Source organism: Streptomyces sp. NPDC003036 (assembly GCF_040611175.1).
Classification (GTDB): Bacteria; Actinomycetota; Actinomycetes; order Streptomycetales; family Streptomycetaceae; genus Streptomyces.
Map to the genome: position 1 here is coordinate 1 of NZ_JBEXNO010000011.1, position 55,725 is coordinate 55,725.

Sequence of the window (55,725 nt, forward strand, 5' to 3'; positions counted from 1 at the left end):
CGCCCGGTTACATTCCGAACCCGGAAGCTAAGCCTTTCAGCGCCGATGGTACTGCAGGGGGGACCCTGTGGGAGAGTAGGACGCCGCCGAACAATCTTTCAAGGACCCTTGGTCCCAGCGTGCATGCTGGGACCAAGGGTCCTTTTTTCAATTGTGCGGGATTTTCCCGAAGCGCATCGGACGGCCGACTGCGCGAGAATGACTGCGGTACCCGAATGACAGGAGTCATGCCCATGTCCACCAACTCCTCCGACGATCGTCCGGAGCGCGAGCCGCGTCGCAGGGACGGTGGCGAGCGGGGCGGCTTCCGGCGTGATGACCGCGGCGGGCCGCGTCGGGACGACAACCGTGGCGGTGGCTTCCGCCGCGACGACCGAGGCGGGCGCCCCGCCGGCGGCGGCTTCCGCCGTGACGACCGGCGGGACGACCGCCGTGATGATCGTCGGGACGACCGGCCGGCCTTCCGGCGCGATGACCGGCGCGACGACCGGCCCGCTGACAGGCGGGATGACAACCGTGGCGGCGGTTTCCGTCGTGATGACCGTCGGGATGACCGGCCCGCCTTCCGGCGTGACGACCGCCGGGATGATCGGCCTGGTTTCCGTCGCGACGACAGGCGGGATGACAACCGCGGTGGTGGCTTCCGTCGCGATGACCGTCGGGACGACCGGCCCGCCTTCCGGCGCGATGACCGGCCCGCTGACAGGCGGGATGACAACCGCGGTGGTGGCTTCCGTCGCGATGACCGGCCCGCTGACAGGCGGGATGACAACCGTGGCGGCGGTTTCCGGCGCGACGACCGCCGTGACGACCGTGACCGTGGTGGGTTCCGCCGGGATGACAACCGCGGTGGTGGCTTCCGTCGCGATGACCGTCGGGACGACCGGCCCGCCTTCCAGCGCGATGACCGGCGTGATGACCGGCGCGACGACCGTCGGGATGACAACCGTGGCGGTGGCTTCCGTCGCGATGACCGTCGGGACGACCGGCCCACGTTTCCGCGGGACGACCGGGCTCCGCGGCGCGATGACCGCGACCGCGGTGACCGCGGTGGGTTCCGTCGGGACGACCGCGGTGACCGCGGTGACCGCGGCACCTTCCCCCGCGACGACCGAATGCAGCGTCGGGACGACCGGCGCGATGACCGGCGCGATGACCGGCCCGGCTTCCGTCGGGACGACCGGGCGCGTGGGCCCCGCCGCGATGACCGGCGCGATGACCGGCGTGACGACCGGCGCGGTGGCGGCTACCGGGGGCGGGACGACCGTGGTGGGTTCCGGCGGGAGGACCGTGAGCGGGAGCCCATCAAGCGGCTGCCGATCCCGGCGGACGTCACCGGTGACGAGATCGACAAGGACGTGCGGCAGGAGCTCATGAGCCTGCCGAAGACGCTCGCCGAGGATGTCGCCAGGAACCTCGTGATGGTCGCCAAGCTCATCGACGAGGACCCGGAGCAGGCGTACGCGTACTCGCGCATCGCGCTGCGGCTGGCCTCGCGCGTGGCCGCGGTGCGGGAGGCGGCCGGCTTCGCGGCGTACGCCACGCAGAAGTACGCCGAGGCTCTGGCGGAGTTCCGCGCGGCCCGGCGGATGACCGGCAGTGTGGAGCTGTGGCCCGTCATGGCGGACTGCGAGCGCGGGCTGGGCCGGCCCGAGCGGGCGATGGCGATGGCCGGTGAGCCCGAGGTGCAGAAGCTGGACAAGGCCGGCCAGGTCGAGATGCGGCTCGTGGCCGCGGGGGCGCGCAGGGACATGGGGCAGCTCGACGCCGCCATCGTGACCCTGCAGAGCCCGGAACTGGCGTCGAACTCCATCCAGCCGTGGACCGCGCGCCTTCGGTACGCGTACGCCGACGCGCTGCTGGAGGCGGGGCGCGAGGACGAGGCGCGGGAGTGGTTCGCCAAGGCGCTGGAGGCCGACAAGGACGGCTCGACCGACGCATCCGACCGGCTCGCCGAGATGGACGGTGTCGAGTTCGTCGACGCCGCCATGGAGGACGAGGACACGGACGCGGACGACGACGCAGAGGAGCTGGACGCCGAGGACGGCGACCAGCGCTGATGACGAAAGGGCGGCACCCCATCCCGGGGGTGCCGCCCTTTTCGCGTTTCAGCCCAGGGCGAGGCTGCGGAGCACCAAACCCGTCGCGGGTTTCGGGCCGAACGACGTCGACTTGCGGGGCATGGTGACGCCCTGGCGGGCGAGGTCGCGCACGACCTCTTCCCGTACCGGATGCATCAGGACCGCCGTGCCGCCTCGGCGGGAGGCCAGGCCGACGGCGGCTTCGGTGTCGTGGATGTACGCGATGTGCCCGGAGGTGTCCGGGATCCGCCAGAGGTGGTCGATCAGGGTGGCGTGCAGGACCGTCGCGTCGAGCGTGCGCCAGGCTTCGGGGCGGTCCGCCGGGATCGTACGGGCCAGCAGGGCGGGGTCCGGGCGGTCGATGAGGTGGAAGCGGCCGTCGGCACCGGTGAGGAGGAACGCGTTGCCTTCGGCGGCGGCGGAGGCGAGGGTCTCCATGGCCGCCGGGAGCGGAGTGCCCTCGTCCAGGGTGCGTATGCGGAAGCGGTCGTCGAGGGCGGCGAGCGCGTCGGCGATGGGCAGGCGGTTCAGCAGGCGGTGGATGGCGCGGACCTGGAGGGGGTAGCGGGCGGTGTCGACGAGGAGGACCAGGCCGTAGTTCCAGGGGCCGGGGGACGGGTGCTCCTCGCGCAGGCGCAGGTAGGTCGCCCAGCGGTGGTGACCGTCCGCGATCAGGGCCTGGTGGTGGGCGAGGTCGGCGGCGATCCGGTCCATGTCGGCCGGGTCGGTGATGGCCCACAGGCGGTGGCTGAAGCCGTCCTCCGTGGTGGTGGCGAGGACGGGGGCGCGCAGGGTGGTGCGCTCGATGACGGCGGTCGCGCCGGTGGCGCTGCCGTTGCCGCGGTAGGTGAGGAGCAGAGGCTCCAGGTTGGCCGCGGTCGTACGCATCAGGGCCGCGCGGTCCTCGATGACGTGCGGCATGACGTCCTCGTGCGGCAGGACGACGCCCTCGGCGGGGGCGGAGAGCTCCAGGGCGCCGATGAGGCCGCGCTGGAGCAGGTCGCCCTTGCGCTGCTCGTACACGTACAGGGCGGGCTCGGCCTCCGGGGTGAGGACGCCGTCGGCGAGCCACGCGTCCAGGGTCTCGGCGGCCTGGCGGTGGCGGGCGCCGTTGGTGGCGGCCTGCGGAAGGATCAGCCGGACGATGTTGTGGGGGTCGGCCGACTCCAGGTGGTTCAGGCCGTCGGGCCGTACGACGACGTCGTACGGGGGGGAGGTCACCGCGGCGAGGCTGCCCACCCGTTGGGCGTCGTAGCGCAGCCCACGGAAGGGGAGCAGGTGCAGACCGTCGTTGGCCGCGGGACCTGTGCTGTTCATCCCAGCATCGTATGTGGGACACGTCATGAGCGATGATCGAGGGAGTGGATTCGCAGGGAGGATGACCGGACATGGCGCAGCAGCAGGGTGGCGACGGCAGGACCCGCACGACTCGGACGCGGCCGAGCGGGAGCGGGACCGCGCTGAGCGAGGCCTACGACACCGCGCTGCTGGACCTGGACGGGGTGGTGTACGCGGGCGGCGAGGCGATTGCGTACGCCGTCGACGCGCTGGAGGCGGCGCGGGCCGGCGGCATGCACCTGGCGTACGTCACCAACAACGCGCTGCGGACACCGGCGGCGGTGGCGGCGCACCTGACGGAGCTGGGTGTGCCGGCGGAGGCCACGGACGTGGTCACTTCCGCGCAGGCCGTGGCGCGGCTGGTCGCCGAGCAGGTGCCGCAGGGGTCGCGGGTGCTGGTGATCGGCGGCGAGGGGCTGCGGGTCGCGCTGCGCGAGCGCGGACTGGTGCCGGTGGAGTCGGCGGACGACGAGCCGGCGGCGGTGGTGCAGGGGTACGGGGGGCCGGAGCTGCCGTGGGGGCGGTTCGCGGAGGCGTCGTACGCCGTTGCGCGCGGGGTGCCGTGGTTCGCGTCCAACACCGACCTGACGATCCCCGGTCCGCGGGGCATCGCTCCCGGGAACGGCGCGGCGGTGGAGGTCGTCCGCATCGCGACGGGGGCGGAGCCGCAGGTGGCGGGCAAGCCGCTGACGCCGATGCACCGCGAGACGATCCTGCGGACGGGAGCGGAGCGGCCGCTGGTGGTCGGGGACCGGCTGGACACGGACATCGAGGGGGCGTTCAACGGGGGCGTGGACTCTCTGCTCGTCCTGACCGGGGTGACCGATCCGGCGCGGCTGCTCGCGGCGGTGCCGGAGCACCGGCCGACGTACGTGGACGCGGATCTGCGGGGGCTGCTGACCGGGCAGCCGGAGGTGACGGGGACGGCGGCGGACGGGTTCGAGTGCGGGGGCTGGACCGCGTCGGTGAGCGGTGGCGGCGGTGCGCTGGTGCTGGACGGTGAGGGCGAGGCCCTGGACGGGCTGCGCGCGCTGTGCGCGGCGGCGTGGACGCAGGCGGGGGCGGAGGCGTGCGCGCTGGACGCGGGGAAGGCGCTGGTCCGGCTGGGGTGGTGACAGGGCGTCAGGAGCGCGGCTCGGCACGGAAGGTGGCGTGGCCGGTCGGGTGAGCTGCCGTCGGTGCCGGCTCTTCGGGGCGCGGTCCGCCGGCCCGTCCGTGGCTCCGGAGCGTGCCTTGGCGCGGCGGATGGTGGGGTTTCCCAGGTCAGGCGGCTGGTGACCAAAGGAGGATAGGCTAACCTAACCGGGTGTTGGTCGAGAGTCCTTCCGAAGTGAGCGCGGAGCCGATACCCGCCGCCCCGCCGCGCAGGCGCCATTCGGTGCGTGCGCTGGGGCTGCTGGGGGCCGTCGGTGTCCTGCTGCTGGTGTGTGTCGCGAGCATCGTGATCGGGGCCAAACCGGTCCCCGTCGGGGATGTGTGGCACGGCGTGTTCCACAACTCCGGTACCGGCAACGACGTCGTCATCGCCGAGCTGCGCATGCCGCGCACCCTGCTGGGGCTGCTCGTCGGTGTCGCGCTCGGGCTGTCCGGCGCCGTCATGCAGGCGCTCACCCGCAACCCGCTCGCCGAGCCGGGGCTCATGGGCGTCAACGCGGGCGCCGCCGCCGCCGTCGTCACCGCCATCAGCTTCTTCGGGGTCACCTCCCTGGCCGGGTACGTGTGGTTCGCGTTCGCCGGGGCGGCGCTCGTCTCCGTCGTCGTGTACGTCCTCGGCGGCAGCCGCAGCGCCACACCTGTGCGCCTCGCGCTCGCCGGAACGGCCACCACGTTCGCGCTGTACGGCTACGTCAACGCCGTACAGCTGCTGGATTCGGCGGCCCTGGACCGGCTGCGGTTCTGGACCGTGGGGTCGCTGGCCACCGCCGACATGGCGACCATCGGCAGGATCGCGCCGTTCATCGCGGTCGGGGTCGTCCTCGCGCTGCTGATCGCGCGGCCCCTCAACGCCATGGAGATGGGCGACGACACCGCCCGCGCACTGGGCGCGAACCTCAACCGCACGCGCGTGCTCGCGATGGTCGCGGTGACGCTGCTGTGCGGCGCCGCGACCGCCGCCTGCGGGCCCATCGTCTTCGTCGGACTCGCGGTGCCGTATCTCGTACGGGCGCTCACCGGCCCGGACATGCGGTGGATCCTGCCGTACGCGGCGGTCCTCTCGCCGGTGCTGCTGCTCGGCGCCGACGTCATCGGGCGGGTCGTGGCCCGGCCCGCCGAGCTCCAGGTGGGCATCGTCACCGCGATCGTCGGCGGGCCCGTCTTCATCCACCTCGTACGCCGCAAGAGGATGGCCCAGCTGTGAAAGCGACACGCGCGATACGCATGCCCGGTGGGCTCTCCGTACGGGTCGAGCCGCGTGGCCTGGGCGTCGCCCTCGGCCTGCTCCTGGTGACGCTCGCGGCCGGGGTCGTCCTCATCGGCAGCGGTGACTTCCCCATCGCGCCCGCCGACGTCGTCGCCACGCTGCTCGGCGACGGCACGGCGGTGCAGGAGTTCGTCGTCCAGGAGCTTCGGCTGCCGCGCGTCCTCGTGGCGATCCTCGTCGGGGCCGGGCTCGGCCTGGGCGGCGCGGTCTTCCAGTCCCTCACCCGCAACCCGCTCGGCAGCCCCGACATGATCGGCTTCGGGCAGGGCGCGACCGTCGGCGCGCTCACCGTGATCGTGCTCTTCGACGGCGACGCCACCGCCGTCTCGGCCGGAGCCGTCGTCGGCGGCCTGCTGACCGGCGCGGCCGTGTACCTGCTCGCCTGGAAGCGGGGCGTCCACGGCTTCCGGCTCGTCCTCGTCGGCATCGGCGTGGCCGCCATGCTCACCGCCGTCATCCACTACCTGATCACCAAGGCGAACCTGGTGGACGCCACCCGCGCCACCGTCTGGATGACCGGCTCGCTGGAGGGGCGCGACTGGACCCAGTTCTGGCCGCTGCTCGTGGTGTCCTGCGCCCTGGTGCCCGTGGTCCTCGCCTACGGGCGGCCGCTGCGGATGCTGGAGATGGGCGACGACGCGGCGTACGCCCTGGGCGTGAAGGTGGAGCGCACGCGCGTGGCGCTCACGGCCTCCGCCGTCCTGCTCGTCTCCGTCGCCACCGCCGCCGCCGGGCCCATCACCTTCGTCGCGCTCAGCGCCCCGCAGGTCGCCCGTCGGCTCACCCGCTCGCCCGGGCCGAACCTGGCCAGCTCCATGCTCACCGGTGCCGCGCTGCTGCTGGTCGCGGACTGGACCGCCACCAACGCCTTCGGGGAGCGGCAGCTTCCGGTGGGCGTGGTGACCGGCGTCGTCGGCGGCGTGTACCTGCTGTGGCTGCTGGTCATGGAGCGCAAGGCAGGCCGGATATGAGCCCCAAGAACGCCAACAACCCCAACAACCCCAGCGACCCCACGAACCACGAGAACACCGAGTTCGCCGAGAGCGCCGAGATCGCCAGGAGTACGTCCATGCAGCGCCAGCACCAGCGGCTCAGCGCCGAATCGGTCACGCTCGCCTACGAGCAGCGGATCATCGCCCGCGACCTGTCGGTCGAGATCCCGGACAACTCCTTCACGGTGATCGTCGGCCCCAACGCCTGCGGCAAGTCGACCCTGCTGCGCGCCCTGTCCCGGATGCTGAAGCCCGCCGAGGGCCGCGTGCTCCTCGACGGCCAGGCCATCCACTCCATGCCCGCCAAGAAGGTCGCGCGCACGCTGGGCCTCCTGCCGCAGTCTTCCATCGCGCCCGACGGCATCACCGTCGCCGACCTCGTCGCCCGCGGCCGCTACCCGCACCAGGGGCTGCTGCGGCAGTGGTCCCCGGAGGACGAGCGGATCGTCCAGGAGTCGATGGACGCGACCGGCGTCGGCGAGCTCGGCGAACGGTACGTCGACGAGCTGTCCGGCGGCCAGCGCCAGCGCGTGTGGATCGCCATGGCGCTCGCCCAGCAGACGCCGCTGCTGCTGCTCGACGAGCCGACGACGTTCCTCGACATCCAGCACCAGATCGACGTACTGGACCTGTGCGCCGAGCTGCACGAGACGCAGGGCCGGACCCTCGTCGCCGTCCTGCACGACCTGAACCACGCGGCGCGGTACGCCACGCACCTCATCGCCGTACGGGGCGGGGAGATCATCGCCGAGGGCCCGCCGGCCGAGATCGTCACCGCCGAGCTGGTCGAGCGGGTCTTCGGGCTGCGCTGCCAGGTCATCGAGGACCCGGAGACGGGGACGCCGCTGGTGGTGCCGGCCGCCCGCAAGGCGCGCCTGGCGCCCGCGCTACAGAAGTGAGCGCAGGCGCAGCAGGTCGCGGAAGCCGGCCTCCAGCCTGACCCGGCCGGAGGCCCACGCCTTGGCGAAGTTCAGCTCGCCGTCCACCAGCGCCACCAGGTCGTCGCCGGTCATCGCCAGCCGGATCTCGGCCCGCTCCGGGGGTGGTCCTTCGACCTGGTCGCGCACCTCGATCCGGCCGCCCGCGAGGCGGCCGGTGAAGGTGACGTCGAGGTCCGTGATGTGGCAGCTGAGCGTGCGGTCGAGCGCGGTGGCGTCGCGCACCTCGCCGTTCGCGCGCGTGAGGTTGTCGGAAAGTCTGTCGAGTGCGCTGCGGCACTCCTCGATCGTGGCCATCGCCACCGACCGTACCCCAGCGCTTCGCGGTAGCGTCTGGGCATGAGCGACGTGATGCCTGGGGACGGATCGCCGGCGGAGCCCGCGCCCCCGGAGGCGTACGGCACGGAGGCGTACGAGCCGGCGGCGCCCGCGCCCCTCGGCGTGGAGCGCGTGCCCACCGGCCACCCGGGGGTCGACGCCGGTCTGGAGCGGCTGGGCGACGCCGACCACCTCCCTGCGGACGGGCACCTGGAGGTGTACGAGGATGTACACCGGGGGCTGCGGGACGCGCTGACCGCGCTCGACGCGCGCCCGCCGATGCCTTCGCCGTACGAACACAGGAGCTGAACCGAACGTGGCAGGAGTCGCACGCCGCCGTCTCGACGCCGAGCTGGTACGCCGCAAGCTCGCCCGCTCGCGCGAGCACGCGAGCCAGCTGATCGCGGCGGGGCGGGTGACCGTCGGCGGCGCCACCGCCACCAAGGCGGCCACCCAGGTGGAGACCGCGGCCGCGATCGTGGTGGCCCAGGACGACACCGACCCCGACTACGTCTCGCGCGGCGGGCACAAGCTGGCCGGGGCGCTGGCGGTCTTCGTGCCGCGCGGGCTGAAGGTCGAGGGGCGGCGGGCGCTGGACGCGGGCGCGTCCACCGGCGGCTTCACCGATGTGCTGCTGCGCGCCGGGGCCGCTCACGTCGTCGCCGTCGACGTCGGATACGGGCAGCTCGCCTGGTCGCTGCAGAGCGATGAACGCGTCACCGTCAAGGACCGTACGAACGTACGTGAACTGACGCTGGACGCGATCGACGGAGAGCCGGTGGACCTGGTGGTGGGAGACCTCTCCTTCATCCCGCTGGGGCTCGTGCTGCCCGCCCTGGTGCGGGTGTGCGCGCCCGACGCCGACCTGGTGTTGATGGTGAAGCCGCAGTTCGAGGTGGGCAAGGAGCGGCTGGGCAGCGGGGGAGTGGTCCGCAGCCCGGAGCTGCGCGCGGAGGCGGTACGGGGCGTGGCCCTCCACGCCGCCGGGCTGGGGCTCGGCGTGCTGGGCGTGACCGCGAGCCCGCTGCCGGGGCCGTCGGGCAACGTCGAGTACTTTCTGTGGCTGCGGGCGGGGGCGCCCGCGCTGGATCCGGCGGATGTGGAGCGGGCTGTGGCGGAGGGACCTCGTTGACAACGACGACAGCGGCACCACGGGCGACCACCGGACGGACCGTCTTCCTGCTCGCGCACACCGGCCGGCCGGCCGCGGTGCGCAGCGCGGAGCTGGTCGTCCTCGGGCTGCTGCGCAGCGGCATCGGCGTACGCGTCCTGGCGGCGGAGGCGGCGGACCTGCCGCTGCCTCCGACCGTGGAGACGGTCCCCGAGGCGACGCCCGACGTGCTCGACGGCTGCGAACTGCTGATCGTGCTCGGCGGTGACGGGACGCTGCTGCGCGGCGCCGAGTTCGCGCGCGCCTCCGGGGTGCCGATGCTCGGCGTCAACCTGGGGCGGGTGGGCTTCCTCGCCGAGGCCGAACGCGACGACCTGGACAAGGTCGTGGACCGGGTGGTGACGCGGGCCTACGAGGTCGAGGAGCGCATGACCCTCGACGTCGCCGTGTACGAGAACGGCGATGTGCTGCACAGCGACTGGGCGCTCAACGAAGCCGCCGTCCAGAAGGTGTCGGCCGAGCGCATGCTGGAGGTCGTCCTCGCGATCGACGGGCGGCCGGTGACCGGCTTCGGCTGCGACGGCGTGATCTGCGCGACGCCGACCGGCTCGACGGCGTACGCCTTCTCGGCGGGCGGGCCGGTCATCTGGCCCGAGGTGGAGGCGCTGCTGATGGTGCCGATCGGGGCGCACGCGCTCTTCGCCAAGCCGCTGGTGACCACGCCCGACTCGGTGCTGGCGGTGGAGGTCGAGCCGCACACGCCGCACGGCGTGCTGTGGTGCGACGGGCGCCGGACCGTCGAACTGCCCGCGGGCGCGCGGGTGGAGGTCCGCCGGGGCGCCGTGCCCGTACGGCTGGCGCGGCTGCACCACGCGTCGTTCACCGACCGGCTGGTGGCGAAGTTCGCCCTGCCGGTGTCGGGGTGGCGCGGGGCACCGCACTAGAACGGGCGGGTCTCCGCGCTGTCCGGGCCCGGTGGCGGTTCCTCGGGGCGGTGCCGCGCTGCCCCTCGGGCCGGGCGCCGGTCGTCCTCGATCGTGCGATGGCGCAGACTTTCGGGGCGGGCGCGGCCGTACGAGAGAAGTGAGGATCCGATGGCGAAGGTCGCCGTGGTGGGCGTGGGCATCATGGGCGGGGGCATGGTGGAGAACCTGCTCCGGCACGGGCACGAGGTGGTGGTGTGGAACCGCAGCCCCCGGCGCGTGGAGGAGCTCGCCGCGGCCGGCGCGGTGATCGCCGCCACCCCGGCCGAGGCCGCCGCCCGGGCCGACGTCGTCTTCGAGGTGACCGCCGACGACGCCTCCTCCCGGCAGGTGTGGCAGGGGCCGGACGGCATCCTGGCGGGAGCACGGGAGGACGCGGTGCTCATCGCCTCGGCGACGCTCTCCGTCGGCTGGGTGGAGGAGCTGGCCGCCGCGTGCGAGCGGCAGGGCGCGGTCTTCTTCGACGCGCCGCTGACCGGCGGGGCCGCCGGTGCCAGGACCGGGAACCTGGTGCTGCTCGCCGGAGGCGACGCCTCCCGGCTGCCGGAGCTGCACCGTGTGTTCGACGCCATAGCCAAGGAGGTCAAGCACTTCGGGCCGGCCGGGGCGGGCACCCGCTTCAAGCTCGTCCTCAACGCCCTCCAGGCTGTGCACCTCGCCGGTCTGGGAGAGGCCCTGCGCCTGGCGGAGGCGGTGGGCCTCGACCCGCTCCAGGTCGGCCCCGCGCTGGTGGAGCGCCCCGGCGGTGTGGTCACCCAGCTCGCCTGGGACAGCTACCTGAACCCGCCGGAGCCCGCCAACTTCCAGGTGGAGTGGGCCCACAAGGACCTCACCTACGCCGCCCGCATGGCCGCGGAGGCCGGAGAGGACCGGCACCCGCTCCTCGACGGCGTGCTGGCGCAGTTCGACGGCGCGCTCGCCGAAGGCCGCGGACAGCGCGACTGGAGCGCCATCAACCCCGTCCACGCCGACAGCGCCGCCCCCCGCCACTCCGTGGAGTGACATCCGGGGAACACGTGGGTTGACCGGGGCCCGGACGACGCGGGCGCGACCTGCGGGATCGGCGACGCGGGGCGGGGGCCGTCGCACTCCGGGCTCCGGACCTCGTAAGGTCTTCTCCGTGCTGGAGGAGATGCGGATACGGTCGCTCGGAGTCATCGACGACGCGGTGGTGGAGCTGTCACCCGGTTTCACCGCGGTGACCGGCGAGACCGGTGCGGGCAAGACCAAGGTGGTGACGAGCCTCGGGCTGCTGCTCGGCGGGCGCGCCGACGCGGCGCTCGTGCGGATCGGCTCGCCGTCGGCCGTCGTCGAGGGCCGGATCAGCGTGGCGCCCGGTGACGCCGCGGCCGTCCGGGCCGAGGAGGCGGGCGCCGAGCTCGACGACGGCGCGCTCATCGTCAGCCGCACCATCTCGGCGGAGGGCCGCTCCCGGGCGCACCTGGGCGGGCGGTCCGTGCCCGTCGGCGTACTCGCCGAGCTCGCCGACGACCTCGTCGCCGTACACGGCCAGACCGACCAGCAGGGCCTGCTCAAGCCGGCCCGGCAGCGGGGCGCGCTCGACCGGTACGCGGGCGAGGCGGTCGCCGGGCCGCTCGCCAAGTACAGCGAGGCGTACCGGCGGCTGCGGGCCGTCTCCGCCGAGCTGGAGGAGCTGACCACGCGGGCACGGGAGCGGGCGCAGGAGGCCGACCTGCTGCGCTTCGGGCTCGCCGAGATCGAGGCGGTCGAGCCCCGCGCGGGCGAGGACGCCGAGCTGGCCGCCGAGGCCGAGCGGCTCGGCCACGCCGAAGCCCTCGCCTCCGCCGCCGCGCTCGCCCATGGCGCGCTCGCCGGCAATCCGGAGGACCCGGAGGCGGTCGACGCGACGACCCTCGTCGCGGGGGCGGGCCGGGCCCTGGAGGCCGTACGGTCGCACGACCCCGCGCTCGCGGCGCTCGCCGACCGGATCGGCGAAATCTCGATCCTCCTCGCGGACGTGGCGGGCGAGCTCGCCGGATACGCCGACAACCTGGACGCCGACCCGCGGCGGCTCGCCGCCGTCGAGGAGCGGCGGGCCGCGCTCACCTCGCTCACCCGTAAGTACGGCGAGAACATCGACGCCGTCCTGGCGTGGGCGGAGGAGGGCGCCGCCCGGCTCACCGAACTGGACGGCGACGACGACCGGATCGGCGAGCTGACGGCCGAGCGGGACGCCCTGCGCGACGAGCTCTCCGGTCTGGCGCAGGCGCTCACGGACGCGCGCACCGAGGCGGCGGCGCGGTTCGCCGACGCGGTCACGGCGGAGCTGGCGTCGCTCGCCATGCCGCACGCGCGGGTGTCGTTCGCCATCCGGCAGACCGAGGACCCGGAGGGCGTCGAGGTGGGCGGCCGGACGGTGGCGTACGGGCCGCACGGCGCCGACGAGGTCGAGCTGCTGCTCGCCCCCCACCCGGGGGCGCCGCCCCGGCCGATCGCCAAGGGCGCCTCGGGCGGTGAGCTCTCGCGCGTGATGCTCGCGGTCGAGGTGGTCTTCGCCGGTACGGACCCGGTGCCGACGTACCTCTTCGACGAGGTCGACGCGGGGGTCGGCGGTAAGGCGGCGGTGGAGATCGGGCGCCGGCTGGCCAAGCTCGCCAAGTCGGCGCAGGTCGTGGTCGTCACGCATCTGCCGCAGGTGGCGGCCTTCGCCGACCGCCAGCTGCTGGTCGAGAAGACCAACGACGGCTCCGTGACCCGCTCAGGTGTCACCGTGCTGGAGGGCGAGGACCGGGTGCGGGAGCTGTCGCGCATGCTGGCCGGCCAGGAGGACTCCGAGACGGCGCGGGCGCACGCGGAGGAGCTGCTCGCGGCGGCGCGGGCGGACGGCTGAGCGGAGGCTGCGGGAGCCCGCCGGCTGCTCTGCCGTGTGGGTGCGGCGGGCCCGCCGGGCCCGTCCGCCGGCGCCGACGGGTGCTTCGTAGTGCTGCTGCGTGCCATGGGAGTGCCCCTCTCAACCGATCGGTCGGTACGTCACACAGAGTGACAGACGCCACTGACAATCGACTCCGACCGCGGCCTAGGCTGGCCGTCATGATCGAGAACTGGAGCAGGAGCGCCGCCGCGTTCGGTCTCGCCGCCGGGGCCACCCGTGCCGTGTACGCGGGGCTGCGGCGGCGCCGGGGCGGCGACCGGCGCTGGGAGCGGACCAACTACGCCGGGCGGACCGTCGACCTGTACGCCGGGCCCGCCGTGGCCGTCGGGGCCGCCCTCGGCGCGCTGCCCGCCACCACGCGCGCCGCCGCCGCGCTGTCCGGACTCGTGGCCGGGGCCTGTGGCGCGTACGACGACCGGAACGGTGACCACCGGCGGGGCTTCCGCGCCCATCTCGGCGCGCTGCGCGACGGGGAGGTCACCAGCGGGGCCGTCAAGCTCTTCGGGATCGGGGCCGCCGCCCTCGCGGCGGGCGCGCTGCTCAAGGAGCGGCCCGTCGACAAGGTCCTCGCGGGCGTGGTGATCGCCGGCACCGCTCACCTGGTCAACCTCATCGACGTACGCCCCGGGCGGGCCGCCCTCGCCGTGCTCATGCTCAGTACCCCGGGGCTGCTGCGAGGGCCCGAACCCCTCGCCCTCGCGCCCATGGGGGCCGCCGCGGCCGTCGTCGCCGACGACCTCGGGGAGCACACCATGCTCGGCGACGCGGGCGCCCACGCGCTGGGCGCGGCGCTCGGTACCGCCGTCGCCGCCGCCAACGGCCGGTTCGGGCTGGTGGTCCACGCGGCAGGGGTCGTCGCGGCGGCGGTGTACGGGGACCAGGTCAGCCGACGTATCGCAAGTTCACCCATGTGAGTGATACGGGGTGCGAGGTTACGCCACCGGACACGGGAACGGGGCCTCGCTGGTGCCGGAACGCGCGTACGGACTGGCATTCTTGGGCGCGTGACACAGCTGCGTACGGTCCAAGTGCTCGGCGGCGGCAGCGCGGGCAGCAGCGCTCATGTCAGATCACTGGCCGCCGGGCTGGTGGCGAGGGGCGTGCGGGTGACCGTGTGCGCCCCCGCCGAACTCGACCAGGACTACGACTACCTCGGCACCGGCGCCCACTTCGTGCCCGTGCCGCGGCGCAGCGACCCCCTCGCCATCGCGGTGCTCCGCGCCGCGTGCGCCGGCGCGGACGTGGTGCACGCGCACGGCGTGCACGCCGGGGTGCGGGCGGCGCTGGCGCTCGGTTCGCAGGCCCAGCAGCGCCGGCGCGTGCCGCTCGTCGTCACCTGGCACACGCGGACGCCCGCGGACGGCCCCGCCCGGGCGCGGCTGCTCCGGCTGATGGAGCGCAAGGCCGTGCGGGCGGCGGCCGTTGTACTCGGCACCTCCTCCGAACTGGTGGACCGCGCGCGGCGGCGCGGCGCCCGCGACGCACGCCTCGGCCCCGTCTCGATCCCCGCGCCCCGGCGCGGCTCCGAGGCCGCGGACGGCAAGGCCCGCGCGGACCTCGGCGCGATGGACCGGCCGCTGCTGATGGCGGTCGGCGCGCTCGAAGCCCACCGGGGCTACGGCACGCTGCTGGACGCGTCCCGACTGTGGCTGCGCCACGACCCCGTACCGCTGGTGGCCGTCGCCGGCGAGGGGCGGCAGCGGGGCGCCCTGCAGCGGCGCATCGACGCCGAGGGCCTGCCGGTACGGCTGCTCGGGCGCCGCGACGACGTCACGTCCCTGCTCGCCGCGGCGGACGTGGCGCTGCTCCCCAGCCGCTGGGAGGCCCGCGCCCCGCTGGCCCAGGAGGCCCTGCGCCTCGGCGTGCCGCTGGTCGCGACGGCGGTGGGCGGAGTGCCCGAACTGGTCGGCGACGCGGCGGTCCTGGTGCCGTACGGGGACGCGGGGGCGCTGGCCGAGGCGGTGGCGGGGCTCCTCGCCGACCCGGGGCGGCGGGCGGAGCTGGCGGCGGCGGGGAGGGCGCAGGCGGGGACGTGGCCGACGGAGGACGAGACGGTGGTGCAGGTGCTGAGTGTGTACGACGAGCTGTGCGGGGGTCGGTGAGGGGGCTTTCTCCCCACCCCGCCCCTTCCCGAACCGGGGGCTCCGCCCCCGGGCCCCCGGGGGTACCTGTGGGTGCTGCGCCCCCACTCCCCACCCCCGCGGCAGCTTCGCGCCGCGCTCCATGCCCGGTGGTGCGTGTGAGTGCTGCGCCCCACGCCCGCCGTTGCGGCGGCCTGCGCCGCGCCGCCAGGTCCCGGAGGTACCTGTGGGAGCTGCGCCCCCACTCCCCACCCCCGCGGCAGCTTCGCGCCGCGCCCAGCAGGCCCGGGGCCCAAACCCGCCCCCGCGGCGGCTTAGCGCCGCGCCCCCAGCCCCCGGGGGTACGTGGGGGCACCCGCGCCTCGCCGTGCGGCGGCTCGCGCCACCCCCCGGGCCCGGGGAGTGCGGGTGGGTGCTGCGTCCCAACGCCCCGTCCCCGCGGCAGCTTCGTGCCGCGCGCCCACGGGTCTCACCCCCCGCGGCACCCGCGCCCCGCGCCCCCAGGGGTACCTGTGGGGGCTGGCCCCCACGCCCTGCCCCCGCGGCACCCGCGCCGCGCCCCCCCGCCCAGGGCAGCGGAGGCGCCCCGCCGGGCCGCGGCGTCCTACCCCGGCCTCAGCCCGTGTGCCGACGTGCCCGCAGGGCCAGGGACAGGGCCAGGACCGTTTGGGGGTCGTCGAGGTCCGTGCCCAGGAGGTCGCCTATGCGGGCCAGGCGGTTGTAGAGGGTCTGGCGGTTGAGGTGGAGTTCGCGGGCGGTTTCCGCCTTGCGGCCCGCGTGGGCCAGGTAGGTCTCCAGGGTGGGGAGCAGGGGCGGGCGGGAGGTGCGGTCGTGGTCGCGCAGGGGGCCGATCGCGCGGTCCACGAAGGCGGCCAGGGCGGCGCCCTCGCCGTGGTGGCTCAGGCGCCACAGGAGCAGGTCGATGTCGAGGCGCCGCGCGTCGTACCAGGGGCGGTCCGGCAGGCCCTGCGCCGCCGTCGCGGCTTCGGCGGCGTGGCGCAGGCCCGCCGAGGCCGCGGCCCAGTTGCCCGCGACGCCCACCACGACGACCGGCGCCCCGGCCCCCGTGTGCTCGAGGCCCGCGCGGGAGACGCCCGCCCGCAGGGCCGCCGCCACGCGGTCGGCGACCGCCGTGCGCTCGGACTCCGTGCGCAGGCCCAGCAGCAGCGGCACCCGGCCCTCGACCGGGCGGACGCCCAGCAGCACGGGCACGCCCACCGCGCCCAGCTCCTCCAGTACGGCCCGGGTCAGCAGGGACCAGTTCCCGGCGGGCGGCGATGCCGAGGCCAGGCGCATCACGACCGGCAGCAGGGGCCCGTCACCCGGCTTGAAACCGAGCACCCGTGCCTGCGCCGGCGCCTCCTCGGCGGGGATGCGGCCCTCCGCGAGGTCCGTCAGGAAGTCGCCCCGGCCCCGCGCCGCCAGCTCCTCCTCCTGCCGGGCCTGCATCAGAACGACCGCCAGGATGCCCGCCGCCCGTTCGGCCGCCATGCGGTGCACCGGCGACAGCACGCCCGACACGGACAGGAGCACCAGCCGGGCCCGGACCGCCGCCGCGCCCGGGCCGCCGCCCGGCACGTCCACCAGCACCGCGCCCGCCGGCGGCTCCGCCTCCCGGGCCGCCCGCTGGCCGCGCAGCCCGTCCCACACCTGGAGGGGATCGGCGCACGACGGACCGGTCTCGGTGCCGGCGGCGTACAGCAACTGCCCGTCCGCCGTCTCCAGGAACACCGGATTCGCGGCGAAGTCCGCCAGGATCGACAGCACCTGCGGCACCCCGCCCCCGCCCAGCAGCGCCTCCGTGCACCGCCGGTGCACCTCCTCGGCCTGCCGCAGCATCGCGTAATGGCCGTTGACGATCTCGGTGTGGACCTCCTCCGTGACCGAGACGAAGGGCACCTCCCGGTGCAACTGCACCAGCGGCAGGCCCGCCGCCCGCGCCGTTTCCACGATCGTCGCCGGCAGCCGCGAGAACCGCGGCCCCAACTCCACCACCAGCGCCGCGATCCCCCGCTCCGCCAGCCGCCGTACGAACGCCCGCTGCTCCGCCGGGCGCGTACCCAGGCCCAGGCCCGTCGTGAGGAGCAGCTCGCCGCCCTTCAGCAGCGACGCGATGTTCGGCACCTCGCCGGCGTGCACCCAGCGCACCGTCCGGTGCAGCCGGTCCGCGCCCGCCACCACCTCGGGCAGGCCCCCGCGCAGACCGGGCAGCTCAAGCGCCCGCCGCACGGTGATCCCGCCATGCTCACCCTGGCCACCCCGGCCGACCTGGCCTTCCATCGAGCTCATGCAGCCGGACGCTACCGGGCCCGCCCCCGCGCCGACATCACGCGCCGGTGACGACGTGCCGCACCGCTCGACAAGTCGTCGCCCCCACACGGCATTTGTATGACCGCATGTCGCTTGTGGCGTACGTCACGTCGGAGGAGGGTCTCCCGGCATGGCAGAGAACCACACCCCCGAAGCGCACCAGGTGCAACGGCTCAAGGCGAACTCCGTCGGACTGGTCGGCGTCGTCTTCATGGCGGTCGCCACCGCCGCACCGATCACCGCGATGACCGGAAACCTCCCCATCGCGGTCGGCTTCGGCAACGGCACCGGCGCCCCGGCCGGTTACCTCTTCGCGACGCTCGTCCTGACCGTCTTCTCCGTCGGATACGTCGCCATGGCGAAGCGCATCACCGCGGCCGGCGCCTTCTACGGCTACATCTCGCACGGCCTCGGCCGGATCGCCGGCATGGCCTCCGGCATGCTCGCGGTCCTCGCGTACATCGTCTTCGAGGCGTCCATCGTCGGCGTCTTCGCGTACTTCACCAAGACGACCGTCGCCGACCAACTGGGCGTGGATCTCCCGTGGATCCTGTACGCGGCCGGGATGCTCGCGGTCACCGCCGTCCTCGCGTACTTCGACATCAACCTCACCGCCAAGGCCCTCGGCGTGATGCTCGTCGCCGAGATCGCCGTCCTGTTCGCCGTGGCCACGGCGGTGCTGATCGCGGGCGGCGGGCCCGACGGCATACCCACCGAGCCCATCAACCCCGCCAACGCCTTCACCGGCACCTCCGCCGGACTCGGCCTCTTCTTCGCCTTCTGGTCCTGGGTCGGGTTCGAATCCACGGCGATGTACGGCGAGGAGTCCCGCGACCCCAAGCGGGTCATCCCGCGCGCCACGCTCGTCTCCGTCATCGGCGTCGGCCTCTTCTACATCTACGTGTCCTGGATGACCATCGCGGGCAACGGCCTCAAGGGAGCCGTCGAGGTCTCCGCCTCAGCGACGCCGCTCGACCTGTTCTTCAACCCGACCCAGTCCTACATCGGGGCCTGGGCCGTGGACGCCTTCCAATGGCTGCTGCTCACCGGCTCCTTCGCCTGCGGCATGGCCTTCCACCAGTGCGCCTCGCGCTACCTGTACGCCATCGGCCGCGAGGGCTTCCTCCACCCCGCCCTCGGCCGTACGCACGCCAAGCACGGCTCGCCGTACATCGCCTCGTACGTCCAGAGCGCCATCGCCGTCGCGCTCGTCGGCGCCTTCTGGCTCACCGGCCAGGACCCGTACATCCACCTGTACACCCTGCTCGCCATCCTCGGCACGATGGCGATCCTCATCGTCCAGACGCTCTGCTCCTTCGCCGTCATCGGGTACTTCCGCAAGAACCACCCCGAGGACCGGCACTGGTTCAAGACCTTCACCGCCCCCCTCCTCGGCGGCATCGGCATGACGGCGGTCGTCGTCCTGCTCGTGCTCAACATGGAGACCGCCGCGGGCCTCGCCGCCGACTCCCTCTTCTTCACCCTGATCCCGTGGATCGTCGGGCTCGTCTTCTTCGGCGGCCTCGCCCTCGGCTTCTACCTGCGGGCCAGGCAGCCCCAGCGCTACGAGATCATCGGCCGGATCGTCCTCGAGGACGCGGCCGAGCGTGAAGACGACGTTCCCCAGACCGCCACCGTCTGATCCCCGCCACCGTCTGATTCCCGCGCCGTCTGATCCCCGCCACCGTCTGATTCCCGCGCCGTCTGATCCCCGCCACCGTCTGATCCCCTCCACCCTTCGATCCGCCCCTTTCGAGGAGTTCCCCCCATGTCCCGTACGCCTCTGATGCGCGCCCTGCGCGACATCGCCGCCCACCGCGCCGCCGCCGAGCGGCTCGACATGCCCGTCGCCGAAGTCCGCGGCTCCACCCGCCGCCAACTCCTCCAGCGGGCCGCCGCGCTGGGCCTCGCGGCGAGCGCCGGTGCCGCCGTGGCGGCCCGGCCGACGCCCGCCCGCGCCGCCGAGACCGGCGCACAGCCCCGCATCGCCGTCGTCGGCGCCGGCATCGCCGGCCTCACCGCCGCCCTCACCCTCCGCGACGCGGGCCTCGCCTGCACGCTCTACGAGGCCAACCCCACCCGCGTCGGCGGCCGCATGTGGACGCAGCGCGACCACTGGGCGTACGGCCAGATCTCCGAGATCGGCGGCGAGCTGATCGACACCAGCCACAAGAAGATCCAGGAGCTCTGCCGCCGCTTCGGCCTGCCCCTGGAGGACTTCCTCGGCGGCGGACCCACCGGCGCCGAGGAGGTGCTGTGGTTCAACGGCACCTACTACCCCCGCCACCAGGCCGACGAGGACTTCAAGGCGGTCTACCAGCAGCTCCACCGGGACCTCCAGGAAGCCGGCGAGGTGAAGTGGAACCAGACCACCCCGGTCGGCACCGCCCTGGACAACATGTCGATATACGACTGGATCGAGAGCCGCGTCCCCGGCGGGCACTCCTCGCCGCTGGGCCGCTTCATCGACGTGGCCTACAACGTCGAGTACGGCGCCGAGACCACCGAGCAGTCGTCCCTCGCGCTCGTCCTGCTGATGGGCTACCAGACCAACCCCGGCAACTTCAACGTCTGGGGCCTGTCCAACGAGCGCTACCACATCAAGGGAGGCAACGACCAACTCCCGCGCGCCATCGCCGCCTCACTGCCCGCCGGCACCCTGCGCATGGGCTGGTCGCTGACCGCCGTACGCGCCAACTCCGACGGCACGCAGACCCTCACCTTCAGCGAGGGCGGCACCACCCGCACGGTCACCGCCGACCACACGATCCTGTGCGTGCCGCTGCCCGTCCTGCAGCGGCTCGACCTCACCCAGGCGGGCTTCGACGCGCGCATGCGGGACCTCCTGCGCGACGCGCGCATGGGGCACTGCACCAAGCTCAACATGCAGTTCGGCACCCGCCCCTGGCGCGGCACCGGGCCCTGGCCGGGCGTCTCGGCGGGTGACTGCTTCACCGACACCGACGTCCAGCAGACCTGGGACACCACCAAGATCCAGCCGGGCACGGGCGGCATCCTCATCCAGTACGCCGGCGGCACCCTCGCCAAGACCCTCACCCCGGCCGGGCCGTTCTCCACCGAGTCCGACCCGTACGTCCGCGACCTCGTCGCCCGCCGCCTGCGCGGCATCGACGCCTTCTTCCCCGGCACCTCCAAGGCGTGGACGGGCCGCGCCCAGCTCTCCGCCTGGCACCGCAACCCGTACACGCTCGGCGCGTACTCGATGTGGCCCGTCGGCTACCTGCACCGGTACGCCGGCTACGAGGGCACCCCGCAGGGCCCCGGCGGCCGCATCCACATCGGCGGCGAGCACTGCAGTTACGACTTCCAGGGCTTCATGGAAGGCGGCGCGACCGAGGGTGAGCGCGCCGCCCGGGAGGTGATCGGAAAGCTCGCCTAGCCGCCGTACGCGCCCGAGGCCGTCAGCCGCAGTGCCGTGTCGATCAGCGGCACGTGGCTGAAGGCCTGCGGGAAGTTGCCGACCTGGCGCTGCAGGCGCGGATCCCACTCCTCCGCCAGCAGCCCCAGGTCGTTCCGCAGCCCCAGCAGCTTCTCGAAGAGCCTGCGCGCCTCGTCGACCCGCCCGATCATCGCCAGGTCGTCGGCCATCCAGAACGAGCACGCCAGGAACGCGCCCTCGTCGCCGGGCAGGCCGTCCACGCCCTCCTCCGCGCCCTCGGTCGGGTAGCGCAGGATGAAGCCGTCCTCCGTGGACAGCTCCCGCTGGATCGCCTCGATCGTCCCGATGACGCGCTTGTCGTCCGGCGGCAGGAAGCCCATCTGCGGGATCAGCAGCAGCGAGGCGTCCAGCTCCTTGGAGCCGTACGACTGCGTGAAGGTGTTGCGCTCCGGGTCGTAGCCCTTCTCGCACACGTCCCGGTGGATCTCGTCGCGCAGCGCGCGCCACCGCTCCAGCGGCCCGTCCGCGTCGCCCGACTCGATGAGCTTGATCGTCCGGTCCACCGCGACCCACGCCATGACCTTGGAGTGCGTGAAGTGGCGGCGCGGCCCGCGCACCTCCCAGATGCCCTCGTCGGGCTGGTCCCAGTGGTCCTCCAGGTACCGGATCAGCTTCAGCTGGAGGAGCGAGGCGTAGTCGTTGCGCGCCAGGCCCGTCATGTGCGCCAGGTGCAGCGCCTCGGTGACCTCGCCGTACACGTCCAGCTGGAGCTGCGCCGCCGCGCCGTTGCCGACCCGGACCGGGGCGGAGTTCTCGTACCCCGGCAGCCAGTCCAGCTCCGCCTCGCCGAGCTCGCGCTCGCCGGCGATGCCGTACATGATCTGCAGGTTCTCCGGGTCGCCGGCGACCGCGCGCAGCAGCCACTCGCGCCAGGCGCGGGCCTCCTCGCGGTAGCCGGTGCGCAGCAGCGAGGAGAGGGTGATCGCGGCGTCCCGCAGCCAGGTGTAGCGGTAGTCCCAGTTCCGCACGCCGCCGATGTCCTCGGGCAGCGAGGTGGTCGGCGCGGCGACGATGCCGCCCGTCGGCGCGTACGTCAGCGCCTTCAGCGTGATCAGCGAGCGGATCACGGCCTCGCGGTAGGGGCCCCGGTAGGTGCAGTGGTCGACCCACTCGCGCCAGAACTCGGAGGTCGCCTGGAGCGCGCCCATCGGGTCCGCCAGCGGCGGCTGCGGGTGGTGCGAGGGCTGCCAGCTGATGGTGAAGGCGACCCGGTCGCCCTCCTTGATCGTGAAGTCCGAGTACGTGGTGAGGTTCTCGCCGTGCGTCTCCACCTCGGTGTCCAGCCAGATCGAGTCCGGACCGGCGACGGCGACCGTCCGGCCGTCGACCTGGTGCACCCAGGGCACCACGCGCCCGTAGCTGAACCGCATGCGCAGCGCGGAGCGCATCCGCACCCGGCCGCTCACCCCCTCCACGATCCGCACCAGCTGGGGCGCGCCGTCGCGCGGCGGCATGAAGTCGGTGACGCGGACCGTGCCCCGGCCCGGGGTGTCCCACTCGGATTCGAGGATGAGCGAGTCGCCGACGTACCGGCGCCGGTCGGCGGCCGGTGGCTCGGCGTCGTCGGCGTACGCCGGCCCGATCCGCCAGAAGCCGTGCTCCTCGGTACCGAGGAGGCCCGCGAAGACGGCGTGCGAATCGAAGCGCGGCAGGCACAGCCAGTCGGCCGTGCCGTCCCGGCAGACCAGGGCAGCGGTCTGCATGTCTCCGATGAGTGCGTAGTCTTCGATGCGCCCGGCCACGTGCATCTCCAGTCGAACGGCCACGTTCGCCCCGTGGGGCGCTTACTGGTTCAGGGGGTCAAGGGAGAATGTCAGAGCAGAATACGATGCTGCCAGCTCCTCCGTGTGATCGTCCTGGTGGGGCGGACACCTCCTTCTGAGCCGAACGGGTGCCCGACGGGTGCCCACTCTCGTGCCCGTCGCACGCTGTGCCAATCCAGCTGCCGCGCGTGCCCGGAAGCGGTCTCCCCCCGGCGCTGATACCCTGGTAGCCCGTGGACCGGTGGGCGCCGCACAACGAATCGGCGGCCCCCGAACCGCAGCGACGGCACCCCCGGAAGTCCCTGGAGACCTCCGGACCGGACGCCGGTACGCACCTCCAAACCGCGACCACGGGAGCCCCCTCTTGGCCATGCCGCCCAAATCCACGACGACCAAGCACATCTTCGTCACCGGGGGTGTCGCGTCCTCCCTCGGCAAGGGGCTGACCGCCTCCAGCCTGGGTGCGCTGCTCAAGGCGCGGGGCCTGCGGGTCACGATGCAGAAGCTCGACCCGTACCTGAACGTCGACCCCGGCACCATGAACCCGTTCCAGCACGGTGAGGTGTTCGTCACCAACGACGGCGCCGAGACCGACCTGGACATCGGCCACTACGAGCGCTTCCTCGACGTCGACCTCGACGGCTCGGCCAACGTCACCACCGGCCAGGTCTACTCGACGGTCATCGCCAAGGAGCGCCGCGGCGAGTACCTCGGCGATACCGTCCAGGTCATCCCGCACATCACCAACGAGATCAAGCACCGCATCCGCCGCATGGCGACGGACGACGTCGACGTCGTGATCACGGAGGTCGGCGGCACGGTTGGCGACATCGAGTCGCTGCCGTTCCTGGAGACCGTCCGCCAGGTCCGCCACGAGGTGGGCCGGGACAACGTCTTCGTCGTGCACATCTCGCTGCTGCCCTACATCGGCCCCTCCGGCGAGCTGAAGACCAAGCCGACCCAGCACTCGGTCGCCGCCCTGCGCAACATCGGCATCCAGCCCGACGCGATCGTGCTGCGCGCCGACCGTGACGTGCCGACCGCGATCAAGCGCAAGATCTCGCTGATGTGCGACGTCGACGAGGCGGCCGTCGTCGCCGCCATCGACGCCAAGTCGATCTACGACATCCCGAAGGTGCTCCACACCGAGGGCCTCGACGCGTACGTCGTGCGCAAGCTGGACCTGCCCTTCCGCGACGTCGACTGGACGACGTGGGACGACCTGCTGGACCGCGTCCACAACCCCGACCACGAGGTCACGGTCGCGCTCGTCGGCAAGTACATCGACCTGCCCGACGCGTACCTCTCCGTGACCGAGGCGATGCGCGCCGGCGGCTTCGCCAACAAGGCCCGCGTCAAGGTCAAGTGGGTCACCTCCGACGACTGCAAGACGCAGGCGGGCGCGGCCAAGCAGCTCGGCGACGTCGACGCGATCGTCATCCCCGGCGGCTTCGGCGAGCGCGGCGTCAACGGCAAGGTCGGCGCCATCCAGTACGCCCGCGAGAACAAGATCCCGCTGCTCGGCCTGTGCCTGGGCCTGCAGTGCATCGTGGTCGAGGCCGCGCGGAACCTCGCCGGCATCGCGGACGCCAACTCCACCGAGTTCGACCCCGCCACCTCGCACCCCGTCATCTCGACGATGGAGGAGCAGCTGGCGTACGTCGAGGGCGCCGGCGACCTGGGCGGAACGATGCGCCTGGGCCTGTACCCGGCGAAGCTCGCCGAGGGCTCCATCGTCCGCGAGGTCTACGGCGACCAGCCGTACGTCGACGAGCGCCACCGCCACCGCTACGAGGTGAACAACGCCTACCGCGCGGAGCTGGAGAAGAAGGCGGGCATCGTCTTCTCCGGTACGTCCCCGGACAACAAGCTCGTCGAGTACGTGGAGTACCCGCGCGAGGTGCACCCCTACCTGGTCGCCACCCAGGCGCACCCGGAGCTGCGCTCGCGCCCCACGCGTCCGCACCCGCTCTTCGCCGGTCTGGTGAAGGCCGCTGTGGAGCGCAAGACGGGCAAGTGACCCGCTAGCGATACGGTTGACCGGGGTACGCGCCTGATCAGGGCACGTGCCCCGGTTTTCTTGCGTACGAGGGAGGACGTCTTTCATGACCATCAAGGACACGCCCGAGGAGTGGCAGGTCACCGCGACCGAGGTGCCGTTCCGGGGGAACAAGACGAGTGTCCGCACCGACGACGTGGTCATGCCGGACGGGTCCGTCGTACGCCGCGACTACCAGGTCCACCCCGGCTCCGTCGCCGTTCTCGCCCTCGACGACGAGGACCGCGTCCTGGTGCTGCGCCAGTACCGCCACCCGGTGCGGCACAAGCTGTGGGAGATCCCGGCGGGCCTGCTGGACGTCCCCGGCGAGAACCCGCTGAACGCGGCGGTGCGCGAGCTGTACGAGGAGGCGCACGTCAAGGCCGAGCGGTGGAACGTCCTCACCGACGTCTACACCACGCCCGGCGGCTGCGACGAGGCCGTCCGGATCTTCCTGGCGCGCGGTCTGTCGGCGGCGGAGGGCGAGCGCTTCGAGGTCGCCGAGGAGGAGGCCGACATGGAGCTCGCGCGCGTACCGCTCGACGAGCTGGCCCGTGGCGTGCTCGCCGGCGACCTGCACAACACCTGCCTGGTGGTGGGCGTGCTCTCGCTGCTGGCGGCCCGGTCGGGCGACGGCCTGGACGCCCTCCGCCCGGCGGACGCGCCCTGGCCCGCGCGGCCGTTTTAATGGAGGGCTCGGTTCACCTCCGCCTGGGCATCGTCAGTGTGACGATCTGCTGATCCGAAAGAGGGACCTGTCCGCCCTGCTCCGCAGGGGTGGCCCACCCGGCTGAACTACGCTCGGATCACCCGCCGGAGACCCGGCGGGACAGCACGTGGCGCAGTGGACGGGAGCGTGACCCGTGGCGGAGCAGGCGGTGGACTTCGACGAGGGCGCTGAGCCGGAGAGCGGCCGGTTCTTCGGCCGCCAGCGCGAGTTGAAGGCACTGCGGGCCGACATCGAGACCGCCGGGCTCGACACCATCGCCGGGCGCACCACGCCGCGCCCGCGGGTGCTGCTCATCGCCGGGCGGCCGGGCAGCGGGCGCACCGCGCTCGCCGGGGAGCTCGTGCGCGGGCTCCTCGCGGAGGGCGCGTACGAGGACGGGGTGCTGCGGGCCCGGCTGACCGAGCCCGGCGGCGCGCCCGTCCCCACCGAGCGGACCGCCCGGGACCTCCTGGTCGACCTCGGCATCGAGGCGCCCGCCGGGGCCGACGAGGACGAGCTGTCCCAGCTGCTGCGCGGCGCCCTCGCCCGGCGGCGCATGGTCCTTCTCCTCGACGACGTCACCGACGCCGGCCAGGTCGCCCCCCTGCTGCCGGACACCTCCGACTGCCTGGTGGTGGCCGTCGCCCAGGGGCCGCTCACCGGGCTGCCCGGGGTGCGGCCCTGCACGCTGGGTGGGCTGGATTCCAAGTCGGCGATCGAGCTCCTCGACCGGTTCACCGGCTCCGTACGCATCACCGTCGACCCCCAGGCCGCCGAGACGCTGACCGAGCTGTGCGGCGGCCAGCCCGCCGCGCTCGTGCTGGCCGGCGGCTGGCTCGCCGCGCGCCCCATGTCGTCCGTCGCCGACCTCGCCGAACGGCTGCGGTCCCTGCCCGACGAGCCCGGCCGGCCCGCCGCGGCCCGCCCGCTCGCCCGCGCCTTCCGCCTCGCGTACGAGGCGCTGCCGCCGCCGGCCGCCCGGATGCTGCGGCTCCTCGCCCTCGCGCCGCTCGGCCTCGCCGACGCGCAGACCGCCTCCGCGCTGGCCGGCTGCTCGGTGTCGGCGGCCCGCTCGACGCTGGAGGGCTTCGTCGCCTTCGGGCTCGTACGGGACGGGGACCGGGGCGGCCAGTACGAGGTCCCCGGCTGTCTCGTACCGCTGCTGCGGGAGCTGCTGGAGAGCGAGGACCGGCCCGCCGAGGTGCAGCTGGCGCGGGCGCGGATGCTGGAGCGGACCGTGCGGCTGCTCCAGTCGTGCCGGGCGGTCACCGAGCCCGAGGGCTCCATCGCGCGGCGCAGGCTCGCCGGGCTGCCGCGCGCCCTGCGCTTCCCCAGCGTGGGCACCGCCAGCCAGTGGCTGCGCACCCGGCAGCCCGCGCTGCTGGCCTCCGCCCGGCTCGCGGTCGCCGACGGGGAGCTCGACACCCTGGCCCGCCGGCTGATCGCCGCGCTCGTCCGGGCGCTCACCGCGCACCGGGGCCCCGAGACGGCGGCGCCCGAGCTGTACGGGCTGCACCAGCTGGTCCTCGACGTCGCCGAGCGGCGCGGCCTGCACCGCGAGCGGGCCGCCGCCCTGCTGAACCTCGCCGACCTGGACGCCGCGACCGGCCGGACCCAGGACGCCCTGGTGCGGTATCGCGCGGCGCTGGACGCCGGACGCGACGCGAACGACCCGTACGCGACCGGCCGGGCGATGGAATCCGTAGGGGGCGCGTACCAGGAGCTGGGGGACTGGCAGCGGGCCGCCGACTGGTACGGGCGGGCCCTCTCCCAGCGCCTCGCCCGCGACGAGCGCGCCGACCAGGCGCGGCTGTACGGCAGGCTCGGCGCCGTACACACCTATGCCGGGCGGTACGGCGAGGCGCTGCGCAGCTGGCGGGCGGCCGCGGCCGGATATCGCCGCCTCGGTGATCTCCCGGGCCACGCACGGGCGTTGAGCGAAGTCGCCAGGGTCCAGGAGTACGCGGGCCGGCCGCACGAGTCGCTGCGCACCTGCGAGGAGGCGATCGAGTGGGCCCGGCGCGCCGACGACATGCGGCTTCTCGCCGCGCTCCAGCTGCGGCTCGCCGACACGCTCGACCGGCTCGGCGATCCGGCGGCGGCCCGGCTGCACCGCGTGGCAGCTGATCGACTGCTGGGAACGGAAGGATCCGCCTACGAAATCCGCAGTGCTTCAGCCAAAGATTAGGTCTTTGCAAGGCTAGACAACGGGAAGTCCTTCAATAGACTGGGTGAGCCGCGATTGACCGCGGTCTATCCCGATGCGTCCAATGCATCCGGGTATGTATTGCATTGCCCCCAGTACCCCCCGAGCCAAGGACCGTGATCGACGTGAAGGTCGGCATCCCCCGCGAGGTCAAGAACAACGAGTTCCGGGTGGCCATCACCCCCGCCGGCGTGCACGAGCTCGTCCGCAACGGCCACCAGGTCTTCATCGAGCAGAACGCCGGCGTCGGCTCCTCGATCACGGACGACGAGTACGTGGCCGCCGGCGCGCAGATCCTGCCCACCGCCGACGAGGTCTGGGCCACCGCCGACCTGCTGCTCAAGGTCAAGGAGCCCATCGCGGAGGAGTACCACCGCCTCCGCAAGGACCAGACGCTCTTCACCTACCTGCACCTCGCCGCCTCCCGCGAGTGCACGGACGCGCTGCTGGCCTCCGGCACCACCGCCATCGCGTACGAGACGGTCGAGACCGCGAACCGCGCCCTGCCGCTGCTCGCCCCGATGTCCGAGGTCGCGGGCCGTCTGGCCCCGCAGGTCGGCGCCTACCACCTGATGCGCTCGGCCGGCGGCCGCGGCGTCCTGCCGGGCGGTGTCCCCGGTACGCACGCGGGCAAGGCCGTGGTCATCGGTGGCGGTGTCTCGGGGTGGAACGCCACCCAGATCGCCGTCGGCATGGGCTTCCACGTGACCCTGCTCGACCGCGACATCAACAAGCTGCGCGAGGCCGACAAGATCTTCGGCACCCAGGTGCAGACGGTCGTCTCCAACGCCTACGAGCTGGAGAAGGCCGTCGTCGAGGCCGACCTCGTCATCGGCGCCGTCCTCATCCCGGGCGCCAAGGCCCCGAAGCTGGTCACCAACGAGCTCGTCGCCAAGATGAAGCCCGGAAGTGTCCTTGTCGACATTGCGATCGACCAGGGCGGCTGCTTCGAGGACTCCCGTCCGACCACGCACGCCGAGCCGACCTTCCAGGTCCACGACTCGGTCTTCTACTGCGTCGCCAACATGCCGGGCGCCGTCCCGAACACCTCGACGTACGCGCTGACCAACGCCACGCTGCCGTACATCGTCTCGCTCGCCAACAACGGCTGGGTCGAGGCGCTGCGCCGTGACGCCTCGCTCGCCAAGGGCCTCAACACCCATGACGGCAAGGTCGTTTACAAGGAGGTCGCCGAGGCCCACGACCTGGAGTACGTGGACCCCGCCACCTTCATCGGCTGACGAGCCCGGGCTGACGGGGACCGACCGTCAACGGTCGCCGTCAACCTCACACATCCGGCCGGACCTTGGCAGCAAGGTCCGGCCGGACGTGTGTCCGGACGCTTCCCGACCCTCGTTCAAGTCGTCTCGAACGTAACCCTTTAACCGTTTCGCACACCCGGGAAACGTGTCGATGAGTGGCTGTGCGCCCTTGACAGAGGAGTGTTTCTTTGCCGACACATCGGCCCGCGTCCGGGCGATTGTGTTGCTGCGGAGCGGTGACACGCCATAGAGTCGCCAACCGTCGGCATGGTGCCACGCTGACCTATCGATAAGTCCCCTGGCCACTTCCAAGGAGGTAAGACGACTTGTGAATGAGTCGACATTTACTCCAGGAGGTGGACAGCCAGGATCGGTCGGCGATGCCGGTTCCGTCGCTGTCCGCACCTTCGCGACCAGTCAGACCGGCCCGCAGCACCTGACGACAGCCCACACGATGAAGATGATGGACGGCCAACACGTGAACGCCATGGCCGGCAACGAGAGTGGCCGAGAGTCCACCCACTTCGCCGCCTACGACGAGGTGCCCGAGGGGCACTTCTACGACCCCGACGCCGAGTACGAGCCCGATCCGGAGTACGCGGCCACCCTCGCCCCGGACGCTGCCCGCCAGCGCCGCGAGCGGATCGGCCCCACCGGACGGCCCCTGCCCTACTTCCCGATCCCGGGCCCGCTGACCGACCACGGCCCCGCGAAGATCATCGCGATGTGCAACCAAAAGGGCGGCGTCGGCAAGACGACGTCGACCATCAACCTGGGCGCCGCGCTCGCGGAGTACGGACGGCGGGTCCTGCTCGTCGACTTCGACCCGCAGGGCGCCCTGTCGGTGGGCCTCGGCGTCAACCCCATGGAGCTCGACCTCACCGTCTACAACCTGCTCATGGAGCGGGGCATGTCGGCGGACGAGGTGCTGCTGAAGACCGCTGTGCCCAACATGGACCTGCTGCCCAGCAATATCGATTTGTCTGCGGCGGAAGTGCAGTTGGTGAGCGAGGTCGCGCGCGAGTCCACGCTCCAGCGGGCCCTGAAGCCGCTGCTGCCGGACTACGACTACATCGTGATCGACTGTCAGCCCTCGCTCGGTCTGCTGACCGTCAACGCGCTGACGGCCGCTCACAAGGTGATAGTGCCGCTGGAGTGCGAGTTCTTCGCGCTGCGCGGGGTGGCCCTGCTGACCGAGACCATCGAGAAGGTCCAGGAGCGGCTCAACCCCGACCTGGAGCTCGACGGCATCCTCGCCACGATGTACGACTCCCGCACCGTGCACAGCCGCGAGGTGCTGGCCCGGGTCGTCGAGGCCTTCGACGACCACGTCTACCACACGGTGATCGGCCGGACCGTGCGCTTCCCGGAGACCACGGTCGCCGGTGAGCCGATCACCACGTACGCCTCGAACTCGGTCGGCGCGGCCGCCTACCGCCAGCTCGCCAGGGAGGTGCTCGCCCGGTGTCACGCCGAGTGAGTCTGCCCGGTGCCGACGAGCTGTTCCGTACGACCGGGGGCATGGCGCTGCAGGCGTCGACCCCCAGGCGCCAGGCGAGCGCGGCGAACGGCGAGCCGCGCGTGCCGGCGCCGGCGGGTGAGAGCGACCCCGCGGCGGCCGCCTCCGCCGCTCCGGTCCCCCCGGAGGAGCACGCGGCCGCCGAGGCCGAGGCGTCCGAGCCCCGCAGCCGCGAGGCCGAGCCCGCCCCCGCGAAGCAGGCCGCGGCCGCCCCGGCGCCCCGGCGCCGCGGCCGGTCCGCGAGCCGGCGGCCCAGCGGGCGCGAACGCCACGACGAGAAGATCACGGTGTACGTCTCCGCCGAGGAGCTCATGGACCTGGAGCACGCGCGCCTGGTCCTGCGCGGCGAGCACGGGCTCGCCGTCGACCGCGGCCGCATCGTCCGCGAGGCGGTCGCCGTGGTCCTGGCGGACCTGGAGTCGCGCGGCGACGCGAGCATCCTCGTACGGCGGCTGCGCGGGCGCTGACGGCGCCGCCGGCGGTAGCCTGCGCGGGCCGCCTCCCGGCCCTCCGGTGCTCCCGGCGGGGCCCCCGCTCGCCACGCCCCTGGACCACGATGCCCCCGACCGACGACCCGCCCCGCCGCGCACGCCGCCCCCTGGGCCGCGGCCCGGGGGCTCCGCCGACCCCGCCACCCGAGGAGCCGGTGCCGCCGGTGCCGTCCGAACCCGAGGCCGGGGCCGAGAGGCCCGGCGAAGGCGACGGGCGGTTCACCGTACGGCTGGCGAACTTCGAGGGGCCCTTCGACCTGCTGCTGCAGCTGATCGCCAAGCACAAGCTCGACGTCACCGAGGTCGCCCTCTCCAAGGTCACCGACGAGTTCACGGCCCACATCCGCGCCATGGGCCCCGACTGGGACCTGGACCAGACCACCGAGTTCCTGGTGGTGGCCGCGACCCTGCTCGACCTCAAGGCCGCCCGCCTGCTGCCCGCCGCCGAGGTCGAGGACGAGGCCGACCTCGCGCTGCTGGAGGCGCGGGACCTGCTCTTCGCGCGGCTGCTCCAGTACCGCGCGTACAAGCAGGTCGCGGACATCTTCAGCGAGCGGCTGGAGAACGAGGGCCGGCGGTACCCGCGTACCGTCGGGCTGGAGCCGCACCACGCCGAGCTGCTGCCGGACGTGGTCATCAGCATCGGCGCCGAGGGCTTCGCCAAGCTCGCCGTGAAGGCCATGCAGCCCCGGGCCAAGCCGCAGGTCTACGTGGAGCACATCCACGCCCCGCTGGTCAGCGTCCGCGAGCAGGCTGAGGTGGTGGTAGCGCGGCTGCGGGAGCGCGGCGAGGCGACCTTCCGGGAGCTCGCCGAGGACGCACCCGACACCCTCACCGTGGTCGCCCGCTTCCTCGCGCTGCTGGAGCTGTACCGGGAGAAGGCCGTCGCCCTGGACCAGGACGACGCCCTCGGGGAGCTCACCGTGCGCTGGACGGGCGGGGAGGGCGTTGCCGTGACGGACGAGTTCGACCAGGAGGAGTCGTGATGGAGCTGAAGCCGGCCCTGGAGGCCGTCCTCATGGTCGTCGACGAGCCGGCGACCGAGGAGCACCTCGCCAAGGTGCTGGACCGTCCCCGCCGCGAGGTCGCCGACGCGCTGCGCGAGCTGGCCGACGAGTACGCCGTGCAGCGGCGCGGTTTCGAGCTGCGGCTGGTGGCGGGCGGCTGGCGGTTCTACACGCGCCCCGAGTACGCCGAGGCCGTCGAGCGCTTCGTCCTCGACGGGCAGCAGGCCCGGCTCACCCAGGCCGCCCTGGAGACCCTCGCGGTCGTCGCGTACCGCCAGCCGGTCAGCCGGTCGAGGGTCTCGGCGGTGCGCGGCGTGAACTGCGACGGCGTCATGCGCACCCTCCTCCAGCGCGGTCTGGTCGAGGAGGCGGGCACGGAACCCGAAACAGGTGCGATCCTGTACAGGACGACGAACTACTTTCTGGAGCGGATGGGCCTGCGCGGTCTGGACGAGCTCCCGGAGCTCGCTCCCTTCCTCCCCGAGGCGGACGCGATCGAGGCCGAGAGCCAGGAAGGGTTTCCGTCGTTCGACCCAGACGACGACAAGACGGAACTTTGATGCGAAGCAGCAGCGGCAGGAACAGCAGCGGAAACAACGGCGGGAGCCGTGGTGGCAACAGCAGCGGCCGCGGCAGCAGCGGCGGCCGCGGCAATTACCGGGGTGCCGGTAACAGCCGCGACGACCGCCAGGGCCCCAAGGGCGGGAGCAACCCGCGCCGCCCCCGCCCCGAGGAGCGCAGCTACGACGTGGGCGGCCCCTCCGGAGCCTCCGGCCCCTCCGAGGCCCCGAAGCGCGGACGCGGCGCGGCGGCCCGCGGCGGCGCCAAGGGCGGCCCCCGGCAGTCCCCGCAGCGCGGCGGCGGCCGTACGACCCCGGCGCGCCCGCGCGAGCTGGACGCCCGGATCGAGGAGCGCAACCGCGAGCGGTACGCGAACCGGCCCCAGATCAAGACCCCGAAGACCTTCGGGGAGCAGGAGGGCGAGCGCCTTCAGAAGGTGCTGGCCAGGGCGGGCATGGGCTCGCGCCGCGCCTGCGAGGAGCTGATCGACGCCGGTCGCGTCGAGGTCAACGGCAAGATCGTGATCGAGCAGGGCACGCGCGTCGACCCCGAGAAGGACGAGATCAAGGTCGACGGCCTGACCGTGGCGACCCAGTCGTACCTCTTCTTCGCGCTCAACAAGCCCGCGGGCGTGGTGTCGACGATGGAGGACCCGGACGGACGCCAGTGCCTCGGCGACTACGTCACCAACCGCGAGACGCGCCTCTTCCACGTCGGGCGGCTCGACACCGAGACCGAGGGCATCATCCTGCTCACCAACCACGGCGAGCTGGCGCACCGTCTCACGCACCCCAAGTACGGCGTGCAGAAGACCTACCTGGCCGCCATCACCGGCCCGCTCCCGCGCGAGGTCGGCAAGCGCCTCAAGGAGGGCATCCAGCTCGAGGACGGGTACGCCCGGGCCGACCACTTCCGGGTCGTCGAGCAGACCGGCAAGAACTACCTGGTCGAGGTCACCCTCCACGAGGGCCGCAAGCACATCGTGCGCCGCATGCTCGCCGAGGCGGGCTTCCCGGTGGACAAGCTCGTCCGGACCGCGTTCGGTCCGATCCAGCTGGGCGACCAGAAGTCGGGCTGGCTGCGGCGCCTGACGAACACCGAGGTCGGCATGCTGATGAAGGAAGTCGGCCTGTAAACGGCACATTTCCGCGTGAAAGCCCGCACCCTCCTGGGGGTGCGGGCTTTCACTCTTGTCGGACACGCCCCTCCGGCTTTATAGTCAGAGTGACTCTTAAGGAGGCGGCGTTGCGACTCCCCGTCACCCCTGCCGCGCACGGCAGGCGAACCTGGACCCACGGGGGTGGCCCGGGCTCCGACACCCGCGCGGCGGGGTTGATGCGGGCATGACCACGCACGGCGCGCCCAAGGCCGAACGTCCCGAGGGGTACGACCCCCACGCCTTCGAGCCCTTCGCCGTCACCGTCGACCTCGCCGTCTTCACCGTCCGCGACGAGCGGCTGCACGTCCTGCTCGTCCGGCGCGGCCAGGAGCCGTACCAGGACTGCTGGGCCCTTCCCGGTGGCTTCGTCCTGCCCCGCGAGTCCGCCGAACAGGCCGCGCGCCGCGAGCTGGCCGAGGAGACCGGAATCTCCGGCGCCACCGCCGCCCGCCTCCACCTGGAGCAGCTGCGCACCTACAGCGACCCGGACCGCGACCCGAGGATGCGGGTGGTCTCCGTCGCGTACACCGCCCTCGTACCGGACCTGCCGGAGCCCCGCGGCGGCGGCGACGCGGCGCACGCGCAGTGGCTGCCCTACGGCTCGTACGGGCCCCTCGCCTTCGACCACGACACGATCCTCGCCGACGCGCACGAGCGCGTGGGCGCCAAGCTCGAGTACACCTGCCTCGCCACCGCCTTCTGCCCGCCCGAGTTCACGCTCGGCGAGCTGCGCCAGGTGTACGAGACGGTGTGGGGCGTCGAGCTCGACCGCCCCAACTTCCGGCGCAAGGTCCTCGCCACGCCCGGCTTCGTCGAGGCCGTGGAGGGACCGCCGCGCCTGACCGGCGGACGGGGGAAACCGGCCGCCCTGTACCGGGCGGGCGGGGCCACGGCCCTGCACCCGCCACTGCTGCGACCGGAAGGACGGCAGGCATGACCGCTGGAATGACGACAGGAACGCCCACGGCCAGGACCGCCACCGTCAAGCGGGCGGCCACCGGCTCGCTCATCGGGCTCGCGCTCGGTGATGCCCTCGGCTTCCCGACCGAGTTCAACGACGTGCCGTCGATCCTCGCGAAGTGCGGCCCCTGGCGGGGGATGGAGCTGCCCCGGCCCGCCTTCGTCACGGACGACACCCAGATGACGCTGGCGCTGGCGCGGGGCGTCCGCACCGCGATGGACCGGGGGCCGCTGACCCCGGAGCGGCTGACGCGGCCCGTGCGCGACGAGTTCGTCGCCTGGTACCACTCGCCCGAGAACAACCGGGCACCCGGCCGTACGTGCCTGGTCGCCTGCGGCAAGCTCGACAGCGGCCGGCCCTGGCAGGAAGCCAGCCAGATCGCCTCCAAGGGCTGCGGCGCCAACATGCGGGTCGCGCCCCTCGGACTCGTACCCCGGCTGGACGCGGAGCAGCGCGCCGGTGCCGCCCAGCTCCAGGCCGCGCTCACGCACGGGCACCCGACCGCGCTCGCCGCCTCGGACCTCACCGCGCGGGCGGTGTACCTGCTGTCGCAGGGCGCGGACCCGGCCGGCCTGGTCGGGCGGCTGCTCGCGTACGCGCACGAGAACCGCTCCCGCTACCACGCCAAGTGGCTCGGCGACCTGTGGACGTACGCCCACGACACCACGCCCCAGACCTTCATCGAGCGCGGCTGGGACGAGTGCGTCGCCGCCCTCACCACCCTGGAGTCCGCCCTGCGCACCGCCGACCCGGAGGCCGACCCCTGCCTCCTTACGGGTGACGGCTGGATCGCCGAGGAGGCCCTCGCCACCGGGCTGCTGTGCTTCCTGCTCTTCCCGGAGGAGCCGCTCACGGCCCTGCGCCGGGCCGCCTGCACCAAGGGGGACTCGGACTCGATCGCCTGCCTCGCGGGCGCCTTCGCCGGGGCGCACCTGGGGGCCGGGGCCTGGCCGGGGGAGTGGGCGGACCGGATCGAGTACGGAAGTGAGCTGCTGACGCTGGGGGCGCTCTGGGACGCTTGAGCGCATGACGCACCTCGTGGACCTTCCCGACCTGGCCTCCGTCGTCGCCGAACAGCCCGATCCGCTGCTCTTCGCGACCGTCTCCGGCGCGCACCTGTACGGCTTCCCGTCCCTGGACTCGGACGTGGACCTGCGCGGGGTGCACCTGCTGCCGGTCGACGCGATGATCGGGCTGCGCGAGCCCGAGGAGACCCGGTCCCGGATGTGGGAGGCCGACGGGGTCGAGATGGACCTCGTCACGCACGACCTGCGCAAGTTCGTCCGGCTCATGCTGCGGCGCAACGGCTACGTACTGGAGCAGCTGCTGTCGCCGTTGGTGGCCCACACCACGGACGCGCACGCCGAGCTGGCCGCGCTCGCGCCGGGTGTGCTCACCACCCACCACGCGCACCACTACCGTGGGTTCGCCGCCACCCAGTGGCGGCTGTTCGAGAAGAACGGGGAGCTCAAGCCGCTGCTGTACACCTTCCGGGTGCTGCTGACCGGCATCCACCTGATGCGTACGGGCGAGGTGGTGGCCCACCTGCCGACGCTCCTCGGGTCGGTGCCCGCGCCGGAGTACGTGGCCGAGCTCATCGCCGCCAAGTCCGACGCCGAGCACGGTCTCGCCACCGGCGTGGACACCGAGCGGGTACGCGCGGACGTGGAGGCCCTGCACGCCGTGCTGGACGAGGCGCAGGCGGCGTCGGCGCTACCGGACGGGCCCGCCCCCGCCGCGTACGACGCGCTCCACGACTTCGTCGTACGGGCCCGCCTGGAGCGTCTCGAGCGCCCGGAGGGCTGAGGCCCGGCGGGTGCGGAACAGGAAGTCCTCCACGGCCCGGCGGTCCGGCTCCGCCGGGAGCGGGGACCTCGCCGCGGCGTCGTCCGCCTCCGCCGCCAGGCGCGCCATCCACGCCTCCACCTCCGGCCACGGCACCTCGCCGCGCTTGACCGCCAACAGGCGCTCGCGGGCGTCGCCGACGTCGAGGACCAGCTCGCCCGTGCGCAGCAGGTCGCGGCAGCTCGTCACGAGCCGCAGCAGGTGCATGGCGTGCTTCCAGCGCGGGGCCCCGTGGCGGCGGACGTCCGCGTCCAGCTTCTTGCGCTGGGCCACCGCGTACCGCACGAACGTCTGGTGGGCCTGGCGGGAGAGGAACGCGCGGCGCAGCGACAGCAGTTCGCGGCCGGTGTCGTCGACGTGCTCGACGAGCGGGGAGTGCAGGCACTCCAGGATGTTCGGGTTGGCGCGGAGCGCGAGCTCGCAGAAGCGCTCCAGCTCCCAGCTGAACTGCTCCTCCGCCGGGCCCTCTACGTGCGTGGGCGGCTTGGCGAAGCGCCACTGGAGCGCCGTGGGTGCCAGGAACACACCGCGCCGGTCGGTGTCGCTGCCGTCCGTGGCCAGCCCGAAGGCGCGCGACCCCATGACGCAGGAGTAGACGGTGTGGTCGCGCACCAGGTCTTCGGGGGTCGGCGGGGTCGGAGGGGGCAGCGGTGTCATGACCGCGATCATCCCAGCCGGATGGTGCCCTCCGACACCGAAATCTCCCGGGGCGGCAGCGGCCTCGTGGCCGGACCGGTCACGACCGACGCGTCCTCGACGCGGAAGGTGCTGCCGTGGCAGGGACAGCGGATGACACCGTTCGCGACCGAGCCGACCGTGCAGCGCTGATGCGTGCAGATCGCCGAGAAGGCCCTGAACTCGCCCTCCTCCGGCTGGGTCACCACGACCTGCCGGTCGGCGAAGACCCGGCCGCCGCCGACCGGGATGTCCGTGGTCCTCGCGAGCGCGTCCCCGGCCGGCGACCCGCCGTCCGTGGGGTCACCGTCCGCGGGGCCGTCGCCCCCGCCGCCGCAGGCGGTGAGCAGGGCGGCCGGGGCGGCCAGAACGGTACGGCGGGGCGTGGCGGCTGGGTCCATGCGGACCATCCTGACGCCCGGAGCGCAGCGCACGAGGGAGCCGCGCGGTGGTCCGGGCCGCGCGTTACGCCCGGGGGAGCAGCCCCGTGGCGGTGCCGTCCGCGTCCCGGCGTACCTCCAGGACCCCGGTCACGGCGGCGCGATCGACCGGCCCGTACACATGCGGGAACCCGCCCTCCCAGCGGACCTCCGACGACAGCCGCTCCTCGTCGATCCGCAGCACCAGCAGCGGGCCCTCCGCGTCCCGGTAGTGCGCGTCGGCGATGGCGAGCGCGGCCGCCTCGTCCGGCGAGCAGTGCACGAACCCCTCGTCGGCGAGGGATGCGGGCGCGTACGGCCCCTCCGGATCGGCGGACCACCGGTCGAGGGGAACCACGTGAAAGAGCATGCGCACAGTTCTAACCCACCGCGGCTGACTAGGCTGATCAGCAGCAGCACCCAAGCCGACGAAGGAGCGGGACGTGGCGGTACGAGCGGTCCGAGGGGCCGTCCAGCTGGAGCGGGACGACGCCGGGCACATGCGGGACCAGGTCGGCGAGCTGCTCACCGCCGTACTGGAGCGCAACGGCCTCACCACGGACGACCTGATCAGCATCTGGTTCACGGCCACGCCCGACCTGCACAGCGACTTCCCCGCCGCCGCGGTGCGCGAGCTCGGCATCGTGGACGTACCGCTCATCTGCGCGCAGGAGCTGGACGTCGACGGCGCCATGCCCCGGGTCGTGCGGCTGCTCGCGCACGTCGAGACCGCTCTGCCCAAATCCGCCGTCGCGCACGTGTACCTCGGTGCCGCGGCCGCCCTGCGCAAGGACATCGCCCAGTGAGAACCGCACTCGTCATCGGAACCGGCCTGATCGGCACCTCGGCCGCCCTCGCCCTGACCGGGCGTGGCGTCACCGTCCACCTCGTGGACCACGACCCGGCCCGCGCGCGCACCGCCGCGGCGCGCGGCGCCGGCACCGACGAGCCCCCCGAGGGCCCGGTCGACCTCGCCGTCGTCGCCGTACCGCCGGCGCACATCGCCGCCACGCTCGCCGACGCGATGCGCCGCGGGGTGGCCCGCGCGTACCTGGACGTGGGCAGCGTCAAGGGCGGGCCGAAGCGGGAGCTGGAGGAGATGGGCCTCGACCTGACGGCGTACATCGGTACGCACCCGATGTCCGGCAAGGAGCAGTCGGGGCCGATGGCCGCGACCGCCGACCTCTTCGAGGGCCGCCCCTGGGTGCTGACGCCCACCCGCGACACCGACACCGAGGTGCTGAACCTGGCGCTGGAGCTCGTCGCGCTGTGCCGGGCCGTGCCGGTCGTCATGGACGCGGACGCCCACGACCGGGCCGTCGCGCTCGTCTCCCACACCCCGCAGCTGGTCTCGTCGATGGTCGCGGCCCGGCTCGCGGACGCCGACGAGACGGCGGTACGGCTCTGCGGGCAGGGCATCCGGGACGTGACGCGCATCGCGGCGTCCGACCCCCGCATGTGGGTCGAGATCCTCTCGGCGAACCCGGGCCCGGTCGCCGACGTCCTCGCGGGCGTCGCCGCAGACCTGGAGGAGACGGTCCAGGCCCTGCGCTCGCTCCAGTCCGCCGACGACGACAAGCGCCGCGACGGCGCGAGCGGCGTCGAGGACGTCCTGCGCCGCGGCAACGCGGGCCGCGCCCGCGTCCCGGGCAAGCACGGCGGCGGCCCGGTGGCCTACGAGACGGTGGCGGTCCTGCTCAGCGACCAGCCGGGCGAGCTGGCCCGGATCTTCGCCGACGCGGGCCGGGCGGGCGTGAACATCGAGGACGTCCGCATCGAGCACGCCACGGGGCAGCAGGCGGGTCTCATCCAGCTGATGGTGGAGCCGAAGGCGGCCCCGGTCCTGGCGGCGGCCCTGCGGGAGCGGGGCTGGGGGCTGCGGCCGTAAGCCGGGGTGGTGGAGGGGCCCCGGCCGGGGGTCGTCCGAACGGGTGCAAGGGGTCCGGCCCGCAGTCGGTAACCTTGTGCCGGGCCCCTTGGCAACCGGCCGGCCCCTCTCCCGCGTACCAGGAAGGTGTCCGACACCGTGGAAACCGTGATCGTCGCCATCGACGGGCCCTCCGGCACGGGCAAGTCGAGCACCTCCAAGGCGGTCGCCGCCAAGCTGGGGCTCAGCTACCTGGACACCGGCGCGCAGTACCGCGCGATCACCTGGTGGATGATCAGCAACGGCGTGGACACCGACGACCCCGAGGCCATCGCCTCGGCCGCCGGCAAGCCCACCATCGTCTCCGGGACCGACCCGTCCCACCCCACCATCACCGTCGACGGCGTGGACGCCTCCGGGCCCATCCGCACCCAGGAGGTCACCTCCAAGGTCAGCGCCGTCAGCGCGGTCCCCGAGGTGCGCGCCCGGATCACCGAGCTCCAGCGCACCATCGCGGCGAGCGCCGTGGAGGGCATCGTCGTCGAGGGCCGCGACATCGGCACGACCGTCCTCCCGGACGCCGACCTCAAGATCTTCCTGACGGCGTCCCCCGAGGCCCGCGCCGCCCGCCGCTCCGGCGAGCTCAAGGGCGCCGACGTCCACGCCACCCGCGAGGCGCTCATCCAGCGGGACGCGGCCGACTCCAGCCGCAAGACCTCCCCGCTCGCCAAGGCGGACGACGCGGTCGAGGTCGACACCACCGAGCTCACCCTCCAGCAGGTCATCGAGTGCGTCGTCACGCTGATCGAGGAGAAGCGAGCCGCCAAGTGACCCCTTCCGAGAAGGGCGCCGCGGTCGGCCGGGGCATCGGCATCGGCCTGATGTACGGGCTGTGGAAGCCGCGCGTCCTCGGCGCCTGGCGCGTCCCGGCCTCCGGGCCCGTGATCCTCGCCGTCAACCACGCGCACAACCTCGACGGCCCCATGCTCATGGGCACCGCACCCCGGCCCGTGCACTTCCTGATCAAGAAGGAGGCCTTCGTCGGGCCTCTCGGCCCGTTCCTGGAGGGCATCGGGCAGCTGAAGGTGGACCGCTCGGTGCCCGACCGCACCGCCATCACCGGCGCCCTGGAGGTGCTGGGTGGCGGCGGCGTGCTCGGCATCTTCCCGGAGGGCACCCGCGGCGAGGGCGACTTCGCCTCGCTGCGCGCCGGACTGGCGTACTTCGCGGTGCGCAGCGGCGCGCCGATCGTCCCGGTCGCCGTGCTGGGAAGCACCGAGCGCCGCGGACGGTTGATAAAGGCGCTGCCGCCCCTGCGCAGCCGCGTCGACGTCGTCTTCGGCGACGCCTTCGAGGCGGGGGAGCCCGGTGGCCGCCGCACCCGCAAGGCGCTGGACGACGCCACCGTACGCATCCAGGAGCGGCTCACCGCCCACCTGGAAAACGCCAAGCGCCTCACCGGCCGCTGAGCGAGACTTGAGTAGCGGATCACTCGATCCGCCGATGATGATGAACGAGGAACGGACTTCATGAACGACCAGCACGACCACGGGGCACTCGGCGACACCGAGTACGCGGAGTTCATGGAGCTCGCCGCCGAAGAGGGCTTCGACATCGAGGACGTCGAAGGCGCGATCGAGGAGGCCGGGCACGGCCCGCTCCCGGTCCTCGCCGTCGTCGGCCGGCCGAACGTCGGCAAGTCGACCCTCGTGAACCGCATCATCGGCCGCCGCGAGGCCGTCGTCGAGGACAAGCCCGGCGTCACCCGCGACCGCGTCACGTACGAGGCCGAGTGGGCCGGCCGCCGCTTCAAGGTCGTCGACACCGGCGGCTGGGAGCAGGACGTCCTCGGCATCGACGCCTCCGTCGCCGCCCAGGCCGAGTACGCCATCGAGGCCGCCGACGCCGTCGTCTTCGTCGTGGACGCCACCGTGGGCGCCACCGACACCGACGAGGCCGTCGTCAAGCTGCTGCGCCGGGCCGGAAAGCCCGTCGTCCTCGCCGCCAACAAGGTCGACGGCCCCTCCGCCGAGGCCGACGCCGCCATGCTGTGGTCCCTGGGCCTCGGCGAGCCGTTCCCGGTCTCCGCGCTGCACGGCCGCGGCACCGGCGACCTGCTGGACGAGGTGCTGAAGGCGCTGCCGGAGGCCCCGGAGCAGACCTTCGGCGCCGCTGTCGGCGGCCCGCGCCGCATCGCGCTCATCGGCCGCCCGAACGTCGGCAAGTCGTCCCTGCTCAACAAGCTCGCGGGCGAGGAGCGGGTGGTCGTCAACGAGATGGCCGGCACCACCCGCGACCCGGTCGACGAGCTGATCGAGCTCGGCGGCACGACCTGGAAGTTCGTGGACACCGCCGGTATCCGCAAGAAGGTCCACCTCCAGGAGGGCGCGGACTACTACGCCTCGCTGCGTACCGCCGCCGCCGTGGAGAAGGCCGAGGTGGCCGTCGTCCTGATCGACACCACCGAGTCCATCTCCGTCCAGGACCAGCGGATCATCACCATGGCCGTCGAGGCGGGCCGCGCCCTCGTCATCGCGTACAACAAGTGGGACGACCTCGACGAGGAGCGCCGCTACTACCTCGAGCGCGAGATCGAGACCGAGATGCAGCAGGTCTCCTGGGCCCCGCGCGTCAACGTCTCCGCCCGCACCGGCCGCCACATGGACCGGCTGGTCCCGGCGATCGAGACGGCGCTGGCCGGCTGGGAGACCCGCGTGCCGACCGGCAGGCTGAACGCCTTCCTCGGCGAGCTCGTCGCGGCCCACCCCCACCCGATCCGCGGCGGCAAGCAGCCCCGCATCCTGTTCGGTACGCAGGCGGGCACCAAGCCGCCCCGGTTCGTGCTCTTCGCCTCCGGCTTCCTGGAGCACGGCTACCGGCGCTTCGTCGAGCGGCGCCTGCGCGAGGAGTTCGGCTTCGAGGGCACGCCGATCCACATCTCGGTGCGGGTGCGCGAGAAGCGCGGCCGCAAGAAGTGACCGGCTGACATGACGACGGCGGGGCCGGAGCGAGAGATCTCGCTCCGGCCCCGCCGTCGTCGGTGTGTCTCACCGGGTCACAGGCCGCCCCTGCGCGCCGGTGGCAGCGCCGCCGGGACGTGGACCGGGGGATGCTGGCGCTGCCACACCCCCGGGTACGCGGTCGTGGTCGTGGTCGCGCTCACCGGGCGGTGCGCGCCCGCCACGGCGGCGAAGGACCGGAAGCCCAGATCCTCCTCGCCGCTGCGGTCGCCCGGCAGCGTCCTGAACGTCCTCAGGTACTCGGAGTACAGCGCGTCGTAGATCGGCGTGGCCGAGGCGCCGGACATGCCGTCCTGCGCCGGGCGCATCGCGGGGATCTGGTGGTACGGCTGACGGGAGGACTCGTAGCGGGACGACTCGTAGCGGGAGGGTTCGTATGCGTGCACGTAGGTGCCAACGACCTCGCCGCCCGTCGGATGCGGCCTCGCCGTGACGCGCCTCGCCGTCACGTGCCCGCCAGCGGCAGCGCGGCGGCCACCAGGCGCCCGTCGGCCGAGGCCTTCTCCAGCGCGTCGCGCAGCAGGTCCTCGCGCGGCTGCTGGCCGATGGAGCCGACCGGCGCGGCGAAGACGAGGACCGTGTGCGACTTGTTCGCCGCGGCCCGCCAGCCCTCCGTGACCTGGAGCGGCTGGTGCGCCTGCCACCAGGCGACCGGGCTGCCCCCGACCGTACCCGGCTGGAGGATGGCGTGCAGCTGGCCCATGGCGAGCAGCACCGACCAGCCGTGCAGCGGGCTCGGCTTCTGGTTGACGTCGGTGACCGGGAGGAAGCCGTGCTCCATCAGCAGCGGCAGGAACTCGTCGACGCCGGCGGTGGAACCGGGGCGGGCGATGGGCGCGGTCGGTTCGACGACCAGCGCCGGGTGCAGCTCGCCGTCGATCAGGACGAGGCCGCTGGTGACGCCCAGGACCGCCTGCTCGCCGGCGGCCGGGGACTGCGCCGGGATGGAGGGGGCGGGGGCGGCGGCGGCCGGGCTGCCGGTGATGGACCGGACGGCGCCCTGGAGCTGCTCCTCGGCGACCTTGACGACCTGGGAGGGGATGCAGGTGGCATGGGCGAAGGCGAGGACGGCGGTCTCCTCGCCGACGAACAGCACGGTGCTCGTGCGTTCCTGCTCGGAGTCGCCCGGGGTGCGGCAGGAGGTGCAGTCGTAGCTGCCCGGGGCGTTCTCGCCGGCGAGCAGCCGGTCGGCTTCCTCATCGCCGATCTCGGCGCGTACGTCCTCGCTGACGTCGAGCATGCGCGGCACGGGTGGCTCCTCGGAGTGGTGTGCGGTTCGAGGCCGGGCGGTTCCCGGCTCGTCTCATGAAGAGCTCAACGGGTGAACCGGGGCCGGGGTCACGCGCGCGGCGGCGCGGGTGCGGGGCGGGGTGGTGCCTAGCGTGGGCCGGTGCTGAAGAACCGTTTCTGGCCGTCGGTCGTCGTGCCGGCGGCGGTGCTGCTCATGCAGGGTGCCGGTGTCGCCGGCGCCGACACCGGGGCGGCCGGCCACCATCCGCCGCCGCCCAGGCCCGGGCCGGGGCCCGCGTACCCGCTCGCCGACTGCGCCACCGACCAGTGGCCCTGGGGCTGCGTCGCCGAGTGCGAGAGCGGCGGCCGCTGGCACATCAACACCGGCAACGGCTACTACGGCGGGCTGCAGTTCAAGCAGTCCACCTGGGAGGCGTACGGCGGGCTGAAGTACGCCCCGCGCGCCGACCTGGCGAGCCGTCAGCAGCAGATCACGGTCGCGGAGGAGGTGCTCCGGTGGCAGGGCTGGGGCGCCTGGCCGGTCTGCTCCAAGCGGTACGGGCTGTCCGGACGCGCGCACGTGGTCCAGCCCGGGGACACGCTGTCCGCCGTCGCGCGGCGGTTCAAGGTGAAGGGCGGCTGGAAGGCGCTGCACCAGGCGAACCAGACCGTCATCGGGACCGATCCGAACCGGATCCGTCCGGGGATGATGCTGTCCCTCCCGGTGTGAGCCCTTCCGGTGTGAGCCCTTCTGGCGTGAGCCCTTCCGGTGTGAGCTCCGACGCCTCACCGCTGAAGGCGATCGCGCCGCGGCGCAGTCCGTGGACGAGTGTGCCCGGCGGCAGGCCGGGCGGGAGGCGCTGCTCGGCCACGACGACGGCGGCCGTGCGCGCCAGTTCCGCGAGCAAGGTGTACGTGCGCGCCGCGACCGGCGGGGACAGACCGAGGGCCGGTTCGTCGACGAGGACGACACGGGCGCCCGACAGCACCACGCGGGAGAGGGCGAGCATCCGCTGTTCGCCGCCCGAGAGCGTACCGGCGCGGCGGTCGAGCAGCGGGCGCAGCTCCGGGTACGCGTCGAGGGCGGGCGCGGCCGTGGGGTGGTGGGCGGCGAGCCCGAGGTTCTCGGCGACGGTGAGGCCCGGGTACACGGCGCGCCGGTCCGGCACGAAGCACAGGCCGCGGCGCGCGCGGTCGTGGGCGCGCAGGCGGGTGACGTCGGCGCCGCGCCACAGGACGCGCCCGGCGGAGAGCGGAACCGTGCCGGCGAGGGCGCGCAGCGCGGTCGTACGGCCGGAGCCGTTGCGGCCGAGGAGCACGGTGAGGGCGGCGGCGGGGACGGGCAGGTCGACGCCGTGCAGGGCTTCCAAAGGGCCGTAGCGCACGCGGGCGGCGCGGAGTTCCATCTCGATGCTCATGACACGATCCGCCCCGCCTCCATGACGTGGACCGTGTCCGCGATGTCCGCGACCAGGTCGAGGTCGTGTTCGACGACGAGGACCGCCATGCCGTCGGCCGCCAGCGCCTTCAGTACGCGGGCGAGTGCGGCGGTCTCGGCGGCGTCGAGCCCCGCGGCGGGCTCGTCCAGCAGCAGCGTGTGCGGCCGCCCCGCGAGGGCGCGCGCCACCTCGACGCGGCGCAGGGTGCCGGTCGCCAGGCCGGCGGCCGGCAGGTCCCGCACGGCGGTGAGGCCCAGCAGGCGCAGCACCCGCTCGACGTGGCGGGGGTCGCGGACGCGGCCGTGTTCCGCGCCGACGCGCACGTTCTCCTCGACGGTGAGCGACGCGAAGACCGCGAGCTCCTGGAACGTCCGGGCGATGCCCAGGCGGGTGCGGGCGTGGGCGGGGCGCGTGGTGATGTCGACGCCGTCGAGGGTGACGCGGCCGGCGGTGGGGCGCGCGGTGCCGGCCAGGCAGTGGAAGAGGGTGCTCTTGCCCGCGCCGTTGGGCCCCACGAGGGCGGTGAGGCGGCCGGGCGGAAGGCGCAGGGTGACGCGGTCGAGAGCGGTGAGGCCGGCGGGGTAACGGAGGGTGAGGTGGTGGGCCTCCACGCCGCGAACCTCTGTCGGGAGTGGTTGCTCGCGGTGGCCCCGCGCGGGCCCGGGTACGGGGCCTCGCGTCAGGGACCGTAGGCCGGCGGTGGGTGGCGCCTTGCGGCGGGGCGCGGACGGGAGCAGCGACATCAGCGGGGGGACGCGGGACGTCAGGGCGGCCAGGAGGCCGATGAGGGCCGCCGCCGCGCCGCCGCGGGCACCCGCGTCCAGGCCCACCAGGAGAGCCGCAGCGGCCAGCGGGGAGAGGAGGCTGTCCGCGCCCAGGACCAGGACGGCCGCGAACCAGAGCAGGCCCCGCACCGGGTCGTACGCCGCCGGGTCGAAGGCCCGCAGGCCCATGCCCAGCAGCCCGCCGCCCAGGGCCGCGAGGGCCGCGCCCGCCACGAAGGCGAGGACCTTCAGGGCGCCGGCCGGCACACCCGCGGCCGACGCGCCCGCCTCGTGGTCGCGCAGCGCGGCCAGCGCCCTGCCCGTACGGCCCCGGCGCATGGCGGCGACCAGGAGCAGGGCGGACGCCAGGAGCACCAGCTCCAGGGCGTAGTAGGCGCGGTCCGAGGCGAAGCCCGCCGGGCGCGCCGGGGCCAGGCCCGCCGTCGCGTACGGCTGCGCGAAGACGAAGCGGCTCACCGCCACGCCGACCGCCAGCGTCGCCAGCGCCAGGGTGAGCCCGCGGCGGCGGATCGCCGGCCACCCCGTGAGCAGGCCCAGCGGGGCGACCAGCACCACGGCCACCACCAGCGCGGTGAGCTCCGGCAGCCGGGGCAGGCCCGGGAAGCGGCCCGCCGCCAGCAGCGCCGTGAACAGCGCGCCCAGGCCCGCGTACGCCGCCTGGCCCAGCGAGATCTGGCCGCCCCGGCCGGTGACGACCACCAGGGACAGCAGGATCACGGCGAGCGCCGGGACCTGGATCGCCGTGTGCAGGTCCGTGCCCGCGAAGCCGAGCGGCAGCAGGAACAGCACGGCCGCCACCCCCCACACCCCCGGCGGCACCCGCGCCCCCGCCGTCGAGGCGCGCGGCAGGGCGTCCCGCGCCCCCACGCCCGGCAGGGCCAGCGCGGCGACCAGCAGGGCGACCACGAAGAGGTTCGTGGCGACGGCCTGGACCAACGGCCCGGACCAGCCCACGGGGTGGAAGCGGGTCAGCTGCGCCTGCCCGACCCCGACGGCCAGCGCGGTCAGCACCGCCACCGGCAGGCTCCGCATCCGGGCCACCACCGCCACCGCGATCACCTCGACGACCAGCAGCGGCAGCCCGTACGGGTCGAGCCGTACGTACGGCGCGAGCAGCACGCCCGTCAGGCCCGCCGTGAACGACCCGAACGCCCACCCCACCGCCGACATCCGGTCCGTGTCGATGCCGCCCAGCGCCGCCAGCTCCCGGTTGTCGACCACCGCCCGCAGCTCCCGCCCCAGCCGCGTCCAGCGGGTCGCCGCCCCCACCGCCACCGCCAGCAGGACGGCCGCCCCGAGGTGCAGCCACGGGTCGTCGCCCAGCAGCACCGGCGCGTCGTCCCGCGCCCCGCCGCCCCACATCAGCGCGGCCGCGCCGACGAGCAGCACGAACACGCCGATCGAGGCCACCAGCGTCGTCGCCGGGTCCGAGCCGAGCACCGCCGCCGGGCGGAACACCACCCGGTCGAGGACCAGGCCGATGCCGGGGCCGACCAGCAGCAGCGTCACGCACGCGGCGAGCGGCACCGGCCAGCCCCACTCGACCACCAGCTGGCGCAGCACGTACGCGCAGACCATGGCGACCGCGCCGTGCGCGAGGTTCAGCACGCCGGTCGCCCGGTACGTGACGATCAGGCCGATGCCGGTCAGGGCCGCCGCGCCGCCGACCGCGAGGCCGGCGAGGAAGAGTTCGTACGTCAGCGAGGACACGGGTCAGCTCTCGGGATCGCACACCGGGCAGGGCTCCAGCCGCGCGTCCCCGACCGGGACCGCGTCCGCCCGGCCCGCCACCAGGGGGCAGTCCGGGCGGTGGGCCAGCGTCCCGCCCGGGACCCGCAGCGGCGGAGCGTCCGAGGAGGGCCGGTCCACCGTGGCCGGGGGCTCCTCGGGGGCGCGGTCTGTGCCTCCCCGCGTGACGCGCCGCGGGCCGGGCCCGCCCAGCAGCACCGCGCCTGCCACGATCAGCGCCGCCCCCGGGACGGTGCACGACGCCAGGTACGGGATCTGCCGTTCCGCGAACCGCTCGCCCGACACCCCGTACCAGCCCACCACGCACAGCACCACGCCCGCGGCGACGGCCACGGCCCCGCCCCACCACGGCGATCGCGCTGTCGGCATCCCGGGCCTCCGCTGGCGAGAGAGGGCGATTCCTTGCACTATGCCCAAGAAGGACAAAAAAGGCACAGACCCGGAAACCGGCGGTGAGCCATATGGTCCCCACCACGCGCACGAGTCTTCGCAAGCATCCCCGCACCTCGGCCCTCGCGGCCGCCGCGGTCCTGGTCCTGGTACCGACCGCCGCGGCCTGCGGTGACGGCAACGGCAACGGTGATGCGGGGAGGTCCCCGACCCCGACCGCGACGGCGACCTCGCCGGCGGGCGACCAGCCCGCGGACCCGACCGCGGCCCGGCAGCAGATCGAGAAGAACTGGGCGGCCTTCTTCAACCCGAAGACGCCGGTCGACGAGAAGGTCAAGCTGCTGGAGAACGGCGACCGGATGCGGCCCGTCCTGGAGGCGTTCTCGGCCAACCCGCAGGCCGCGCAGACGTCCGCGAGCGTCGACGACGTCGCCTTCACCTCGGCGACCGAGGCCGACGTCACCTACGACCTGCTGGTCGGCGGCACTCCGGCGCTGTCCAACTCCAAGGGCACCGCCGTGCAGCAGCAGGACACCTGGAAGGTGTCCGTGAAGACGCTGTGCGCGCTGGTCAAGCTCAGCCCCGATGCGACAGCCGTGCCGGGTTGCTGAATCCCCGCTGGCGGCGGCGCTCCTGCTGTTCGCCCTGCTGCTGAGCGCCGCCTGCGGCAGCCGCCTGCCGGAGAGCGACTTCACCGCCCGGCGCCCCGCCCCCGCGACGACTACGCCCGAGGAAGGCCCGCCGCTGCGCGTCGGCATCATCACCAGTGCCACCAGCCCCGTCGGCGGCGCCGCGTTCACCGGGCCGCGCGACGGCGCCCGGGCGTACTTCGACGCCCTCAACGCGCGCGGCGGCCTCGACGGCCGCCGCGTCGAGGTGCTCACCTGCGACGACGGCGGCAGCGGCGGCGGCAACAACGAGTGCGTCCACGAACTCGTCGACGAGGCCAAGGTCTTCGCGCTCGTCGCCACCACCGCCTTCGACTACGCGGGCGCCGCGCGCGTCGCCGCCGCAGGCGTCCCCGACATCGGCGGCCAGCCCATCGGCCCGGCGTACGACACCCATCCGCACCTGTACGGCATCTACGGCAGCGCCGCCCCGCGCACCGGCGACGAGCCCGGCTGGGACGGCGTCCTGTACGGCGGCACCGAGGTCTACCGCTGGTTCAAGCGCGAGCTCGGCGCCCGCACCGCGGCCGTCGTCGCGTACAACCAGGCCTCCTCCGCGCGGTACGCCGCGTACGTGGAGCGGGGCCTGCGGACCGAGGGGTACCGGGTCGTCAGCGAGCAGGTCGACTTCGCGCTGCCCAACTACCGGGCCGTCGCCGCCGACCTGCGCGAACAGGGCGTCGACGTCGTCTTCGACGCCCTGGACACGCACGGCAACGCGCAGCTGTGCGAGGCGATGGACGCCGTCGGCGTACGCGTCACCGCCAAGGTCACCAACGTCCAGAACTGGAACGAGGGCGTGCCGCGCGACTTCAAGGACGCCCCGCGCTGCCGCAACGCCCTGTGGGCGACCGGCGCCAGCCGCAACCACGACGAGACGTCCCACCCGGCCGTACGGGAGTTCCGCGACGCCATGGGGGACCGGCCGCTCTCCCAGTGGGCGCTGGAGGGGTGGGCCGCCGCCATGTGGTTCACGGACGCGGCCGAGTCGTGCACCCGGGCCGAAGCGGGCCTCACGCGGGCGTGCGTCGAGCGGTTCCTCAACCGGCCCGAGGGGTACACCGCGCGCGGACTGCTCCTGCCCGCCGTCTTCACGCGGCTGCCCGAACCCCCGAAGACCAGCCGCACCTGCCTGTCCGTCGCCCGCTGGCGGGACGGCCGCGGCTGGGTCACCCAGGGCGGTGACATGTACCGCAACTGCGCCACCGTCCCCCAGCTCGGCTACCGGCCCTGAACCCGCGCGCCGAAAACCGCGTCCTCAATCCCAAGTACAGTCCATGCCTGACGACCATCCGAGAACTGCTGGACCTGGGGGACGCGGCCACGCGATGCACATCTCATTCCTGCTCCACAACGCGTACGGGATCGGCGGCACCATCCGTACGACGTTCAACCTCGCCGCGGCCCTGGCCGAGCGGCACGACGTCGAGATCGTGTCCGTCTTCCGCCACCGCGAGGAGCCGACGCTGGGCGCCCCCGCCGGCGTGACCATGAAGCACCTGGTCGACCTGCGCAAGAAGAGCCCCACGTACGACGGCGACCACCCCGACTACAAGCGGCCCGCCAAGGTCTTCCCGCGCGGCGACGGCCGCTGGAAGCAGTACAGCCGCCTCACCGACGCCCGCATCGCCGCCCACCTGAAGGCCCTGGAGGCCGACGTCGTCGTCGGCACCCGCCCCGGCCTCAACGTGCACATCGCGCGCCAGACCCGCCGCGGAGCGGTGCGCGTCGGCCAGGAACACCTCACCCTCGACAGCCACGGCTACCGGCTGCGCCGCGAGATCGGCCACCGCTACGCCCTGCTCGACGCCGTCACCACCGTCACCGAGGCCGACGCCCGCTCCTACCGGGCCACGCTCAAGCTGCCGGGTGTACGCATCGACGCCGTGCCCAACAGCGTCCCGGCCCCATCCGTGGAGCCCGCCGACACCACGGCCAAGTGGGTCGTCGCGGCCGGCCGGCTCACCCGGGTCAAGCGGTACGACGTGCTGGTCGAGGCGTTCGCGAAGGTGGTCGCCGCCCGCCCCGACTGGCGGCTGCGGATCTACGGCTCCGGCGACGCGACCGGCAACGAGAAGAGCGCGCTGCGCGCCCTCATCGACGAGCGCGGCCTGCACAACCACGTCTACCTGATGGGCCCGGCGAACCCGCTGGAGCCCGAGTGGGTCAAGGGCTCCATCGCCGCCGTCACCTCCCGCCTCGAAGCCTTCGGCATGACCATCGTCGAGGCGATGCGCTGCGGCCTGCCGGTGGTCTCCACCGACTGCCCGCACGGCCCCGGCGAGATCATCGAGGACGGCGTCGACGGACGGCTCGTGCCCGTCGGCGACGTGGACGCCATCGCCGGCGCGCTGCTCGCCCTCATCCAGGACGACGAGCTGCGCCGCCGCACCGGCGAGGCCGCCCTGGCGGCCTCCCGGCGCTTCGACCCGGCCCGTATCGCCGAGCGCCACGAGGCGATCTTCGCCGAGCTGGTCGCCCGGGGCGCCAACGGCCGCTCCCGCAGCCGGGTGCGCGACACGCTGCACCGCACCCGCGGCGCCGTCCTCGACGCCGCGTACACCGTGCGCTACAAGGCCGCCGACGTGCTCCGGAAGGGGAAGCCCGCATGACCGACGCCACGACCCCGGCCCCCGCGCCCGGCGAGCCGCCGCGCGCGGACTGCGTCGCGGACGCCGCCGGCGGCATCACCTTCGACATCGCGGTCGTCGACACCGCCGAGCCGGCCCTGGTCCTGCGCAGACGCGGAGGCACCGGCGGCCCGGCCGACGAGGCCCGGCTGCCGCTCACCCCGGCGAGCGCGGGCCACCTGCGGGCCGTGCTGCCCAGCACCATGGAGCTCCCCGAGGGCCGCTGGGACGTGTACCTGGGGGAGCGGGCGGTCGAGCCCGGCATCCGGGACCTGCGCTCGCTCGTCGACCGGATCCCCGACGAGGAGGGGCCGGTCGCGGTCCGCATCCCGTACCCGACGGCCGACGGGCGGCTCGCCGTGCGCAGCTGGGTACGCGGCCCGCACGCCGAGGCCGGCGACCTCTCCTTCGGCGAGGGCGCCTGCACGGTCGAGGGGACGCTGTACGGGGCCGGGCTCGGCCCCGGCGCGGTCGCCGAGGCGCGGCTGGGGGAGCGGGTCCACCGGGTCCCGGCCGCCGGCGAGAAGGGCGCCTTCGTCTTCACCCTGCCCTACGAGCCGCTCGCCGAGGACCGGCCGGCCGACGGGGAGCTGCTGTGGGAGCTGTGGCTGCGCCCCGACGCGGACGCCGAGCCGGTGCGCGTCTCCCGGATCCTCGACGACGTCTGGGACCGCAAGAGCGTCTTCGTCTACCCCGCGCACCAGGCCGAGGGCTACCGGGCGGCGCCCTGCTACACGACCGACAACACCTTGTGCGTGCGCGTGACGGCGTGACGCGCGAAGCGGCCCAATTCCGTGGCGCGGCGATTTCCCGGTGATATGCCGAAAGGAAAATCGGGGGCTCTCGGAATTCGGCTCCGCGGCCTGGTGCGGCGGCGTGCGTAATCCGGCGTAATCCGGCAGGAACGGCATCCTGAGGGGTGAAGAATTCCACCCAAACATGTGTCGTGGTTCTGTGACACAAGCGTGACCGGTGGGGGACATGTGTCTGGTGGGGCCGGTCGGCTCGGCTTCCGTCACTGTGCGGCGCCGCCTACGGTGAGGGGCATGGCACCGATTCCGACTCCTCCCGCACAGCCCGACGACACCCCCGAGTCCTACGTGGGCCTCGACGAGCGCGACGCCGAGCAGCTGGCCCGCTCCCGTGGCTGGACCACGGTGCGCTCACTGCCGCCCGGCTCGATCATCACCATGGAGTTCCTCGCGGGCCGGATCAACTTCGAGGTGGACGACCACACGGTCACCCGCTGCTGGGTGGGCTGACGGCCCGTCCGCGCCGACGACGAAGGCCCCGGCCGCTTGGTGCGGCCGGGGCCTTCGTCGTCCGTGGGTGTCAGTTGCCCGTCAGGCGGCCGTCGTGCGGCCGCGCGTGCGGCGGCCTGCGGCTGCCGACGGGCGTGACCGGCGTCCGCTCCGAGCGCACCACCGCGTGCGGCCGCGGCTGGGCCAGCGTGGCGCGCACGCTCGCCGTACGGCCGCCGCCGGAGCCCCCGGAGGGACCGGCGCCCGCGCCCACCGGCTCCGCGCCCGCGCCCGCGCCCACGGGCTCCGGCTCCGCGACCGGCTCCTCGTCGACCGGCGCGGCCGCGCCTCCGCGCTGCGGGTACATCGCGGGCCGGGGCCCGCCCGCCGCCACCGGCACCGACGGCACCAGGCGGCGCCGAGCCCGCAGGTACGCGCGCAGCCGGTCGCGGGCCCCGAGGATCATCGCCTCGGCGCGGGCGATCAGCGGCTCGCACCACGGCAGCGCCAGCAGGATCAGCAGGCCGGCGGCCCAGCCCAGCAGCACATCGCTCAGCCAGTGCGTACCGAGGTAGACGGTGGTCAGGCCGACCCCGAGGGCGACCACGGCCGACAGCGCCGACAGATGGCGCCGGGCGCGCGGCGTGGTGGCCAGGTAGGAGAGGATTCCCCAGGTCACCACCGCGTTGGCGGTGTGGCCGGAAGGGAATATATCGCCGCCCGCGAACAGCTCGGCCGAGCCGATCTGCGTCGCGTAATGGGGCCCGAGCCTGCCCAGACCGATCTTGACCGCGCCGACCGTGACGTTCAGCAGCAGCAGCGCGGCGCCCAGTACCAGCAGCGGCCGCAGCGTGTGCTGGCGCCAGGAGCGCCAGCCCAGCCAGCACGCCACCATCACCGCGGTGGGGCCGCGCTGGCCGAGCACCACGAAGTAGTCGAGCGTCGCGTGCACTTCCGGCCACTGCTGATACGGCCGGAACAGCATGACCTTCCAGTCGAGGGTCACCAGCCACGACGAGACGAGCACGGCCACCACGATCGCGAGATAGAACGCCGCCGTCCCGCCGAAGAGGGCGAGACGGGTGCGGCTCATCCGCGGGATCTCAATCTTCGGCGGTTCCGGCTCCCGGTCCAGCCGGGCGAAGATGTCGGTACGCACCCAATCGACGTTACAGCGAGTGAGGGGCCGTTCAGGCCGATCCGGTCTCTTCGTGATGACGATGTGATGTGGAGTGTGTCTCAGCCACCTGCTTATTCCATGCTTATCCATAAACCGTTCGGACCATGTGTCGTATTTACCGCCGAGGCTGCCGGAGGAACCGCGTTCGGGTGGCGTGGAAAAGCCCGGGGAGTGCGGCCGCACGGAATTCACCCCGACACGCCCCGCGCCCCGAGTGGCGTACGCCACACCCCCGCGTCTGCCCCGGTGAGAGGTGGACCACGCGCCACCCGCCCCGACTCGCGTACGCTGACGGCTCACTCGCCCGTCGATGCCGGGCCGCCCGGGGGCGTCCCTCCCCCCGGCCAGTGCCCACCGAGCGCGAGGGATTCATCTGTGGGAGGTACGTACATGCTCGGGACGACCACGGCCTCGGCACGGCTCCGTGCCGCCGGCGGCGGTGCCAACCGCTGGGTCGTCCTGTTCGTCCTCTGCGTCAGCCTGCTGCTCGTCGCGCTCGACGCGACCGTGCTGCACGTCGCCGTCCCCGCCGTCACCGAGGACCTGCGCCCCAGCTCCACCGCGCTGCTGTGGATCGTGGACGCCTACCCGCTGGTGTGCGCCTCGCTGCTGATCCTCTTCGGCACGCTCGGCGACCGGCTCGGGCGGCGCAGGGTCCTGCTGGCCGGTTACGGACTGTTCGGCGTGGCCTCGGCGGTCGCGGCGTTCGCCGAGACACCGCACGTGCTGATCGCCGCGCGCGCCCTGCTGGGCATCGGCGGCGCCATGATCATGCCGGCGACGCTGTCGATCCTCCGCGCGGTCTTCCCCGACCGGCGCGAGCGCGCCACCGCCATCGGCATCTGGACCGCCGTGGCCGCCGTGGGCGCCGCGACCGGGCCGGTGCTCGGCGGCTTCCTGCTGGAGCACTTCTGGTGGGGCTCGGTCTTCCTCATCAACATCCCGCTGATGGCGGTGATCCTGCCCGTCGGCCGCTGGCTGCTGCCCGAGTCGAAGGGCAGCGGCGACGGCCCCTGGGACGTCCTCGGCGCGCTCATGGCGGCCGCCGGCGTCATGGGCGTGGTCCTCGGCGTCAAGCGGCTCGGCGCGGGCGACGACTCGCCGCTGAGCCCGGCGACGGTCGGCCCGCTGCTGGTGGGCGCCGCGCTGCTGGTGCTGTTCGTACGGCGGCAGAAGCGGCGGCCCCACCCGCTGATCGACATGCGGATGTTCTCCCGCGCCGCCTTCACGACCTCCGTCGGCTGCATCGTGCTGGCCATGCTGGCGCTGGTTGGGCTGGAGCTGATCGCCGTCCAGTACCTCCAGCTGGTGCTGGAGCTCAGCCCGGTCGAGACGGGGCTGCGGCTGCTGCCGCTGACCTTCGCCGCGATGGCCGCCGGGGCCACCGGCTCGTACACGCTGCGGCGCGTCGGGCCGCGCCGGATGGTCGGCTGGGGCTTCGTCCTCACGGCCGGCGCCGTCCTGCTGCTGGTGCTCATGGGGCACCACGACCGTCCGCTGCTGCTGACGACCGGCTTCGTCCTGCTCGGCTTCGGCCTCCAGACCACGCTCTTCGGCGCGTACGAGTCGATGCTCAGCGAGGCGCCGGCGCACAGCGCGGGTGGCGCGGCGGCCATCGGCGAGACCTCCTACCAGCTCGGCGCCGGCATGGGCATCGCGCTCCTCGGCAGCGTCATGAACGCCGCGTACGCCCCCGGCCTCGCACGGGTGCCGGGCGTGCCCGAGCCCGCGGGCGCCGCGGCGGCGAACTCCCTGGGCGAGGCGTACCAGGTGGCCGCCCAGCTCGGCGGCGCGGCGGGCGAGGCGCTGCGCACGGCCGCCCGGCACTCGTTCGTGCACGGCCTGCACGTCACGCTCGTCGTCAGCGCGGGGCTGCTGCTCGCGGGCGCCGCGATGGCGCTGCGCCTGCCGCGCGCCATGGAGTCTCAGGCGGACCTCGACGCCCGCCTCGGCGTGGCGCCCGAGCCGGCGCCCGCCTCCGGGC

Annotated in this window: 52 protein-coding genes and 1 rRNA gene (1 of these 53 only partly in view); 40 read left to right on the top strand and 13 right to left on the bottom strand. The window is 73.6% G+C overall.

The window, feature by feature from the left end:
* The 3 genes from rrf to ABZX67_RS10450 all read left to right on the top strand — a co-directional run.
* Window positions 1–92, top strand: a 5S ribosomal RNA gene (rrf, locus tag ABZX67_RS10440); the annotation flags it as partial.
* A gap of 223 nt (window positions 93–315) precedes the next feature.
* Window positions 316–1,377 (top strand): hypothetical protein, encoded by a 1,062-nt coding sequence (locus ABZX67_RS10445; RefSeq protein ID WP_355357265.1) that lies wholly within the window; start codon window positions 316–318, stop codon window positions 1,375–1,377.
* On the top strand, window positions 1,314–2,060 hold the full coding sequence (locus tag ABZX67_RS10450) for a tetratricopeptide repeat protein (RefSeq protein WP_355357267.1): 747 nt from the start codon (window positions 1,314–1,316) through the stop codon (window positions 2,058–2,060). The genes ABZX67_RS10445 and ABZX67_RS10450 overlap by 64 nt, the downstream gene beginning before the upstream one ends.
* 48 nt (window positions 2,061–2,108) lie before the next feature.
* Here the strand turns inward: ABZX67_RS10450 and ABZX67_RS10455 are convergent, their stop codons facing one another.
* On the bottom strand, window positions 2,109–3,398 hold the full coding sequence (locus tag ABZX67_RS10455; protein WP_355356974.1) for a DUF1015 domain-containing protein: 1,290 nt from the start codon (window positions 3,396–3,398) through the stop codon (window positions 2,109–2,111).
* A gap of 71 nt (window positions 3,399–3,469) precedes the next feature.
* On the opposite strand from ABZX67_RS10455, the gene ABZX67_RS10460 reads away from it, so the two are divergent.
* From ABZX67_RS10460 to ABZX67_RS10475, 4 genes are all read left to right on the top strand, one after another.
* The gene (locus ABZX67_RS10460; RefSeq protein ID WP_355356976.1) at window positions 3,470–4,534 is read left to right on the top strand and encodes an HAD-IIA family hydrolase; all 1,065 of its coding nucleotides are present in this window, start codon (window positions 3,470–3,472) and stop codon (window positions 4,532–4,534) included.
* Window positions 4,535–4,764: 230 nt separating this feature from the next.
* Window positions 4,765–5,778 (top strand): iron chelate uptake ABC transporter family permease subunit, encoded by a 1,014-nt coding sequence (locus tag ABZX67_RS10465; RefSeq protein ID WP_355357269.1) that lies wholly within the window; start codon window positions 4,765–4,767, stop codon window positions 5,776–5,778.
* A gap of 20 nt (window positions 5,779–5,798) precedes the next feature.
* On the top strand, window positions 5,799–6,812 hold the full coding sequence (locus ABZX67_RS10470; protein WP_355357271.1) for an iron chelate uptake ABC transporter family permease subunit: 1,014 nt from the start codon (window positions 5,799–5,801) through the stop codon (window positions 6,810–6,812).
* A 98-nt stretch (window positions 6,813–6,910) separates the two neighbouring features.
* Window positions 6,911–7,732: an ABC transporter ATP-binding protein gene (locus tag ABZX67_RS10475; protein WP_355357273.1), complete on the top strand. Its 822-nt coding sequence runs from the start codon at window positions 6,911–6,913 to the stop codon at window positions 7,730–7,732.
* On the opposite strand, the gene ABZX67_RS10480 is transcribed toward ABZX67_RS10475, so the two are convergent.
* Window positions 7,721–8,068: an SCP2 sterol-binding domain-containing protein gene (locus ABZX67_RS10480; RefSeq protein ID WP_355356978.1), complete on the bottom strand. Its 348-nt coding sequence runs from the start codon at window positions 8,066–8,068 to the stop codon at window positions 7,721–7,723. The two genes, ABZX67_RS10475 and ABZX67_RS10480, sit on opposite strands and share 12 nt — an antisense overlap.
* 54 nt (window positions 8,069–8,122) lie before the next feature.
* On the opposite strand from ABZX67_RS10480, the gene ABZX67_RS10485 reads away from it, so the two are divergent.
* The 7 genes from ABZX67_RS10485 (at window position 8,123) to ABZX67_RS10515 (ending at window position 15,178) form a co-directional block, all read left to right on the top strand.
* Complete coding sequence (locus tag ABZX67_RS10485; protein WP_355357275.1) at window positions 8,123–8,398, top strand: hypothetical protein; 276 nt, start codon at window positions 8,123–8,125, stop codon at window positions 8,396–8,398.
* 7 nt (window positions 8,399–8,405) lie between these two features.
* Window positions 8,406–9,221 carry a TlyA family RNA methyltransferase gene (locus ABZX67_RS10490; RefSeq protein WP_355356980.1) on the top strand — a complete coding sequence of 272 codons (816 nt, stop codon included), beginning with the start codon at window positions 8,406–8,408 and terminating at the stop codon, window positions 9,219–9,221.
* A complete protein-coding gene (locus ABZX67_RS10495; protein ID WP_355356982.1) occupies window positions 9,218–10,144 on the top strand; it encodes an NAD kinase in 927 nt (308 codons plus the stop codon). Before ABZX67_RS10490 ends, ABZX67_RS10495 begins: the two co-directional genes overlap by 4 nt.
* 150 nt (window positions 10,145–10,294) lie before the next feature.
* Window positions 10,295–11,185, top strand: coding sequence for an NAD(P)-dependent oxidoreductase (locus ABZX67_RS10500; RefSeq protein ID WP_355356984.1), 891 nt, complete (start codon window positions 10,295–10,297; stop codon window positions 11,183–11,185).
* 130 nt (window positions 11,186–11,315) lie between these two features.
* Complete coding sequence (gene recN, locus ABZX67_RS10505; protein ID WP_355357277.1) at window positions 11,316–13,034, top strand: DNA repair protein RecN; 1,719 nt, start codon at window positions 11,316–11,318, stop codon at window positions 13,032–13,034.
* Window positions 13,035–13,234: 200 nt separating this feature from the next.
* A complete protein-coding gene (locus ABZX67_RS10510) occupies window positions 13,235–13,990 on the top strand; it encodes a hypothetical protein (protein ID WP_355356986.1) in 756 nt (251 codons plus the stop codon).
* Between the two features lie 90 nt (window positions 13,991–14,080).
* Window positions 14,081–15,178: a glycosyltransferase family 4 protein gene (locus ABZX67_RS10515; protein WP_355356988.1), complete on the top strand. Its 1,098-nt coding sequence runs from the start codon at window positions 14,081–14,083 to the stop codon at window positions 15,176–15,178.
* Between the two features lie 594 nt (window positions 15,179–15,772).
* On the opposite strand, the gene ABZX67_RS10520 is transcribed toward ABZX67_RS10515, so the two are convergent.
* Complete coding sequence (locus tag ABZX67_RS10520; RefSeq protein WP_355357279.1) at window positions 15,773–17,437, bottom strand: PucR family transcriptional regulator; 1,665 nt, start codon at window positions 17,435–17,437, stop codon at window positions 15,773–15,775.
* Window positions 17,438–17,597: 160 nt separating this feature from the next.
* Between ABZX67_RS10520 and ABZX67_RS10525 the strand changes: the two genes are divergently transcribed.
* Together ABZX67_RS10525 and ABZX67_RS10530 are read left to right on the top strand one after the other, a co-directional pair.
* Complete coding sequence (locus ABZX67_RS10525) at window positions 17,598–19,109, top strand: APC family permease (RefSeq protein ID WP_355356990.1); 1,512 nt, start codon at window positions 17,598–17,600, stop codon at window positions 19,107–19,109.
* Window positions 19,110–19,235: 126 nt separating this feature from the next.
* Window positions 19,236–20,867, top strand: a complete 1,632-nt coding sequence (locus ABZX67_RS10530; RefSeq protein WP_355356992.1) for an NAD(P)/FAD-dependent oxidoreductase — start codon at window positions 19,236–19,238, stop codon at window positions 20,865–20,867.
* Here ABZX67_RS10530 and ABZX67_RS10535 read toward each other — a convergent pair.
* Window positions 20,864–22,669 (bottom strand): glycoside hydrolase family 15 protein, encoded by a 1,806-nt coding sequence (locus ABZX67_RS10535; RefSeq protein WP_355357281.1) that lies wholly within the window; start codon window positions 22,667–22,669, stop codon window positions 20,864–20,866. The two genes, ABZX67_RS10530 and ABZX67_RS10535, sit on opposite strands and share 4 nt — an antisense overlap.
* 391 nt (window positions 22,670–23,060) lie before the next feature.
* Here ABZX67_RS10535 and ABZX67_RS10540 point away from each other — a divergent pair, with 391 nt between their 5' ends.
* The 12 genes from ABZX67_RS10540 to ABZX67_RS10595 all read left to right on the top strand — a co-directional run bounded on the left by ABZX67_RS10540 (window position 23,061) and on the right by ABZX67_RS10595 (window position 36,409).
* Window positions 23,061–24,710 (top strand): CTP synthase, encoded by a 1,650-nt coding sequence (locus ABZX67_RS10540; protein WP_355356994.1) that lies wholly within the window; start codon window positions 23,061–23,063, stop codon window positions 24,708–24,710.
* Between the two features lie 85 nt (window positions 24,711–24,795).
* Window positions 24,796–25,416, top strand: a complete 621-nt coding sequence (locus ABZX67_RS10545; protein WP_355356996.1) for an NUDIX hydrolase — start codon at window positions 24,796–24,798, stop codon at window positions 25,414–25,416.
* Between the two features lie 175 nt (window positions 25,417–25,591).
* Window positions 25,592–27,625 (top strand): tetratricopeptide repeat protein, encoded by a 2,034-nt coding sequence (locus ABZX67_RS10550; protein WP_355356998.1) that lies wholly within the window; start codon window positions 25,592–25,594, stop codon window positions 27,623–27,625.
* Between the two features lie 143 nt (window positions 27,626–27,768).
* Window positions 27,769–28,884, top strand: a complete 1,116-nt coding sequence (ald, locus tag ABZX67_RS10555) for an alanine dehydrogenase (protein WP_355357283.1) — start codon at window positions 27,769–27,771, stop codon at window positions 28,882–28,884.
* A 475-nt stretch (window positions 28,885–29,359) separates the two neighbouring features.
* The gene (locus tag ABZX67_RS10560) at window positions 29,360–30,385 is read left to right on the top strand and encodes a ParA family protein (RefSeq protein ID WP_355357000.1); all 1,026 of its coding nucleotides are present in this window, start codon (window positions 29,360–29,362) and stop codon (window positions 30,383–30,385) included.
* A complete protein-coding gene (locus ABZX67_RS10565) occupies window positions 30,382–30,891 on the top strand; it encodes a hypothetical protein (protein WP_355357285.1) in 510 nt (169 codons plus the stop codon). The genes ABZX67_RS10560 and ABZX67_RS10565 overlap by 4 nt, the downstream gene beginning before the upstream one ends.
* A gap of 89 nt (window positions 30,892–30,980) precedes the next feature.
* Entirely contained in the window at window positions 30,981–31,901 is a 921-nt protein-coding gene (locus tag ABZX67_RS10570; protein ID WP_355357002.1) for a segregation/condensation protein A, read from the top strand.
* Entirely contained in the window at window positions 31,901–32,482 is a 582-nt protein-coding gene (scpB, locus tag ABZX67_RS10575) for an SMC-Scp complex subunit ScpB (RefSeq protein WP_355357004.1), read from the top strand. Before ABZX67_RS10570 ends, scpB begins: the two co-directional genes overlap by 1 nt.
* A complete protein-coding gene (locus ABZX67_RS10580; RefSeq protein WP_355357006.1) occupies window positions 32,482–33,618 on the top strand; it encodes a pseudouridine synthase in 1,137 nt (378 codons plus the stop codon). Before scpB ends, ABZX67_RS10580 begins: the two co-directional genes overlap by 1 nt.
* Window positions 33,619–33,826: 208 nt before the next feature.
* The gene (locus ABZX67_RS10585; RefSeq protein ID WP_355357009.1) at window positions 33,827–34,579 is read left to right on the top strand and encodes an NUDIX domain-containing protein; all 753 of its coding nucleotides are present in this window, start codon (window positions 33,827–33,829) and stop codon (window positions 34,577–34,579) included.
* Window positions 34,580–34,587: 8 nt separating this feature from the next.
* Entirely contained in the window at window positions 34,588–35,625 is a 1,038-nt protein-coding gene (locus tag ABZX67_RS10590) for an ADP-ribosylglycohydrolase family protein (protein WP_355357287.1), read from the top strand.
* Window positions 35,626–35,629: 4 nt separating this feature from the next.
* Complete coding sequence (locus tag ABZX67_RS10595) at window positions 35,630–36,409, top strand: nucleotidyltransferase domain-containing protein (RefSeq protein ID WP_355357011.1); 780 nt, start codon at window positions 35,630–35,632, stop codon at window positions 36,407–36,409.
* Here the strand turns inward: ABZX67_RS10595 and ABZX67_RS10600 are convergent.
* The 3 genes from ABZX67_RS10600 to ABZX67_RS10610 form a co-directional block, all read right to left on the bottom strand.
* Window positions 36,317–37,105, bottom strand: coding sequence for a nucleotidyltransferase domain-containing protein (locus tag ABZX67_RS10600; RefSeq protein ID WP_355357013.1), 789 nt, complete (start codon window positions 37,103–37,105; stop codon window positions 36,317–36,319). The two genes, ABZX67_RS10595 and ABZX67_RS10600, sit on opposite strands and share 93 nt — an antisense overlap.
* Before the next feature lie 8 nt (window positions 37,106–37,113).
* Window positions 37,114–37,524 (bottom strand): Rieske (2Fe-2S) protein, encoded by a 411-nt coding sequence (locus ABZX67_RS10605; protein WP_355357015.1) that lies wholly within the window; start codon window positions 37,522–37,524, stop codon window positions 37,114–37,116.
* A 64-nt stretch (window positions 37,525–37,588) separates the two neighbouring features.
* A complete protein-coding gene (locus tag ABZX67_RS10610) occupies window positions 37,589–37,912 on the bottom strand; it encodes a DUF952 domain-containing protein (RefSeq protein WP_355357017.1) in 324 nt (107 codons plus the stop codon).
* Window positions 37,913–37,985: 73 nt separating this feature from the next.
* Here ABZX67_RS10610 and aroH point away from each other — a divergent pair, with 73 nt between their 5' ends.
* The 5 genes from aroH (at window position 37,986) to der (ending at window position 42,387) form a co-directional block, all read left to right on the top strand.
* Window positions 37,986–38,348: a chorismate mutase gene (gene aroH, locus ABZX67_RS10615; RefSeq protein ID WP_355357019.1), complete on the top strand. Its 363-nt coding sequence runs from the start codon at window positions 37,986–37,988 to the stop codon at window positions 38,346–38,348.
* Window positions 38,345–39,430, top strand: coding sequence for a prephenate dehydrogenase (locus ABZX67_RS10620; RefSeq protein WP_355357021.1), 1,086 nt, complete (start codon window positions 38,345–38,347; stop codon window positions 39,428–39,430). The genes aroH and ABZX67_RS10620 overlap by 4 nt, the downstream gene beginning before the upstream one ends.
* A gap of 147 nt (window positions 39,431–39,577) precedes the next feature.
* The gene (gene cmk / locus ABZX67_RS10625; RefSeq protein WP_355357289.1) at window positions 39,578–40,240 is read left to right on the top strand and encodes a (d)CMP kinase; all 663 of its coding nucleotides are present in this window, start codon (window positions 39,578–39,580) and stop codon (window positions 40,238–40,240) included.
* Complete coding sequence (locus ABZX67_RS10630) at window positions 40,198–40,878, top strand: lysophospholipid acyltransferase family protein (RefSeq protein WP_355357023.1); 681 nt, start codon at window positions 40,198–40,200, stop codon at window positions 40,876–40,878. Before cmk ends, ABZX67_RS10630 begins: the two co-directional genes overlap by 43 nt.
* Before the next feature lie 60 nt (window positions 40,879–40,938).
* Window positions 40,939–42,387: a ribosome biogenesis GTPase Der gene (gene der / locus ABZX67_RS10635; protein WP_355357025.1), complete on the top strand. Its 1,449-nt coding sequence runs from the start codon at window positions 40,939–40,941 to the stop codon at window positions 42,385–42,387.
* Window positions 42,388–42,464: 77 nt separating this feature from the next.
* Here der and ABZX67_RS10640 read toward each other — a convergent pair whose 3' ends face one another.
* The gene (locus ABZX67_RS10640) at window positions 42,465–42,815 is read right to left on the bottom strand and encodes a hypothetical protein (RefSeq protein ID WP_355357027.1); all 351 of its coding nucleotides are present in this window, start codon (window positions 42,813–42,815) and stop codon (window positions 42,465–42,467) included.
* Between the two features lie 59 nt (window positions 42,816–42,874).
* Entirely contained in the window at window positions 42,875–43,678 is an 804-nt protein-coding gene (locus ABZX67_RS10645) for a hypothetical protein (protein ID WP_355357029.1), read from the bottom strand.
* A 141-nt stretch (window positions 43,679–43,819) separates the two neighbouring features.
* Between ABZX67_RS10645 and ABZX67_RS10650 the strand changes: the two genes are divergently transcribed.
* Window positions 43,820–44,389, top strand: a complete 570-nt coding sequence (locus ABZX67_RS10650) for a transglycosylase family protein (protein WP_355357031.1) — start codon at window positions 43,820–43,822, stop codon at window positions 44,387–44,389.
* Here ABZX67_RS10650 and ABZX67_RS10655 read toward each other — a convergent pair.
* The 3 genes from ABZX67_RS10655 to ABZX67_RS10665 are packed head-to-tail and all read right to left on the bottom strand — an operon-like array spanning window position 44,331 to window position 48,001.
* Window positions 44,331–45,077 carry an ATP-binding cassette domain-containing protein gene (locus tag ABZX67_RS10655; RefSeq protein ID WP_355357033.1) on the bottom strand — a complete coding sequence of 249 codons (747 nt, stop codon included), beginning with the start codon at window positions 45,075–45,077 and terminating at the stop codon, window positions 44,331–44,333. The genes ABZX67_RS10650 and ABZX67_RS10655 overlap by 59 nt on opposite strands.
* Complete coding sequence (locus ABZX67_RS10660) at window positions 45,074–47,593, bottom strand: ATP-binding cassette domain-containing protein (protein WP_355357035.1); 2,520 nt, start codon at window positions 47,591–47,593, stop codon at window positions 45,074–45,076. The genes ABZX67_RS10655 and ABZX67_RS10660 overlap by 4 nt, the downstream gene beginning before the upstream one ends.
* Before the next feature lie 3 nt (window positions 47,594–47,596).
* Window positions 47,597–48,001, bottom strand: a complete 405-nt coding sequence (locus tag ABZX67_RS10665) for a hypothetical protein (RefSeq protein WP_355357037.1) — start codon at window positions 47,999–48,001, stop codon at window positions 47,597–47,599.
* A 92-nt stretch (window positions 48,002–48,093) separates the two neighbouring features.
* Here ABZX67_RS10665 and ABZX67_RS10670 point away from each other — a divergent pair, with 92 nt between their 5' ends.
* The 5 genes from ABZX67_RS10670 to ABZX67_RS10690 all read left to right on the top strand — a co-directional run bounded on the left by ABZX67_RS10670 (window position 48,094) and on the right by ABZX67_RS10690 (window position 52,582).
* Window positions 48,094–48,633, top strand: coding sequence for a hypothetical protein (locus tag ABZX67_RS10670; RefSeq protein ID WP_355357039.1), 540 nt, complete (start codon window positions 48,094–48,096; stop codon window positions 48,631–48,633).
* Window positions 48,608–49,924: an ABC transporter substrate-binding protein gene (locus tag ABZX67_RS10675; RefSeq protein WP_355357041.1), complete on the top strand. Its 1,317-nt coding sequence runs from the start codon at window positions 48,608–48,610 to the stop codon at window positions 49,922–49,924. Before ABZX67_RS10670 ends, ABZX67_RS10675 begins: the two co-directional genes overlap by 26 nt.
* A 94-nt stretch (window positions 49,925–50,018) precedes the next feature.
* Complete coding sequence (locus ABZX67_RS10680) at window positions 50,019–51,302, top strand: glycosyltransferase family 4 protein (RefSeq protein ID WP_355357043.1); 1,284 nt, start codon at window positions 50,019–50,021, stop codon at window positions 51,300–51,302.
* Window positions 51,299–52,093, top strand: coding sequence for a hypothetical protein (locus tag ABZX67_RS10685; RefSeq protein WP_355357045.1), 795 nt, complete (start codon window positions 51,299–51,301; stop codon window positions 52,091–52,093). Before ABZX67_RS10680 ends, ABZX67_RS10685 begins: the two co-directional genes overlap by 4 nt.
* 273 nt (window positions 52,094–52,366) lie before the next feature.
* Window positions 52,367–52,582 carry an I78 family peptidase inhibitor gene (locus ABZX67_RS10690; protein WP_355357047.1) on the top strand — a complete coding sequence of 72 codons (216 nt, stop codon included), beginning with the start codon at window positions 52,367–52,369 and terminating at the stop codon, window positions 52,580–52,582.
* 70 nt (window positions 52,583–52,652) lie between these two features.
* Here ABZX67_RS10690 and ABZX67_RS10695 read toward each other — a convergent pair whose 3' ends face one another.
* A complete protein-coding gene (locus ABZX67_RS10695; RefSeq protein ID WP_355357049.1) occupies window positions 52,653–53,720 on the bottom strand; it encodes a phosphatase PAP2 family protein in 1,068 nt (355 codons plus the stop codon).
* A 411-nt stretch (window positions 53,721–54,131) separates the two neighbouring features.
* Here ABZX67_RS10695 and ABZX67_RS10700 point away from each other — a divergent pair, with 411 nt between their 5' ends.
* On the top strand, window positions 54,132–55,725 hold the 5' portion of the coding sequence (locus ABZX67_RS10700) for an MFS transporter (protein WP_355357051.1). Its footprint extends 137 nt past the window's final position; 1,594 of the gene's 1,731 nt are visible here — the first part of the coding sequence; it begins with the start codon at window positions 54,132–54,134; the stop codon falls past the right edge of the window.

What these genes read in the sequence shown, in the direction of transcription:
- ABZX67_RS10445 (WP_355357265.1), top strand. Translation starts at nt 316, where the DNA reads ATGACCGCGGCGGGCCGCGTCGGGACGACAACCGTGGCGGTGGCTTCC.
- ABZX67_RS10455 (WP_355356974.1), bottom strand. Translation starts at nt 3,398, where the DNA reads ATGAACAGCACAGGTCCCGCGGCCAACGACGGTCTGCACCTGCTCCCC.
- ABZX67_RS10460 (WP_355356976.1), top strand. Translation starts at nt 3,470, where the DNA reads ATGGCGCAGCAGCAGGGTGGCGACGGCAGGACCCGCACGACTCGGACG.
- ABZX67_RS10470 (WP_355357271.1), top strand. Translation starts at nt 5,799, where the DNA reads ATGCCCGGTGGGCTCTCCGTACGGGTCGAGCCGCGTGGCCTGGGCGTC.
- ABZX67_RS10475 (WP_355357273.1), top strand. Translation starts at nt 6,911, where the DNA reads ATGCAGCGCCAGCACCAGCGGCTCAGCGCCGAATCGGTCACGCTCGCC.
- ABZX67_RS10480 (WP_355356978.1), bottom strand. Translation starts at nt 8,068, where the DNA reads ATGGCCACGATCGAGGAGTGCCGCAGCGCACTCGACAGACTTTCCGAC.
- ABZX67_RS10485 (WP_355357275.1), top strand. Translation starts at nt 8,123, where the DNA reads ATGCCTGGGGACGGATCGCCGGCGGAGCCCGCGCCCCCGGAGGCGTAC.
- ABZX67_RS10500 (WP_355356984.1), top strand. Translation starts at nt 10,295, where the DNA reads ATGGCGAAGGTCGCCGTGGTGGGCGTGGGCATCATGGGCGGGGGCATG.
- recN (WP_355357277.1), top strand. Translation starts at nt 11,316, where the DNA reads ATGCGGATACGGTCGCTCGGAGTCATCGACGACGCGGTGGTGGAGCTG.
- ABZX67_RS10510 (WP_355356986.1), top strand. Translation starts at nt 13,235, where the DNA reads ATGATCGAGAACTGGAGCAGGAGCGCCGCCGCGTTCGGTCTCGCCGCC.
- ABZX67_RS10520 (WP_355357279.1), bottom strand. Translation starts at nt 17,437, where the DNA reads ATGGAAGGCCAGGTCGGCCGGGGTGGCCAGGGTGAGCATGGCGGGATC.
- ABZX67_RS10525 (WP_355356990.1), top strand. Translation starts at nt 17,598, where the DNA reads ATGGCAGAGAACCACACCCCCGAAGCGCACCAGGTGCAACGGCTCAAG.
- ABZX67_RS10530 (WP_355356992.1), top strand. Translation starts at nt 19,236, where the DNA reads ATGTCCCGTACGCCTCTGATGCGCGCCCTGCGCGACATCGCCGCCCAC.
- ABZX67_RS10540 (WP_355356994.1), top strand. Translation starts at nt 23,061, where the DNA reads ATGCCGCCCAAATCCACGACGACCAAGCACATCTTCGTCACCGGGGGT.
- ABZX67_RS10545 (WP_355356996.1), top strand. Translation starts at nt 24,796, where the DNA reads ATGACCATCAAGGACACGCCCGAGGAGTGGCAGGTCACCGCGACCGAG.
- ABZX67_RS10560 (WP_355357000.1), top strand. Translation starts at nt 29,360, where the DNA reads ATGAAGATGATGGACGGCCAACACGTGAACGCCATGGCCGGCAACGAG.
- ABZX67_RS10570 (WP_355357002.1), top strand. Translation starts at nt 30,981, where the DNA reads ATGCCCCCGACCGACGACCCGCCCCGCCGCGCACGCCGCCCCCTGGGC.
- scpB (WP_355357004.1), top strand. Translation starts at nt 31,901, where the DNA reads ATGGAGCTGAAGCCGGCCCTGGAGGCCGTCCTCATGGTCGTCGACGAG.
- ABZX67_RS10580 (WP_355357006.1), top strand. Translation starts at nt 32,482, where the DNA reads ATGCGAAGCAGCAGCGGCAGGAACAGCAGCGGAAACAACGGCGGGAGC.
- ABZX67_RS10585 (WP_355357009.1), top strand. Translation starts at nt 33,827, where the DNA reads ATGACCACGCACGGCGCGCCCAAGGCCGAACGTCCCGAGGGGTACGAC.
- ABZX67_RS10590 (WP_355357287.1), top strand. Translation starts at nt 34,588, where the DNA reads ATGACGACAGGAACGCCCACGGCCAGGACCGCCACCGTCAAGCGGGCG.
- ABZX67_RS10595 (WP_355357011.1), top strand. Translation starts at nt 35,630, where the DNA reads ATGACGCACCTCGTGGACCTTCCCGACCTGGCCTCCGTCGTCGCCGAA.
- ABZX67_RS10600 (WP_355357013.1), bottom strand. Translation starts at nt 37,105, where the DNA reads ATGACACCGCTGCCCCCTCCGACCCCGCCGACCCCCGAAGACCTGGTG.
- ABZX67_RS10605 (WP_355357015.1), bottom strand. Translation starts at nt 37,524, where the DNA reads ATGGACCCAGCCGCCACGCCCCGCCGTACCGTTCTGGCCGCCCCGGCC.
- ABZX67_RS10610 (WP_355357017.1), bottom strand. Translation starts at nt 37,912, where the DNA reads ATGCTCTTTCACGTGGTTCCCCTCGACCGGTGGTCCGCCGATCCGGAG.
- der (WP_355357025.1), top strand. Translation starts at nt 40,939, where the DNA reads ATGAACGACCAGCACGACCACGGGGCACTCGGCGACACCGAGTACGCG.
- ABZX67_RS10655 (WP_355357033.1), bottom strand. Translation starts at nt 45,077, where the DNA reads ATGAGCATCGAGATGGAACTCCGCGCCGCCCGCGTGCGCTACGGCCCT.
- ABZX67_RS10665 (WP_355357037.1), bottom strand. Translation starts at nt 48,001, where the DNA reads ATGCCGACAGCGCGATCGCCGTGGTGGGGCGGGGCCGTGGCCGTCGCC.
- ABZX67_RS10670 (WP_355357039.1), top strand. Translation starts at nt 48,094, where the DNA reads ATGGTCCCCACCACGCGCACGAGTCTTCGCAAGCATCCCCGCACCTCG.
- ABZX67_RS10675 (WP_355357041.1), top strand. Translation starts at nt 48,608, where the DNA reads ATGCGACAGCCGTGCCGGGTTGCTGAATCCCCGCTGGCGGCGGCGCTC.
- ABZX67_RS10680 (WP_355357043.1), top strand. Translation starts at nt 50,019, where the DNA reads ATGCACATCTCATTCCTGCTCCACAACGCGTACGGGATCGGCGGCACC.
- ABZX67_RS10685 (WP_355357045.1), top strand. Translation starts at nt 51,299, where the DNA reads ATGACCGACGCCACGACCCCGGCCCCCGCGCCCGGCGAGCCGCCGCGC.
- ABZX67_RS10690 (WP_355357047.1), top strand. Translation starts at nt 52,367, where the DNA reads ATGGCACCGATTCCGACTCCTCCCGCACAGCCCGACGACACCCCCGAG.